43 protein-coding genes and 4 pseudogenes (1 of these 47 running past the window's edge) are annotated in these 57,671 nt (G+C 71.4%); 34 read left to right on the top strand and 13 right to left on the bottom strand.

Annotated elements, in window-relative coordinates; all coding sequences use genetic code 11:
* Positions 1–315, top strand: the 3' portion of a protein-coding gene (locus ACWCPW_RS27305) for a hypothetical protein (RefSeq protein WP_449764236.1). It extends 111 nt beyond the left edge of the window; only the last 315 of its 426 coding nucleotides appear in the window; its start codon lies off the left edge, out of view; the stop codon is at positions 313–315.
* Positions 316–392: 77 nt separating this feature from the next.
* On the opposite strand, the gene ACWCPW_RS27300 is transcribed toward ACWCPW_RS27305, so the two are convergent.
* Entirely contained in the window at positions 393–923 is a 531-nt protein-coding gene (locus tag ACWCPW_RS27300) for a GNAT family N-acetyltransferase (protein WP_449764235.1), read from the bottom strand.
* Between the two features lie 954 nt (positions 924–1,877).
* On the opposite strand from ACWCPW_RS27300, the gene ACWCPW_RS27295 reads away from it, so the two are divergent.
* Positions 1,878–2,198 (top strand): hypothetical protein, encoded by a 321-nt coding sequence (locus ACWCPW_RS27295; RefSeq protein WP_449764234.1) that lies wholly within the window; start codon positions 1,878–1,880, stop codon positions 2,196–2,198.
* Positions 2,199–2,494: 296 nt separating this feature from the next.
* Positions 2,495–2,986 (top strand): HIT family protein, encoded by a 492-nt coding sequence (locus tag ACWCPW_RS27290; protein WP_449764233.1) that lies wholly within the window; start codon positions 2,495–2,497, stop codon positions 2,984–2,986.
* 111 nt (positions 2,987–3,097) lie between these two features.
* Here the strand turns inward: ACWCPW_RS27290 and ACWCPW_RS27285 are convergent, their stop codons facing one another.
* Positions 3,098–4,114, bottom strand: coding sequence for an NADP-dependent oxidoreductase (locus ACWCPW_RS27285; protein ID WP_449764291.1), 1,017 nt, complete (start codon positions 4,112–4,114; stop codon positions 3,098–3,100).
* Between the two features lie 117 nt (positions 4,115–4,231).
* Here ACWCPW_RS27285 and ACWCPW_RS27280 point away from each other — a divergent pair, with 117 nt between their 5' ends.
* The 3 genes from ACWCPW_RS27280 to ACWCPW_RS27270 all read left to right on the top strand — a co-directional run bounded on the left by ACWCPW_RS27280 (position 4,232) and on the right by ACWCPW_RS27270 (position 6,339).
* Positions 4,232–4,819 (top strand): TetR/AcrR family transcriptional regulator, encoded by a 588-nt coding sequence (locus ACWCPW_RS27280; protein ID WP_449764232.1) that lies wholly within the window; start codon positions 4,232–4,234, stop codon positions 4,817–4,819.
* 243 nt (positions 4,820–5,062) lie between these two features.
* Complete coding sequence (locus tag ACWCPW_RS27275) at positions 5,063–5,467, top strand: VOC family protein (RefSeq protein ID WP_449764231.1); 405 nt, start codon at positions 5,063–5,065, stop codon at positions 5,465–5,467.
* Positions 5,464–6,339, top strand: a complete 876-nt coding sequence (locus tag ACWCPW_RS27270; RefSeq protein ID WP_449764230.1) for a sigma-70 family RNA polymerase sigma factor — start codon at positions 5,464–5,466, stop codon at positions 6,337–6,339. The genes ACWCPW_RS27275 and ACWCPW_RS27270 overlap by 4 nt, the downstream gene beginning before the upstream one ends.
* Before the next feature lie 262 nt (positions 6,340–6,601).
* Here ACWCPW_RS27270 and ACWCPW_RS27265 read toward each other — a convergent pair.
* A pseudogene (locus ACWCPW_RS27265) lies at positions 6,602–7,746 on the bottom strand (FAD-dependent oxidoreductase).
* 159 nt (positions 7,747–7,905) lie between these two features.
* On the opposite strand from ACWCPW_RS27265, the pseudogene ACWCPW_RS27260 reads away from it, so the two are divergent.
* The 5 genes and pseudogenes from ACWCPW_RS27260 to ACWCPW_RS27240 all read left to right on the top strand — a co-directional run.
* Positions 7,906–7,965, top strand: a pseudogene (locus ACWCPW_RS27260) (hypothetical protein); the annotation flags it as partial.
* Between the two features lie 44 nt (positions 7,966–8,009).
* Complete coding sequence (locus ACWCPW_RS27255) at positions 8,010–8,486, top strand: AfsR/SARP family transcriptional regulator (protein WP_449764229.1); 477 nt, start codon at positions 8,010–8,012, stop codon at positions 8,484–8,486.
* An 88-nt stretch (positions 8,487–8,574) separates the two neighbouring features.
* On the top strand, positions 8,575–8,871 hold the full coding sequence (locus ACWCPW_RS27250) for a hypothetical protein (RefSeq protein WP_449764228.1): 297 nt from the start codon (positions 8,575–8,577) through the stop codon (positions 8,869–8,871).
* Positions 8,872–8,948: 77 nt separating this feature from the next.
* Positions 8,949–9,224, top strand: a complete 276-nt coding sequence (locus tag ACWCPW_RS27245) for a hypothetical protein (RefSeq protein ID WP_449764227.1) — start codon at positions 8,949–8,951, stop codon at positions 9,222–9,224.
* The gene (locus ACWCPW_RS27240) at positions 9,221–9,454 is read left to right on the top strand and encodes a type II toxin-antitoxin system RelE family toxin (protein ID WP_449764226.1); all 234 of its coding nucleotides are present in this window, start codon (positions 9,221–9,223) and stop codon (positions 9,452–9,454) included. Before ACWCPW_RS27245 ends, ACWCPW_RS27240 begins: the two co-directional genes overlap by 4 nt.
* Positions 9,455–9,897: 443 nt before the next feature.
* On the opposite strand, the gene ACWCPW_RS27235 is transcribed toward ACWCPW_RS27240, so the two are convergent.
* The 5 genes from ACWCPW_RS27235 to ACWCPW_RS27215 form a co-directional block, all read right to left on the bottom strand.
* The gene (locus ACWCPW_RS27235; protein ID WP_449764225.1) at positions 9,898–11,580 is read right to left on the bottom strand and encodes a hypothetical protein; all 1,683 of its coding nucleotides are present in this window, start codon (positions 11,578–11,580) and stop codon (positions 9,898–9,900) included.
* A gap of 469 nt (positions 11,581–12,049) precedes the next feature.
* On the bottom strand, positions 12,050–16,867 hold the full coding sequence (gene mobF / locus ACWCPW_RS27230; RefSeq protein WP_449764224.1) for a MobF family relaxase: 4,818 nt from the start codon (positions 16,865–16,867) through the stop codon (positions 12,050–12,052).
* Positions 16,868–19,190: 2,323 nt separating this feature from the next.
* Positions 19,191–20,723, bottom strand: coding sequence for a MobF family relaxase (gene mobF / locus ACWCPW_RS27225; RefSeq protein WP_449764223.1), 1,533 nt, complete (start codon positions 20,721–20,723; stop codon positions 19,191–19,193).
* 235 nt (positions 20,724–20,958) lie between these two features.
* The gene (locus tag ACWCPW_RS27220; protein ID WP_449764222.1) at positions 20,959–21,150 is read right to left on the bottom strand and encodes a hypothetical protein; all 192 of its coding nucleotides are present in this window, start codon (positions 21,148–21,150) and stop codon (positions 20,959–20,961) included.
* A gap of 208 nt (positions 21,151–21,358) precedes the next feature.
* Positions 21,359–24,085, bottom strand: a complete 2,727-nt coding sequence (locus ACWCPW_RS27215) for a hypothetical protein (RefSeq protein WP_449764221.1) — start codon at positions 24,083–24,085, stop codon at positions 21,359–21,361.
* A 1,744-nt stretch (positions 24,086–25,829) separates the two neighbouring features.
* Here ACWCPW_RS27215 and ACWCPW_RS27210 point away from each other — a divergent pair.
* The 15 genes from ACWCPW_RS27210 (at position 25,830) to ACWCPW_RS27140 (ending at position 45,498) form a co-directional block, all read left to right on the top strand.
* Positions 25,830–26,483, top strand: a complete 654-nt coding sequence (locus tag ACWCPW_RS27210) for an HNH endonuclease (protein ID WP_449764220.1) — start codon at positions 25,830–25,832, stop codon at positions 26,481–26,483.
* 2,638 nt (positions 26,484–29,121) lie between these two features.
* On the top strand, positions 29,122–29,820 hold the full coding sequence (locus ACWCPW_RS27205; protein ID WP_449764219.1) for an SAF domain-containing protein: 699 nt from the start codon (positions 29,122–29,124) through the stop codon (positions 29,818–29,820).
* On the top strand, positions 29,817–30,707 hold the full coding sequence (locus ACWCPW_RS27200; protein ID WP_449764218.1) for a MinD/ParA family ATP-binding protein: 891 nt from the start codon (positions 29,817–29,819) through the stop codon (positions 30,705–30,707). The genes ACWCPW_RS27205 and ACWCPW_RS27200 overlap by 4 nt, the downstream gene beginning before the upstream one ends.
* Positions 30,708–30,855: 148 nt before the next feature.
* The gene (locus ACWCPW_RS27195) at positions 30,856–32,280 is read left to right on the top strand and encodes a CpaF family protein (RefSeq protein WP_449764217.1); all 1,425 of its coding nucleotides are present in this window, start codon (positions 30,856–30,858) and stop codon (positions 32,278–32,280) included.
* Between the two features lie 5 nt (positions 32,281–32,285).
* A complete protein-coding gene (locus tag ACWCPW_RS27190; RefSeq protein WP_449764216.1) occupies positions 32,286–33,212 on the top strand; it encodes a type II secretion system F family protein in 927 nt (308 codons plus the stop codon).
* Positions 33,209–34,099 carry a type II secretion system F family protein gene (locus ACWCPW_RS27185; RefSeq protein WP_449764215.1) on the top strand — a complete coding sequence of 297 codons (891 nt, stop codon included), beginning with the start codon at positions 33,209–33,211 and terminating at the stop codon, positions 34,097–34,099. The genes ACWCPW_RS27190 and ACWCPW_RS27185 overlap by 4 nt, the downstream gene beginning before the upstream one ends.
* Positions 34,100–34,134: 35 nt before the next feature.
* Positions 34,135–34,347: a hypothetical protein gene (locus ACWCPW_RS27180; protein WP_395871027.1), complete on the top strand. Its 213-nt coding sequence runs from the start codon at positions 34,135–34,137 to the stop codon at positions 34,345–34,347.
* A 1-nt stretch (position 34,348) separates the two neighbouring features.
* Positions 34,349–34,777, top strand: a complete 429-nt coding sequence (locus tag ACWCPW_RS27175) for a TadE/TadG family type IV pilus assembly protein (RefSeq protein ID WP_449764214.1) — start codon at positions 34,349–34,351, stop codon at positions 34,775–34,777.
* Positions 34,778–35,155: 378 nt separating this feature from the next.
* Entirely contained in the window at positions 35,156–35,584 is a 429-nt protein-coding gene (locus ACWCPW_RS27170; protein ID WP_449764213.1) for a TadE/TadG family type IV pilus assembly protein, read from the top strand.
* Positions 35,585–36,135: 551 nt separating this feature from the next.
* Positions 36,136–36,603: a pilus assembly protein TadG-related protein gene (locus tag ACWCPW_RS27165; protein ID WP_449764212.1), complete on the top strand. Its 468-nt coding sequence runs from the start codon at positions 36,136–36,138 to the stop codon at positions 36,601–36,603.
* Positions 36,600–40,862: a LysM peptidoglycan-binding domain-containing protein gene (locus ACWCPW_RS27160; protein ID WP_449764211.1), complete on the top strand. Its 4,263-nt coding sequence runs from the start codon at positions 36,600–36,602 to the stop codon at positions 40,860–40,862. Before ACWCPW_RS27165 ends, ACWCPW_RS27160 begins: the two co-directional genes overlap by 4 nt.
* Positions 40,863–41,107: 245 nt before the next feature.
* Positions 41,108–41,563: a hypothetical protein gene (locus ACWCPW_RS27155; protein ID WP_449764210.1), complete on the top strand. Its 456-nt coding sequence runs from the start codon at positions 41,108–41,110 to the stop codon at positions 41,561–41,563.
* A gap of 476 nt (positions 41,564–42,039) precedes the next feature.
* The gene (locus ACWCPW_RS27150) at positions 42,040–42,384 is read left to right on the top strand and encodes a hypothetical protein (RefSeq protein WP_449764209.1); all 345 of its coding nucleotides are present in this window, start codon (positions 42,040–42,042) and stop codon (positions 42,382–42,384) included.
* A gap of 395 nt (positions 42,385–42,779) precedes the next feature.
* Positions 42,780–44,888 carry a bifunctional serine/threonine-protein kinase/transporter substrate-binding domain-containing protein gene (locus tag ACWCPW_RS27145; RefSeq protein ID WP_449764208.1) on the top strand — a complete coding sequence of 703 codons (2,109 nt, stop codon included), beginning with the start codon at positions 42,780–42,782 and terminating at the stop codon, positions 44,886–44,888.
* A gap of 268 nt (positions 44,889–45,156) precedes the next feature.
* Positions 45,157–45,498, top strand: coding sequence for a hypothetical protein (locus tag ACWCPW_RS27140; protein WP_449764207.1), 342 nt, complete (start codon positions 45,157–45,159; stop codon positions 45,496–45,498).
* A gap of 15 nt (positions 45,499–45,513) precedes the next feature.
* Here the strand turns inward: ACWCPW_RS27140 and ACWCPW_RS27135 are convergent, their stop codons facing one another.
* The gene (locus tag ACWCPW_RS27135; RefSeq protein ID WP_449764206.1) at positions 45,514–46,146 is read right to left on the bottom strand and encodes a hypothetical protein; all 633 of its coding nucleotides are present in this window, start codon (positions 46,144–46,146) and stop codon (positions 45,514–45,516) included.
* A 361-nt stretch (positions 46,147–46,507) separates the two neighbouring features.
* On the opposite strand from ACWCPW_RS27135, the gene ACWCPW_RS27130 reads away from it, so the two are divergent.
* A complete protein-coding gene (locus tag ACWCPW_RS27130; RefSeq protein ID WP_449764205.1) occupies positions 46,508–47,431 on the top strand; it encodes a GNAT family N-acetyltransferase in 924 nt (307 codons plus the stop codon).
* 275 nt (positions 47,432–47,706) lie between these two features.
* Entirely contained in the window at positions 47,707–49,890 is a 2,184-nt protein-coding gene (locus ACWCPW_RS27125; RefSeq protein WP_449764204.1) for an NACHT domain-containing protein, read from the top strand.
* Positions 49,891–50,549: 659 nt separating this feature from the next.
* Here ACWCPW_RS27125 and ACWCPW_RS27120 read toward each other — a convergent pair.
* Positions 50,550–50,963 carry a hypothetical protein gene (locus tag ACWCPW_RS27120; RefSeq protein WP_449764203.1) on the bottom strand — a complete coding sequence of 138 codons (414 nt, stop codon included), beginning with the start codon at positions 50,961–50,963 and terminating at the stop codon, positions 50,550–50,552.
* Positions 50,964–51,695: 732 nt separating this feature from the next.
* Positions 51,696–52,271 (bottom strand): hypothetical protein, encoded by a 576-nt coding sequence (locus ACWCPW_RS27115; protein ID WP_449764202.1) that lies wholly within the window; start codon positions 52,269–52,271, stop codon positions 51,696–51,698.
* Positions 52,272–52,459: 188 nt separating this feature from the next.
* On the opposite strand from ACWCPW_RS27115, the pseudogene ACWCPW_RS27110 reads away from it, so the two are divergent.
* A pseudogene (locus ACWCPW_RS27110) lies at positions 52,460–52,612 on the top strand (hypothetical protein); the annotation flags it as partial.
* 67 nt (positions 52,613–52,679) lie between these two features.
* Complete coding sequence (locus ACWCPW_RS27105) at positions 52,680–52,859, top strand: hypothetical protein (RefSeq protein ID WP_449764201.1); 180 nt, start codon at positions 52,680–52,682, stop codon at positions 52,857–52,859.
* Here ACWCPW_RS27105 and ACWCPW_RS27100 read toward each other — a convergent pair.
* Positions 52,775–53,641, bottom strand: coding sequence for a recombinase family protein (locus tag ACWCPW_RS27100; RefSeq protein WP_449764290.1), 867 nt, complete (start codon positions 53,639–53,641; stop codon positions 52,775–52,777). The two genes, ACWCPW_RS27105 and ACWCPW_RS27100, sit on opposite strands and share 85 nt — an antisense overlap.
* A 290-nt stretch (positions 53,642–53,931) precedes the next feature.
* On the opposite strand from ACWCPW_RS27100, the gene ACWCPW_RS27095 reads away from it, so the two are divergent.
* Positions 53,932–55,137, top strand: a complete 1,206-nt coding sequence (locus ACWCPW_RS27095; RefSeq protein WP_449764200.1) for a DUF4241 domain-containing protein — start codon at positions 53,932–53,934, stop codon at positions 55,135–55,137.
* Between the two features lie 485 nt (positions 55,138–55,622).
* Here ACWCPW_RS27095 and ACWCPW_RS27090 read toward each other — a convergent pair whose 3' ends face one another.
* Positions 55,623–55,946 carry a hypothetical protein gene (locus ACWCPW_RS27090; protein WP_449764199.1) on the bottom strand — a complete coding sequence of 108 codons (324 nt, stop codon included), beginning with the start codon at positions 55,944–55,946 and terminating at the stop codon, positions 55,623–55,625.
* Positions 55,947–56,270: 324 nt separating this feature from the next.
* Here ACWCPW_RS27090 and ACWCPW_RS27085 point away from each other — a divergent pair, with 324 nt between their 5' ends.
* From ACWCPW_RS27085 to ACWCPW_RS27075, 3 genes and pseudogenes are all read left to right on the top strand, one after another.
* Entirely contained in the window at positions 56,271–56,681 is a 411-nt protein-coding gene (locus ACWCPW_RS27085) for a VOC family protein (RefSeq protein WP_395861761.1), read from the top strand.
* Positions 56,682–56,986: 305 nt separating this feature from the next.
* Positions 56,987–57,508, top strand: coding sequence for a helix-turn-helix transcriptional regulator (locus ACWCPW_RS27080; RefSeq protein ID WP_449764198.1), 522 nt, complete (start codon positions 56,987–56,989; stop codon positions 57,506–57,508).
* A pseudogene (locus tag ACWCPW_RS27075) lies at positions 57,508–57,671 on the top strand (glyoxalase); the annotation flags it as partial. The gene ACWCPW_RS27080 and the pseudogene ACWCPW_RS27075, both read left to right, overlap by 1 nt.

The raw sequence follows: 57,671 nt of genomic DNA, 5'->3' as shown, positions 1-57,671 counted from the left end.
CGTTACACCCTCAAGCTGGACACCGGCGGGGACCATCGGTGCAACGTATGGAACTTCCCCGGTGGGCAACGCACCGTGAGCTGCCAGCAGCAGGATCTGAACCCCGGCAAATCGGTGGGCGGGTGGCTATGGGACAAGAAGGATGTCGACGCCTTCACCTTCCCCGACACCGGTTATCACGTGGCCTTCTACAACGGTGCGCAGACGTACCACATCCGGGGAATGTGGACGAAGATCTCGAGCAGTGACACCGTCAGGTGCTTCGACACGTCCGCTTACAAGACGCCCTACTGTCATGTCGCGCTGGCCCCCTGAGCCGCACCGGATGAGCCCGGCCGAGCCGGAGCTGCGACTTCCTCCACGTTGCCGTGCCGGTGAACCTCCGCGTGTTGTCAGCCCACTCGCCGGGCGAGCACCTGTCCGGGCCATGCGTCGGACATGAAGCGATCGGTGGGGGTGAAGCCGTTGCGCTCGTAGTACGCGACCAGTTCGCCCCCGCCGCCCGCCCAGCAGTCGACCCGTAGCAGCTCCACGCCGGCGCGCCGGGTCTCCTCCGCGGCATGGGCAAGCAGGTTCGCCCCGATACCCAGGCCGGCGTGCCGTCGGTCGGAGACCAACAGCCGGACGTAGCGCTCGGGTTCCTCGGCCGGCGCGATCGGCATCAGGGGGCTGGGCCCGGTGTCCAGCACCAGGGCGCCGACGAGTACTCCGTCCAACTCCGCGATGTGCGGCGCGTTCTCGGTCATGTACCGCTCGACCCGCGCCACCCCGCCGGGTTTCTGCGAATACGGTGTCGTGCCCCACTGCTCGGTGTTGCCGCGATCGTTCATCCAGGCCACTGCGGCGTCGAGCATGCCCAGCACGCCCGGCGCGTCGGCCAGGCCGCCCGGTCTGATCCGTATGCCATGAGTGGTGTCGTTCACGGCGGAAGTCTAGACAGCGTCGGCGGATCGGAGCCGAAGCCATGAACCCGGAGCCATGAACCCGCTGCGCTGCGCCGCGCCGAGCAAGACCGGACCTCGACGGTGACGTCCATCATCGACGTGGGCGCGTAGCGGGCGTGGGTGGAATGGGTGAGCGGGATCGCGACCCGGGCGCCCGGTCCTCCGCACCTGCTTTATGGAGTGCCGGGCGTCGGTCATGGTGCGCAGTGTGGATACGAGCTCCGGGCTCAGGAGGGGGGCGGGCCGTGGCGTTCGAGCATGACGCGTTGCCCGTCATGGGCGACCGGCCGGCACTGCTCGTTGATCGCGGCCGCATGAACCCGTCCCATTCGCGGGCCGTTTACGCAGGTCGGCGCCGGGATGCACGTCCCAGGCCGAGGCGGGACGCCGTTGTTCTCCCCACCGGGTCCGCGGGCCGCCACAGTTGATCCCACCGGGCCGTCGGGGGCTCGTCCGTGGGCGGCTCCGGCACGTGTCGGCACGATCGAACGGGGAATCGCGCCGCCCGCGAAGGTGCATGGGAGGAGGCACTGTGGCTCGACGACGATCGGTCGGTACCCAAGACGCCGATGTGCACGGTGAAGTACCTCACCCAGTGCCGCATCAGGCGACGTCCGTCCTGACGTGACGTGACGTGACGCGCCATCCGGATTGCCCCTCGGATCGCGCGTCGGCCGCGAGCTGTGTCCGTGGCGGAAGGCGTGCGGGTGGTGTGTCCGTGTGCTCTGCGCCGTCCCGCCGGCTCGCTGTCGATGGTTCGGAAGAAGGGGCGCGATTCCTTCCGGGGTTCCCCGGAACCGTGGGTGCGCGGTGCACGCCGTCGCCCGCGACTTACGTAGTGAACGACTTCGAACGGCGAGGCCTCTATACATGCATCCGATCGCACGCCTACTCCAACTGATCTTTCTGATAGCGGGGTTCGTACTTCTCGGAATGGGATTCGTCGAGCAGGACGAGGACGATGTCAAGCGGGGGCACTTCAACGAGTGGGTGTGCAAGCCCGATTCCGGCAGTAAGGAATCCACCCGCTGCGTATCAGGCGGACAGAACAACTATTCCGTCGCGTACGGCTCCGAGAACAGCGGCCTGTCGATGGGCCTCGCCGGCGTCGGGCTGATCGCCGCGTCCATCTCGATCGCGGTCGGCGGTACGAGGCGCGTATCGGCACCGGCCGGCATGGGCGCGTCATACGGCCCGGCATACAACCCGGCATACAACCCGTCCACGCCACCCATGCCGGGCCCGCCGCGCTAGGGGCCCGTCCGGCGGATCTTCGGCTGAGTCACGGCGGAGGTAAGTCGTGCTCTACCTGGTGGGCTCGGCTCGCAGTGACGGCCGGGCCGGAGTTCGTTCGCCGGTATCCGCGGCGGTGGGAGGGGCCGCACCGGCACACCCTGGATCGTCCTGTCCGGCCGGCGAGCCGCTGGGTCCTGCCCGGCGGATCATGTGGCTGGTTCAGCGTCGGCTGGTCGGTTCGTCGGCTTGTTGGCATGGTCATGGGGCGGGGAGACGTGACGAATGAGTTTCGCGCGGACCCTACGCTCGCGGACATGACGACACCCTCCGAGGACTGCTACTCCTGCCGGCAGGACGCCTCGTACGACACCCTCCCGCCTCGCGAGCGGATCGCCTCCGACGTGCTGTGGAGGGTGGCGCACTCGGTCGGCACGAGTCTGCCGGGTTGGCTGGTCCTGGTTCCCCGGCGGCATGTGACCTCGATCGCGAACCTGACCGATGACGAAGCCGCCGGTTTGGGTCTGTGGCAGGTCCGCCTGGCGCGGGCACTGCACGAGACGACCGGCTGCGCCAAGACCTACGTGGCGCAGTTCGCCGAGAAGCCGGGATTCGAGCACGTGCACTTCCACGTGGTTCCTCGGATGGCGGACCTGGCACCCGAGTTGCGTGGCCCCAAGGTGTTCGCCCTGTTGCACCCGACCGAGGCCGAGCGGGTGTCGACCGCGGAGATGGACCGGGTGGCCCTCGCGATACGCAAGTGCCTCGGACAGGAGCACGGCCGCGTTCACGACCCCCGGATCGGCTGACTCTCCTCCCGGTCGATCCCGCCGGCACTGTCGGGTTCCGGCTCTGAAGGTCGTGTCCGCCTCGGCGGGAACGGGCAAGGTCCGCGATGCCACGGCGGTGGGTGAGGCGGCTCAATCCCCAGCGACCGTGAGTACGATCTTGCCCTGAACGTGCCCTCGGGCGGCGCGTTCGTGTGCTGCTCGGGCATCCGCGAGCGCGAATGTGCTGTCGATCGCGACGCGGACCGTGCCCGCGTCGAGCAGGCGTCCCAGTTCGGCGAGTTGCGCGCCGTTCGAGCGGACCTGGGTGCCCGTAACCGTGACGCCCAGTTTCGCGGTCTCCTCTTCGTCGAATTCGCCGAAGAAGACCGGGAATTGGGAGCCGCCGCGCTTGAGCGTGCGCAGGAATCGCTTGCTGTCGGGGCCGCCGACGGTGTCGAGAACGAGGTCGACGTCGTGCACGAGTTCCTCGGGACGACTCTTGGTGTAGTCGATGAACTCGTCGGCACCGAGCTCGCTCAGGAACGACTCGTGCGTGCCCGACGCCACGGCGATGACCCGTGCCCCCTTCCATTTCGCCAGTTGCAGCGCGAGGTGCCCCACGCCGCCCGCGGCGCCGTTGACGAGCACCGTCACGTCGGCGTCGAGTGGCACCGGACGATGCTTCGCCGCCTGGAAGGGCGACGGGTGATCGTGTCCGAGCTCGATCAGGAACTGCCACGCGGTGAGCCCGGCCATGGGCGCCCCGGCCGCGTGCACGTGATCGACGCCGGCCGGCTTGAGTGCGAGGTCCGACGCGGGCGCGGCCACGTACTCGGCATATGTGGCGCCGTCGAAGCTGGGGAAGCGAAGGAGACCGAAGACTTCGTCGCCGACGGAGAAGCCGTCCACATCGGCGGCGACGGTCTCGACGACGCCCGACAAGTCCGTCCCCGGGATCACGGGCAAGTCGAACTTCGGCCTCGTTTCCGGAGGCAGGTTGGACATCCCGTCGCGCAGGTACCAGTCGGGAGGGTTGATGCCGACCGCGTGCACGCGAACGAGCACCTCGCCCGGCCCCGGAACGGGAATCGGCACCTCGTCGTAGCGCAGAACCTCGGGGCCACCGTGCTCATGGATCCGGATCGCCCTCATCGTGTGCGTCGGCATCGTCTTCTCCTTCTCCTGCCCGTGCTGCGGTATAGGGTTATCCGGATCAGCGATCCATATAAGTGGACCACTGATCCGAATATATGGACCACTGATCCGGATAGTCAAGGGGGGCAGATGCGGGCCGACGCCAGGAAGAACCGCGACCACCTGCTCGCAGTAGCGGGCACCGCCATCACCGAACAGGGCGTGGACGTGTCCCTGCGCGACATCGCGCGCAGGGCCGATGTCGGGCTGGCGACACTGCTGCGCCACTTCCCGACGCGCGAGGCGCTGCTCGAGGCCCTGCTCCGCACCAGCTTCGACGAGATGGCGGCACAGGCAGCCGAACTCGAAACGTCGAGCCCACCCGAAGACGCTCTCGTCGCGTGGCTGCGCGACTGTGTCGCGTGGACGACCGAGTACCGGGGCGTGACCGTGCTGATGGCGGCTGCCATCGGGGACACCGAGTCCGCACTCCACGCTTCGTGCGTCACCCTGCGCGCGGCCGGCGCGCGGCTGCTCACCCGCGCCCAGGCCGCGGGCACGGCGCGGAGCGACATCGACGGCGCGGATTTGTTCGCGCTGGTAGCGGCGCTCGCGTGGCTCGGCGATCAACCCTCGCTCGCGCCACGCGCCGATCGCCTCTTCGAGGTCGTCGCGAGCGCGATTCTGACGAGCGCGGGGAACAGCGATACCGAGGGAACGCCGCCTTCGGGCCCGTAACCGAAATCCTCGCGCACCCGGTGTTCGGCTCCAACTCGGCGGCCGGCGTTGGGGATTCGGCGGAATCAGGGGTGTCTTCGCCCTCGATCAGCCGAACCATGGGCCGGGCCCGGACGCGTGCGGGCGAGCCACACCGCATGCGCCCGGCAGCCGCTCCGGCGGGCCGGTCCTGTTACCTTCTCCCGCCGGCACTCGTCATGGGTGCGACGACCGAATACGAACGGTCGCCGCACGCACGAGTGAATGGGGAACAGGGTGCTGACCAACATCATGTACGCGACGATCTACGTCACCGATCAGGACCGCGCGCTGGAGTTCTACACCGAGGGCCTCGGCCTGGAGAAGCGGCTCGACTTCCCCGGGCCCGACGGACGTTTCCTCACCGTCGGTGTTCCCGACAGCCCGGTGCAGATCATCCTGTGGTCGCACGCGGTGGCCGCGGGACAACCCGGCGACGTGGACGGGCCTGCCGCGCCCGGTCCGCTGATCCTCGAATCCGACGATCTGCGCAAGGACTTCGAGATCATGCGCGAGCGCGGCGTCGTCTTCGAGGAACCCCAACCCCAGGAATACGCGTTCGGGATCCGCGTCGAGGCGGTGGACCCGGACGGCAACCGGGTCTCGCTCCGTCAGCCGCGGAAGCCGTGACCGGCCACCCGCCCGGCCTCGCGGCCGAGGCGTTCGAAGCCCAGCGCGATCGGCTGCGGGCCGTCGCGTACAGGGTGTTGGGCTCGCACGCCGACGCCGAGGACGTGGTGCAGGAAGCCTGGCTGCGCCTGGTCCGCCAGGACGAGACGACGATCGTCAACCCGGCGGGTTGGCTGACCACCGTGGTCGGCCGGATCAGCCTGGACCTCCTGAGATCCCGCCGAGCCCATCCCGAGACCGCCTACGGGCAGGAGTTCGCGAAGCTCGTGGTGACGCCCGACGACGACCCCGCGCCGGACGAGCAGGTGGCGTCGGCCGATTCGGTCGGCCTCGCCCTGCTCGTCGTACTCGACACGCTCACCCCGAGCGAGCGCCTGGCGTTCGTCCTGCACGACATGTTCGCCGTCCCGTTCCACGACATCGGCCGGATCCTGGGCAGATCCGCCGACGCCACCAAGATGGTCGCCAGCCGCGCCCGCCGCAAGGTCCGGGCCACGGACCGGCCGGCGAGCCCCGGCAGCGAGCACCGAGAGGTCGTCCGGGCATTCCGGGCGGCCACCCTTGCCGGCGACTTCGAAGCGCTCCTGCGTGTCCTGGACCCGAACGTGAAGCTCACCGTCGACACCCCCGACGGCGTGGTCGTCACCCTCGGCGCCACCAGGGTCGCCGCCGGCGCCCGCATGGTCTCCGGCGAGGTCGCCCACCACCGACCCGTCCTGGTCGACGGCGTCCCCGGCCAGATGTCCTGGCGCCCCGACGGAACCCCGCTCTCCCTCATCGCCTTCACGGTCGCCGAAGGCCGGATCACCGGCATCCACATCGTCGTCGACCCGGCCGAACTCGCCTCGATCCACCTGCCCGCCCCGACCTGAGCCGGCGCCTTCGGGGTCGGCCCGGGCATGGTGTGCGCTGCCGGAATTCGGTTGGGGAGGGGAGGTCCGGGCCCGGCCTGCTGCCGACGGCGCGGTGGATCCGCTGGATCCGCGCGCCCGGGTCATGGTGCGCCGGTGTCGCCGTCGGGTTCCCGCGAAGCCGATCGGGGGGTGGGGGCGGGTGCTGCCGATCGGGGGCGGGGGCGGGGGCGAGGACGGGGGCGAGGACGGGGGCCGGCGGCACCGCACGTCGACGCGTGCTTCATGAGGTCTGCTCGCCTCGGGTGGTCATGGCGATCAGGGCGATCAGGGCTTGGGCCGTATCGTCGTCGGAGTCGATTCCCTGGACCTCGGCACCCTCGAACACGACGTCCTCGGTGGGACGGAGGAACATGGCCCGTTCGTACTCGGCGAGCGCGGCCTCGACGTCGTCGGGGTGCGCGGCGATGGCCCTGCCGAGTTCGGCGCCGTCGAGCATGGCCAGGTTGGCGCCTTCGCCGTTGGGGGCCGCGAGGTGGGCGGCGTCGCCGAGCAGGGTCACCCCCGGTACCCGGTCCCAGCGGTGACCGGTCGGCAGCGCGTAGTGGGGGCGCAGGACCGGAGCGGTGTCGCCGTCGGTGATCAGCGCGGTGAGTCCGCTGCCCAGCCGTCGAACTCCTGCGCGATCCGCGCGGCAGCCGCGCCGGCATCGGTGAAGTCGATGGCGGCGAACCGGTCCCGCGGCTTGGTCAGCACCACGTAGGTGTGCAGGGTGTCGCCGGTTTCCCGGTGGGCGAGGATCTCCTTGCCCGGCGAGGGCGCGATCATCGACCCGCCGCCGACCGCTTTCGCGGCGGCCGGGTGCCGGGTGTCGGCGTCGAACAGGTAGGTCTCGACGAACGACGTACCGGCGTACTCGGGTGTGGCGGTGGAGAGCAGCGGCCGAACCCGTGACCACACGCCGTCCGCGCCGACCAGCAGGCCGGCGACGACGGTGCCGCCCTCGGCGAACGTCACCTCGTGACGCCCCTCGCCCAGGGCACGCGTGCCGGCGACCTTGTGCTCCCACCGCACGGTGCCGGCCGGGAGCGAGTCGAGCAGGATCCGTCGCAGCTCGCCACGCTGTACCGCAGGGCGTCTACCCGTGCCGTCGTCGGCTTTGTCGAGCAGGACGGTTCCGTCCTTGTCGAGGACCCGCATCGACTGGCGGCGCGCCAGGACGATGGCGTGGAACTCGTCCATCAGGTCGGCCGCTTCGAGGGCGAGTTGCCCGTTGTAGTCGTGGATGTCGAGCATCCCGCCCTGGGCGCGCGCGGTCGGGGAGGGATCGGCCTCGTAGACCGTGGCCGGGATGCCGTGGACGTGCAGGACGCCGGCCAGGACGAGTCCGCCGAGTCCCGCGCCGACGATCGTGACAGGCCTGTGCATGGTGGCGGCTCCTTCGGGATCGAGGCCGCCCGGTGAGCTCCGGCGCTCACTTGCCACGCGCTCCAGGCCCTCGCCTCGCGGCTGCGCCGGGCCCTCGGCTCGGCCGCAGCCGTCACGCAACTCGCGGGCGGCTACCGGCTGGACGCGGACGCGGCCGACGTGGACGCGCTCCGGTTCGAGCGGCTCGCCGCCGCCGGCCGTGACCGCCTGCGCGCCGGCGACCCCGATGCCGCAGCGGCCGTGCTCGGCGCAGCCGTAGCGCTGTGGGGGATCCTCCCGGCACCGAACCCACGGTCGTCGCCGCGGTGGCGCCCGCCGCCGCGGCCCGACTGGCCCACGTCTCGATCGAGGCCGTCGTCGACCTCGCCGACGCCGAGCTGTCCCTGGGCCGTGCCGACGCGGCCGCTGCCCGCCTGAGCACCCTGCTCGCCGAGCACCGGGTCCACGAGCGGGCGGCCGCGCTGCTCATGGACGCGCTCGCCGCCCAGGGGCGCCAGGCCGAGGCCCTCGCGCTGTACGAACGGGTCCGGGAAACCCTGGCCGACGTCCTCGGTGCCGACCCGGGCGCCGCCCTGCCCGAGCGTCACCTGCGCCTCGACGGCGCGCTGGCCGATCTGCGCGAAGCCCGGTCGCTGGCAGTCGAGTTCGGCTCACCTGGCCTCGACGACGAGGTAGTCGGCGACCTGCGCTGGATCGACGTGCACCTGCGGCGCGGCGCGGCGGCCTGGTCATCGCGATGATCGACTCGGCCCAAGAACGGGCGCTGCGCGCGAACTCGCCGGCGGCCGGTGGCCGAAAGCGCACGCCGTCGCCGTGGCGCCGATGACCATGAACACCATCACGAAGTGGGCGGACGGACACGCGGACACTTACGCCCTGGGGGTCCTCACCGAGGCGATCGGCCTCGGCCTGCCCATCGCTGCGCTGCCGTTCTGGAACGCCGCCCAGGCGGCCCATCGCGCCGTCGACCGGGCGGTCGCGACCCTCCGCTGCTGCGGGGTCCAAGTGCTGTACGGCGGCGAGGGATTCCGGCCGCACGCGCCGGGCACGGGCGGCAGCCGCATCCCGACCTACCCGTGGGCCCGCGTGCTTGACGCCCTTGAGGGGCGCACCACCGGCGAGTAACCCACGCGAGTGCGCCGGCTACCGATCCCGGTCGGCGCGATGCCACGCCGGCCTCTCATCACCACCCGGGAGGCACCATGGCGGCCACGTTCACAACCCACATCGGCGGCGAGATGGTCGAGCTGCCCGCATCCATCAACGGCATCCGAGCAGCCCTCCCCGAGGAGTGGCGCGAGAAGTTCGACGAAGAAGTCGGCGACGCCCATGCCCGCGATCTCCTGCTCATCCTCAACCGCTGGGCCCTCCGCCCCACCCCGGCCTGGGACGAGGACATCGCCGCCGTCGAAGCTCTCCGCGAGGAGGAGCGGCAGATTCTGGCCGAGCGCGCCCGGGACGAGGAGGGGACGCGATGAGCTACTCCGTGCAGTGGAGCCCCGACTGCGACAAGGTCCGCTCCCAGCTCGGCTCCACCCAACGGCGGTCCCTCGACGCGGGGGTGGCGTCGATCGCCCGTGAACCCTACGGCCCCGGCACCGCAGCGATGCGGGACCGCGACCACAGGCAGGCCTCGGCCGGAGAGTTCATTGTCGTGTACCAGGTGTCGGCCGGGTTGATGTTCATCACGGTCGTCCGCATCGTGTGACCGCCCACGGGCTCGTGGATAACAGGGCGCACTGTGGACGGCGGCCGGCATCGGCTGACCCCGGGCACGACGAAGCCGGCCCCGCGCAGTGAAGGGGGCGGGGCCGGCGGTTCACCCCCACTCGCGTGGGGAGTTCCCGTGCATCTGCCTCCAGCGCTTCGGCGTGGACGGTTCACCCCCACTCGCGTGGGGAGTTCGCTTGGTGACCTGCGGTTCTTGAGGGCTTTGCCGATTCGTGATGTGAATCGGGTTATTGCGGCGAGGTTTGTGCCTGAATTCACCTTGCAGGCCGATGGTCCTTCACGGGACGGGCGAGATCGCATGGTTCGTTGCGTCGGTTTGAGGTGATTCGGGCCTTGGGGGTGGTGTTGGCGGGGATGCCCTTCGAAAGCGGTTGGCAGGGGTTCCGCTGCGGTCACAGGTAGAAGCATACGAACCTTGCTTCACCATGGCGGTTGGATCTTTGGGTGTCGGGTCGAGGTGGAGTTGGCACCGAACCGCTCCCAGGTCTGGCGCTGGAGGAAGGCGAGCGTGTCGGTGCGGGTGGGGCCCGATGGCCAGGTGTTTACCTCGCGTCGGATGGCGTTGATCTCGGTGTGTGTGGCGGTGGATCGCCATGTGGTGTCGAGGTCGCGGCGGAGGAGGGTGGCGAGGCGGGTGGTGTGTTGTTCCTGGTCGTGTCGCAGTGTGGCCTTCTGGCGGATGCGGGCGATGTCGGTGCCCCGGATCCGGCTCTGGTTGGGCAAGTGCCGGTTGGTGGCGTCGTCTTCGCGGGTTGTGGTGATGCGTACTCGGCGCAGGACGTCGGCGCGGAGTCGGTGTACGTGTTCGAGGTCGGCGTGTACGCGGGCGGCCACGTCCTCGGGACGCTCCCAGGCGGTGGCGGGTTCGCGGGTTTCGGTGAGGAGTCGGGTGGCTGCGGTCGGGTCGTGGGCGGTGCATTGCCACCACACGGTGTCGCCGTGAGGTGGGTGGATCAGGCCGATCGTGAGGGTGGCGCTCAGGTCCGGGCCCGGTGGGTGAGTGGGGGGCGGGGGTTCGAGGCCTGTGTGCTGGCGGATGCGACCGCGGAGGTGGCGGAGTGTGGCTGCCGCATAGGTGCTGCCGCGGGCTGCCCATCGGGATGTCGCCGCCCAGGTGTGTGCGACTTCGGTGGGAGTGGCTCGGGTCCACCAGGTGCGGTGCCATACGGCTCGCATGAGGGGGAGGTCGGCACGGTAGGTGTTGCGAAGCCGTTCGGTGTTCGGGTCGGACGCGAGGTTTGGTGCGGGGATGTGGTCGAGGACGGTCCGGGAGAGTGCCGGGCCGAGTGTGTGTGCGGTGAGTTGCGGGCGGGCAGGGCGGGCAGGGCGGGTCGGCGACGGGGCGTCGGGCTGTACGGGGGGCGGGTTCGTCGGGTGGGCCAGGGCGCGTTGGGCGCGCGCCGTGCGTTCTGCGTGGACGCGTATCTCGTGCAGGTGGGCGCGCGTTGCCGGACTCTGGGGGAGGGCGGTGAGGGTTCGGGCGTGGTGGGCGAGGGTCAGGCAAGTCTCGCCCGGTTCCTCGGTCCGGTCGGCGATCGTGGCACCGTCCACGCCTTCGGGGCCGTCGCCCCCGGCTTCGAGTTCGATCGTGACGCGTTCCCGCGCGGCTGCCCACGCCTCGTCGAGTGCGGTGACGGCGACCTCCCCGTTCGTCGGGACGAAGTCGTCGCCGGCCCGCCAGGCGTGGTAGGCCGCGTTCAGATGGGCAAGGCTTGCCCGTACCTCCGCACCTGCCTGGGCAAGGGGCCGCTCGCGCCCCGTCCGCGCGTGCGCGACGCGCCTGGTCGCGGCGTCGGGGGCGGCCAACCGCCTTAGTTCCGCCGCCCGTTCGCCGGCGCGGTCGCGGACCGCGGTCAGGGCGCGCAGGGTGTCCGGGTGGGCGAGGGGCAGCATCGTGCGAGCGGCCGCTTCGAGGTCGGTGTAACGCTGGGCCAGGTGTTCGGGGTCGGCGCCCCGGCGCAGTGTCGCGCGCAGTGTGTGCCAGCTTCGGTTCAACGCGTGGGCCGCTGCGCCGGCGTCGGGGGGTTGGCTGTGTGGGTGGTCGGTCCATGCCTCCCACGCCAGGTCGACGCGTTCGTGTCCGGGCGACGGGCCGACGGGCACACGTACGGAGGACCCGGAAGGCCCGGAGAATCCGGGAAGCCCGGAGGCCCCGGAGGCCCCGGAAGGCCCGGAGGCCCCGGAAGACCTGGTGGAAGCCGCAGAAGCGGAGAAATCGCACGAGGGGTCACCGAAAGGACCGCGAGTAGGCGGGGTTCGGGCCTCGCCGACCGGCGGGTGGGTCGTGCCGATGGCGCATTCCTCTCGCCGGGTGATCGCACGTCGATCGTCGCCCGGGAAGGTGCGCCGCGTCCGTCGAGCGTGACCGCCCCGGAGGGGACGCCTCCCGGTCCGACGGCGCCGCGCGGCCCACCCATGCGCCCCCGGCCCACCCATACGCCCCCGGCCCACGCAGCGCGCCGACGTCCCGTGCGGTCGTGTCGGTCCCGCAGCCGACCGTGCAAGGACCACCAGCCCACCCCGCCCCGCCCCGCCCCGCCCCACCTCGCGCTCCGCGGCGGCAAAGCTGTCGTCACCCGTTGAGCTCGGGCCCGCTCTCGGGAATCACCGTCTGCCACCCCAAAGCCCGGTCGGTCCCGATGGTCCCGGCCGCCCCGCCGGCCCCGGCGGAGCGCGAACGCGTCCCCGAGGCCCCGGCGGCAGCGCCATCGAGCGCCCGAGCGACATCGCCGAGCCGCCCGCCGCCGGGCCCGCCGACGCGCCCGACCCGCACCCGCAGTTCCCGCTGCAGCGCGTCCAGTTCGGCCCGCGCCTGCTCCGCCCGTGCGCCCTGCTGCTCCGCTTCGGCGCGTACAGCCAGCCCCGCGGCGCGGTCGACGGCGACGGCCGCCTCGTGGTGGAGTTCGCGGGTCCGGGTCAGGTAGGTGTGCTGGGCCCGTACGGCGTCCCACTCGTGTTCGGATCCCGCCGCGTGGCGGGCCCGGGTGAGTGTCGCGCCCAGGTTTGCGATGCGGGCCCGGGCCGCCGACACGCCTCGTTGTTCGACGCCGTCGCGCGCATGGGCCCTCCCGGCGGCGACGACCGCCGTGCCGAGGCGGTTCTGTGCGTTGCGCAGCGCGTTCTCCAGGAGGGTGACACTTTCGATGGCGTCGACGCGTTCGGCCAGTTCCGCGGTGTTGGCGTGCAGGCCGCGGACGGCGGGGCCGTGTCCGGCGTCGGCGTCGGCGAGGATGGTGTCGGCCCGGGCGCGCAGTTTGGTGGCTCGCTTGCTCCGGGTGACGTGCAGTTTCCTGGCCCGGTCGATGGCGCGGGCCAGAGCGGTGTTGTCCAGAGCGGCGAGGTCCCGCTCCGGACCGGGGGCCGCGGTGACGGCAGGCCGGCCGGCGGCATCATCCTGGCCGTGGTGCGCCGCGAGGAGGTCGGCGACCTTGTCGCGGGCCAGCGTCTTGAGGACGGATTCGCCTTCCGCGGCCTCGTCGAGCGGCAGCGGCCCGCGTACGTCGAACGTCTCCCGATAGGCGGCGACGGCGGCGGCCGTACGCAGCCAGCCCTCGCGGTCCGCGCCTTCACCGGGGAGCGCACCGAGCGCCGCGACCCAGGCCCGGTCGTCACCCGTACCGAAGACGTCCATGCCGTTGCCGATGCCGGTCGTGCGGATGCCGATCGTGCCGTCGACAGTCGGACCGGCGACGGCGCCGACGGCGGCCACCGCCAAGTGGGCCGCTCGCGCCTCGATCCGCTCGAACGTCGCCCGCGCGTACGCGATGACCTCGACCGCGTCCTGATCACGCGCCGACTCCGCCCGCGGCGGGATGGGCAGCCACGGCATCGCACCCGACCGCGGCGACTTCTCCTCGCCGAACAGCCGCTGCTCCATCCGCCACGCGAGCAACTGGGCCGGACTGTCGACCTTGCCGAACTCCTCGACCACCTCGCTCGGCGTCACGACGCGGTCGTCGGTGAGGGCGCGGTTCAACATCTCGTGGGCGTCGCGGTCTCGGGTTCCGGCGAGTGTCACGTAGTGGGCGAGGGCGGGCCAGGCCTCGTCGTCGAGGATCTGCCCGACGAGTACGGCGGGCAGCACCTCGCGGACGACGCCCACCGCCCGCTCCTGGTCCTCGTCGTCGAGCCGGTGGGAGACGAGACCGTGCGCGTACCGGTAGCGCGGGGTCAGCGTGGCGAGCGAGGAACGGGCGGTCAGGGCGGCGGCGATGTCGTCGTGCGCGGCGTTCTCGGTGGTGCCGCGCGCGATCACGGCGGTCAGGGCCTGGCGGACGGTGCGGCGCGGTCCGGCCGGCACGTGCCCGTCGAGGTCGAGGCCTTCGTCCAGCACGACGTACAGGTGGTTGGCGGCGGATCCGCGGGTCGCCATCACGTACAGGTTCTCGCGGCCGAGATCCGCGCTGACCAGCGCGCGGGCGATGTCGACGGTCATGCCCTGCGCGCGGTGGGTGGTGGTGGCGTAGGCGAGTTCGACGCTGCTGCCCACGTACGCGGGCGGCAAGGTGATCGTCCCGCCGTGCTCGGTGTGGCGTACGGTCAGCGATCCGTCGCGGCCGCGACCGGTCACCTCCCAGACGTCGCCGTTCTTGACCCAGTCGCGGCCAGCGAACAGCGCCATGGTGCGTTCGTTGCGGCGGGTGACCACCCGGTCCCCGACACCGGCGCGACTGCCGTTGGCCAGCAGCACCCCGCCGCTCTCGACCTCGCCGGCGAGGGCGCGGTCCGCGCGGGCCCGGGCGGAGAGTTCGCCGGCGAGGGCGTTCGTGGACGCGATCATCAAGGAGACGCGGCCGGCGGCGGTGTCGGCGTGCCAGTCCCGGTACACCCGGTCGGTCATCGACTGCAGCGAACCATCGTGGACGCGGTCGTGGCGCAGGTACTCCTCGACGACGGTGACATCACCGTCGCGCAGCCGCAACGAGGCGTCCACCTCCCACGTGCGCGGGGTTCCGTCCGGTTCGCGAAAGCGCCAGACGCTGGTGAGTTCGGCGCCGGCGGCGTGCCGCTGGAGGTGGCGCAGGACGCCGCCGGACTCGACCGCCGCGAGTTGTTGCGGGTCGCCGACCAGGCGCACGATGCCGCCGGCGGCGACATGCGCGCGGGTGATGGCGTCCAGCGCGAGGGTGCCGGCCATGCCGGCCTCGTCGATCAGGACGAGGGTGCGCGGGCTCGGCGTGACGCTTCCCTCGCGCAGTCGCGCGGCCCACTGGTGGGTGTTCTCGGTGGTCGCGATCCCCGCGGTGTCGGCGAGTACGCGGGCCGCGCGGGCGGAGGGGGCGAGTCCGACCACGGTCCAGCCGTCCAGCTCGGCGGCACGGACCAGGACGCGCAGGGTGGTGGTCTTGCCGGTACCGGCCGGGCCGATCAGCGACGTCAACCAGGTCCCGCTGTGCGCGAGATGGCGAACCGCCGCCTGCTGGTCGGGGGCCAGCCCATGGCCGTGTTCGCGCTCGGACTCGACCAGGGCCGCGTCGACCGCGGCGCGCGAGAGCGTGGGCGCCCCGTGCGCGCGGGCGTGGGCGAGGAGTCGGCGCTCGGCGTCGAGGATCGCGGTACTGGTGTAGCGGGTCGAGGCGTGCGCCTGGAAGACGCCGACCCCGTCCGCGCGGCGCAGGGCGGCGGGTTCGGCGATGAGCGAGTCCGGGGTGATCCGCACGATGCGGGTGCCGGCGGCACGGTCGACGACGTGGCCGTCGGCGGTGGCCACACCCACGATCCGCGACACGGCCGCCGCGCGATCGGCGGGCGAGGCGAACGCCGTGTCGCGGGTGACCCGTTGCGCCTCGGCCTCCAGGTTGCGCACCGTCCACGTGGCCCGGTGACGCTGCACGCCGGCCACGGTCGCCGCGGCCCAGGCGGCGTACTGCTTCGCGTCGATCCGGTCGGCGCTCAGCGTGGCGGCCGTCCGCGTCAGACCGGCCAGGAACGTCGCGTACCCCGGACCCAGAACCCGTTCGGCGACCTCCCGCCAGCGACCCGCCTCATCCGCAGCCGTACTGCCCACCTCCTTGCGGGGGCGATTGCTCAAGGTCGCCTGCTGCAGCAGGTCGTACTCCTCGTCGCGGCGTGGCTCACGGCCGTGGACCTCGCGGAACGACCGGTACATGGCGGCGAATTCCGCCTTGACCTGCGCCCGACGCGACGAAAAGGCCTCGTTGAGCTCGGCCGGTATCTCGACGAGCTCACGGACCGCCCGGCTGCCCTGCTCGACCTGATCGGCGCGTATCCCGCTCGCCCAGCCCAGGCGCTGCGTGACACCGTCCAGAACGGTCGAGTTGTACTGCTCGCTGAGCGCCACCTTCGCCGCGTACAGCGCACGCCCGTCGAGCGAACGCCACTGCCCGTCCGGGCCCCGGGTCTTCGTGGACACGATGACGTGGGTATGCAGATCGGGGTCTCCGGCACGGGACGTACGATGCACGAACGCCACCGCGGCGACACCACCCGCCTGCACCTGCGCCGCGCCGCCGGCACCCACGCGGGTGAACGCGACGTCGCTCTCCAGCCGTTCGAGCACCGCCCGAACCGCCTCGTTGTGCGCCTCCTCGAGGGCCAGCCGCGTGGCGTCGTCACCGGTGACCACGGCCAGAGCCCACGCGGTGGAGATGCTCTTGGGCGGCGAGAACACCAGATCGAACCCGGTCACCGCCTGCCGCTCGCCACGAACGTCCTCCTCGCGCCGGATCTCCGCCCCGGCCTGCGCGAGTTCGGCCTCGGTGGCCTGGGGGTGAGCGGCCTGGTGCTCCTGGAAGCGCATGTGGGCACGTTCGGCGACACCGCGATGGACGGGAAAGGCACGACCGAGCTGAAGCCCGTCGGCGGCGGCGACCAGGTCGGCGGGAGCCGCACGGGTGAGTACGTCGGCCAGCAGCCGCTCGTCCGCGTCACCCTTGCCCAGACGGCGCGCGAGCCGCGCGACGCGCCGGGCGTCGGCGGCCTTCTCCTCCTCGCGGATGCGATTGCGCAACGTCGTACGCGCCGCGCCCGTGACGTCGACGCCCTCGACGGCCATGCGTTCGTTGACACGGCCGGCGACGTCCGCACCGGGCAACACGCGCTCCACCACCGAAGGATGCCGCCCCAACGCGCGCGCGAGCGCCTCCACATCCACACTCGGGTCGACTGCGGCGGCGAGGGAACCGGCGAACTCCCGGACAAGCATGGGGTGTCGCCCGAGCCCGAAGAGGTTCCTGATCTGCTCCCGATCCGCCTCCGTGCCGGCAACGCCCAACACCTCGGCGAGCGCACCGGTCCACATCCCGGGCGGATTGTCGGTGGCGGCGTAGTAGGCGACAAGGTCCTGCCCGAGCCCACGCCCCTCATCGGCCACACTCACCGAATCGACGAGGTACTCCCACCCGCCCGGCCCAAGCTTGTGCAACGTCATCACGGCGCAACCACCCCCCACGCGCCGCCACTTCGCGCCTGATCCATCCCCCGAGCCGTCATGCCGGGATGCTAGGCAGCCTCGGCGCCCGCCCACCAACGACGACGCGGCGGAGGGGAACGGGGCAAGGGGGCGAACGCCATTGGGCTAGGGAACGCGGGCGGGGCGCGGCCCGGCGTGCGAGGCGGGAGCGACACGCTTGCCGAACTCACGTCGGGTTTCCGCGGGTTGTCATCACCTACGTGGGTCTTGGGCCAACTACGTGGGGACTTCACTTGTCCACCGTCATGTTCGTGGGGACGTCGTCGATCCGTGATCGGATATTGAGGCAATCAGGCAGGGTTCACCTGATCCGTGCTTTGCCCTCGATCCCGCGTCGGTGCGTTCGGGAGAGCCAAGCCAAGCCGACCGGACACGGATTGGCGTCGTCTCGTAGGCGGCTCTGAACCGGTGACGGGGCGCTCCTCGCAAGGCGGTATCGCGTGGACCGACTTCGCTCGACCGTGCCCGGAGGTAGGTCAATCGCCCTGTTCAGGTCGCCTCGACCACCTCGCCACGCGAATGACCACTGACAGTGCACTAGGTGTGAGGTGGCGGAACGGGATGCTTCGGCCGCGTCGGCCGGGGGAGGACGCGTAGAGGGACGGGGCGTGTGCCCCGTCCCTCTACCTCAGGCGATCAGTTGTCGGAGTGCCACGTGCAGTTGCGCTTGTGCGGCGCGCCCTTCGAGGCGTCGCAGTCGGTGCACTTGCCGTTCTTGTATACGGGGCCTTCAACGGAGTTCATGTTTTCATCCCTTCGTTTGGTCGGATGGCTCCGCCGGATCAGATGCGGTCGGCCGGTGGATGCGTGGTCTTCGCTTCCACCGGCCGACCGCATCTGATACGCCCTTGGGCGTCCGACCGAAGGGATGAAGACATGGACTCCGTTGAAGTCGGATGAGAACGGCAAGTGCACCGACTGCGACGCCTCGATTTGCTGAGCGCGCCGCACGCAACTGCACGTGGCACTCCGACAACTGATCGCCTGAGATGTGGGCGGGGGACGGGGCACACGCCCCGTCCCTCGCCGCGTCCGGAGGAGGCCGACGCGGCCGAAGCATCCCGTCCGGCGCGGAGCGCCGGAGTGGGGTGGGGGCAGGCCGAAGGAGCCAATCGCCCAGGGGCACAACCCCGAACGCCTTCTGCCTTCCGACGGAGCACGCACGGCGATGAACCAGTCGGACCGGCCGACATGATGCCTAGGTGTGGGGAATCGAGGAGGTTGTGAGATCGTCCGGTCGTCGTGGCGATCTGCTTCCGCGTGACACTCGCAGGCAACGAAGCCCCCGAGTCTCGAACTCCTCCGCAGGCGTGATCACATCCGCCATTCCCCTTCGTCCCCGGCCGGGGACGGGACCGCTCGTCCTTGTCGGGACGACTCTCCCGGGTCCGCGCCGGGGAGGCTGCCGATTCCTGTCGGTTCACGGCGATCCAGTCCAGGCGCTTGGTGATCGCCACGGAGATTCGGTCGAGGGGGAGGGCGTCGAGATCCTCCACGGAGTAGAGGGGCCATCCCTTGTAGTCGCCCACTGCCTGGAGGATGTCTCGGTCGGTGAGTTCCTGGACGTCGAGCCGTTCGACTTCGACGTCGAGGCCGGTGCGGAGCGCGAGACGCTCGGCTGCCTTCTCGGATCCCGGGCCCGGATGGGCGCCCACAGTGGCCCCGATCGTCGCGACCCGGTCAGGCAGGGTGTTGGCGACCGTGGTGGACCAGCGGTCCCCGTCGAGGTCGGGATCGGGGATGAGGTCGTGTGCGCGGGCACGGCGGACCTGCCAGTCCTTCAGGCCCAGGAAGCGGGCCAGTTGCACGGGGCCGTAGCTGTTGCCGCGTCGTGTCTTGGCGGCCTCGGCCCGGTCGTTCGGGACGTGCCCGGAGGTGGTTCCCGCCGGCAGATTCGCCGCGTCCAGGATCTGTTCGATCCGGTCGGGAAGGGTCTTGGCGAGGGTTGAGGACCAGCGGCGCTCGTCGATGTCGGGGGTGGGATGAGGCCATGCCGTTGCGCGCGGCGTAGTTGCCCGTCGGTGATTCCGAGCCGGCGAGCAAGTTGGCCAGGGCCGAAGGCGTCCCGGGCAGGGGGCAAGGTGGTTGATCCTCTCCTCGTGCGGTGGCTCGGTTCGTGGTCCGGCGCGGCGAAGAGTCCCGGAGACACATGGGTGCCTTTCCCAATCTTGCGCCCGGTACCGATATCTCGGAAGGAGAGGGCCGGCAGGCGTTCGCGGCTGCCGCGCTCAGGGAATGCGGAAGCAAAAGCGCACTCTGCGAACGACGGTGCGGTCCGGCGCTATTGCGATTGGGGGCCTGCCACGAAGGATTTGCGCCCGCCACGCTTCGCGTAGGACTTCCCCGGTGGGTGGCCCGGGTTCGACGCGATGTTGCCAAGCTCTTCGTCGTCTGGCCGAGGAAGATCGGCGTCCGGTCGGACGATGCCCAGGAGTGCTCGATCGGCCAGGTCCTCGACCAGGCGGCGGATGTCCGCGATGTCGAGGCGGTCGGGGAGTTGGCGGCACAGTTCCGCGATCAGGTCCGGGCGGGTCCAGGCGTCCCTGGCGGCGTCGAGGGTCGTCGTGGCGCGGGCCACGATCGCCTGGGCGTTCGGGCGTTCGGCGTTGCGGGGGTCGATGCGGTGGAGGGTGGCGGCGGGGATGTCGGCCAATGGGGTGGCCGGGTCGGCGTGGGAGGCCTGTTCCCAGCGGGCCAGGAGTTCGGTGCGCGGTACGGGGACCCGTTTCTTGTCCTCGCGGCGGAGCAGGGTCACGTGTTGGGCGATGACGGTGTGTTCGTAGGCGGAGGGTTCGCGGCCGTGTGCCGCGGTGAACTCGGCGGTGTAGGACTCGACTTCCGCGGCTATCGCGCGGCGTCTCGAGGAGAAGCGCGCTCGGAGGCTTTCGGGTATGCCGACGATCTCGCGGGCCCGGCCGTCGGGGCGGGTGGCGAACTCGACGCCGAGGGCGCGGGTGAGGGCGTTCTCCGCGACGCGTTCGCACAGGTGTCCGGCGGGCTGTTTGTGGCGGTAGACGCCGCGGCTGTCCAGGGTGCGCCAGGTGCCGTCGTCGGCCAGTGCGCGGTTGAGGACGGCGGTGTGGACGTGGAGTTGGGGGTCCTCGTCGCGGGAGGTGTGTTGGGGGAAGGCGGCGACGGTCCAGCGGTGTGCGCCCACCCAGCGGCCGGAGGAGGCGCCGGTGGAGGTGCGTCCGTGGCGGCCGGCGCGGGCGAATCCGGCGGCGTCCTGAAGGTAGTCGAGGGCGGTGCGGACGCCGGTCAGCCAGGCGGTCCACACCTGTTCGGCGTCGGCATCGCGATGGGCGACCTGGAGGGCGGCGTGCAGGATCGACCAGGATTTGGGGGCGGACCAGGTGAGGTCGAGGTATTTGACGGCGGTACGGGCGCGGCTGCGGACGCGGGCCTCGATCTGTCGGCGTCGGGCGGGTGTGGCATCGGGTTCGGCCGCGAGGGCTCGGGTGATTGCGGCGCGGGTGCCGGTGACGTAGTCCCGGGGGCGAGGTCCGAGACGGACGAGGTCGCGGGCGGCCTCGGCGGCGACGGTCCACTCGGGGGTGCCGGGCGGGGCGGTGATGCGGGCGATGGCGGCGGCGAGTTCGTCGCGGCGCCGGGGGTCGACGAAGTCGTGGTAGAGGTCTTCGAGGACGGCGTGGTCGATGGTGCCGTGCAGGCCCAGGTCGTGCGCGCCGCGGCCGAGCCACTCGCCGGGAGGTTCGCCGATCAGGGCGACGCCGCTGAGGAGATAGTGCTCGGCGCCTTGTCCGACCTGACGGGACAGGTAGGTGACGTCGCTGCGTGGGGCGATGGTCAGCATGCGGGAGGAGGTGTCGGACGGTCACCGGATGTGACGGTGGGTTGGGCAAGGGTTGGGCGAGGGGTGGGTGAGGGATGGCGAGAGGTGGGTGAGGGACGGCGAGGGATGGGTGTGCCTCGGGCGCGGTGTGCCGGTGGTGGTTCGGGGAGCGTGTGTCGTCGCGGCCCGGCGGTGGGCCGGCCGTGAGTCGGCACCGATGACGGGGTTCGTTGGTCGATGGCTACGCGATGGTGGTCTACGCCGTGCCGGACCGGCTCGCGATGGACATCGACATCGTCCCGGATCGGCGTACGGACACCTGGAGGACCTCGCCGCTGCCTTGCACGCGCTGGACGCGCGTGTCGTCCACTATGTCGACGCCCAAGGCATCCACGCGCAACGGCGGCCCCTGGCGCCCGAGTTGTTCGAGGCCAATCCGTTCCTGCACCTGTTCACCGCTCAAGGCCGGGTGGACGTCCTACTCGCGCCCGACGGGCTCCCCCGAGGGGTAGGACGGCCTCATCGGCCGGGCACACACCTTCTCGACCTCGACGGTCTGCGGGTCACCGTTGCCGACATTCGTGATCTGATCACTACGAAGGAGGCGAGTGGTCGGCCGCGTGATCTCGCGGACGACAGGGTGCAGGCTGGGGCGTTCACTGGCTCAACCCGCGCACTGATGTCTCGGCAAGGTCCCATATGACCGCGCCGGTCGGGTTCTTGAGGTGCGGAGGACCGGGGCGGCCGTGCGGTGCCGCGTCCCTGTCTTCGGCCGCGTTGAGGGCGACACGGATTCTCGCGATGGTTCCGCGGTCGCGCCCTGGCCGGGCTGCCTGTGGTTCGGGCGTCCGTTGTTGGAGGGCGGGGTCGGTCGATGCGGCTGCGGGCATCGGCTTGGCCTTCGGTTCGGAGTCCCGGGATGCGGGTTCGCCTGTGCGGAGCGGCCGTTCGCGAGGCGCGGGCTCCCGGGCGGTCGGTGGGGGTTGCCCGGTGTCCTTTGTCGGGGTGGTGACGTTCGTCCGCGGTGGGTCGAGTGGTGTCGCGGCCGGTGCTCTCGTGTCTTCGGTGGTGTTTGTGCCGTTGTTCGCGGTTCCTTGTTCGAGGATCGAGCGGAGTTGGGCCGATTCGTCGTCGGTGAGGGTGCGGCCCCAGGATCGGCGGTACTCGGCGGCGATGTCGTGATGGAAGCGGTCGATGTCGACGGTCGGGGGGCGGGCGGCGCCGAGCAGGTGTCGGGCTTCGTCGGGGTCGCTCGCCAGGGCGGCCAGGTGGCGGGCGCGCAGGCGGTGGGAGCGGGCCTGCTGGAGCTGTGCGGGGGCGTCGCCGCCGGGGGTGTCCCCGGCGGCGACGCGGGCCTCGATGCCGTTGGCTAGGTCGAACAGGCGGAGGGCCCGGGCGGCCACGGCGCGTTCGGGGGCGCCGGTGGGGTCCAGGGGCGCGGGGGCGTGCTCGCGGATGCGTTCGGTGACCAGGACGGCGGGGGTGTTGCGGTCGAGGGTGACGCCGAAGGTGGCCTGGATGCGGTCGGTGAGGAAGTCGAGAGCGTCATTGCGGGCGGGCCCGCTTTTTTCCCAGTCCTGGACGGCGCGCCACATCCAGCCGATCTCGACCGGGCGGGCGTTCTCCCACCACCGGTGGTCCAGGGAGGACTTGAGGGCGGCCGCGTCCTGGGCGAGGTCGCGTTCGGCGCGGTCGCGGTTCGCCTGGTCACGGGCGATATCGCGGACCTGGGCGGCGGTGACGACGACGGGCTTGGCGTCGGGACGGTCGGCGGGGACGATCTCGACGACGGCACGGGCGAGTACGTCGGGGTCGGCGCCGCGGTCGGCGAGGTCGGCGAGGACGCGGCGGCCGACGGTGTGCGGGGTGTCGCGTTCCAGGGCGGTGTGTTCGCCCTGGTCGAGGAGACGGGTGTGGAGGAGGGGGTCGCGGACGGTGTACGTCCAGCGGGCGGCGGGCCCTTCGGCGGGCGCGGGGTGGCCGCGGTCGATCGCGGCGTTGAGGTTGACGCCGTACACCGGTGGGGTGGGGAGTTCGATGTCGTGGTACTGCCTGACGCGGCCGCGCACGTGCTGCAGGACTTGGGCGGCGACGACGTCGTGGTGTGCGGACCATTCGACGGCGCGTTGCCAGACGGCGGCGATCTGACCGGAGTCGGCTTGGTGCCACCAGGAGCGGTCCCAGACGTCCCGCATGACCTGGTGTGCGGCGGCGTGTTCGGCGCGGATGTCGCGTACGAGGCGCTCGTGTTCGGGGCCCGTGGCGTGCAGATGCTCGTTCGCGCGTACGTCACGGCCGGCGACGCCTTGTCGGGCGTGGTTCTCGGCGTCCTCGACACCGGCCAGGAGCGTGTCGGCGACGAGGCGTTGATGGCGGAATCGCAGGACGAACGGGGAGCGTGCGGTCTGCGGTCGCGGACGGCGGCGAGGGTCGAGGGCATCGGCCCTGCGGTAGAGGTCGCGGGCGTGGCGTTCCGCGGTGACGCGGAGTTCGTGCAGGGCCTCGCGTTCGACATCGCGTTGGGGCGAGGCGGCGAGTTTGGCGGCGGCCCGGGCGACGGCGGAGTGGCGGTCGCCCTGATCGCGCAGGTCTCGGACGTGTTGATCGGGGGTTTCGGGTGGGATGCGGGGGGCGTTGGCGGTCTTCCAGGCACTTTGGAGTGCCTTGTAGTCGCGGGTGTAGAAGGTGTCGCGGTCTTGAATGCGGTCGCGGGTGCGGACGGGACGGCGCGGGCGGGCGTGGCGTCGATTGCCGGCGTGCCGTCGACCGCGTTCGGGTTCGGGTGGGGGTGCGGGTGCGGGTGCGATGACCGTCCAGTGGTCGAAGGCGGATTTCGGGTGTGGGGGCGTGGGCGTCTCGGTAGGAGTCGAGGCGGGGCGGGGCTGTCGAGTCCCGGATCCGGCAGGTTGGACGTCGGCGGATTCAGCGCCGGTGGCGTTCGTGGTGGGAGATCCGGTGGTGGTGCCCGGTGTGGCCGCTGTCGGCGAAGGGGTGCGGACCGGTGCCCATCCGGCGGTCCGCGGACTGTCCTCGTCGAGGTGGCGGACGGTGGCACGGATGGCTTGCAGATGCCGTTGGGTGCGCTGCCACACGATGCCCAGGGCGGTGTACTCGAGTTCCTGTTCTCGGGCGTGGAGTGTTCCGCGCAGGGTCTCGACGTCGGTGCCCAGGGCGTGGAGGCGTTCGGCGACGATGCGGAGATTGTCGGGGTCGACGGCGGGGGTGGCCGTGTCGTCGGCGGGATCGCCGAGGTGGACGCGGTGTTCGACCCGGGCGGCCTCGTAGGTCGCCTTGACCGCTTCCCGGCGTTCGTGGATGGGCCCCAAGAGGGGGGATCGGACGTCGACGGAGGCCCGCCACGTGCGGACGGCGTCGTCGATCATCCGGACCTGGGCACGCGCTTCGTCCGGGGTCGCGTAGGGCTCGGGTCTACGGGTGTTGCGGTCTGGCCGGGCGGAACTCGGGTCGGCCTCATGGGGGTTTGATGCTGGGGCTGGGGCTGGGGCTGGGGCTGGGGCTGGGGCTGGGGCGGGGGCGGGGGAGGGGGAGGTGGGGCTGGGGCGCTCGGGGCCGTTGGAGGGCTCGTTCGGGCCGTCGGGCACTGGAGCGGGTGGTGCGGGTATGGGCTCCGTCTCCGTCTCCGTCTCCGGCTCCGGGTCCGGGTCCGGGTCTGCGGATGCCGCGTTCTGCGGCGCGGGGACCGGGGGATTGTCGGTGTGGGGTGCTCCGGTGAGGGTGGGAGTGCGCGGGGTGTCGTCCTCGAAGGGCGGCTCGACGTCATCGGAGCCGGGCGGGACGGGGACCGCGGGCGTGCGAGGCTCTGGGGTGGAGACCTTCGGACCGGGGCTTGAGGTGGCGGGCGGCGGCGGGTCGGGGCTCCGAAGCCGGGTGGGATCTTCGGACATCTCCTGGACGACTACGACGTAGGCGGTCTTGTCTTTTTCGAGGTCGACCTGCACTTGGGCCAGCGCCGCGTCCGACCGACCCTCGGGTGGCTCCCATACACGGGGGTCGTCGAGTCGCGGTCGGAAATCTTGTGCCCGCAGGATCTCTATGAGCTTGGGGTCGGTGGGTTCGACTCCGTGGACACCGGCGTTCGCGCCGAGGCGGATCCGGATCGCCGTCGGTGCATGCGTTCTACCCTCGGGCATGATCGCGCCTACTCACGTCGTTCCTCCCGTTGTTCCCAGCGTTCGCAGCGCCCGCAGCGCCCGCAGCGCCCGCAGCGCCCGCAGCGCTCCCAGCGCTCCCAGCGCTCCCAGCGCTCCCAGCGCTCCCGTCATGTGGAGAGGTGCGCTTCCGGTGCGGGTTGTGACGTGTGGGGCCCTCGTGCCCCGAGGTGGTCGGATGGCGGGCCCTGCCGTGCCGCGCATCCGGCGTCTTGGGGACGACTCCTTGCCGTTCTCGGCCTGGCCGGCGTCCTCGACTCGCTCGGCGGACGGTCCGGGCCGCCACGTGGTGGGGTCCGCTCTCGGGGGTGCGTGTCGGCGCGGACTCGTACCCTCTGCCCATGACGATGGGCGACATCACGCGCGAGTCCGTTCTCCGGGGCCCTCGAAGAGTGCGACAACCTCGAAGTCGAAGGCTTTCGCGCCAAGTACGGCTTCGGTCCAGCACGTCATTACGTCCTCGAGCACGAGGGGCGCCAGTACGACTCCAAGGCGATCCTGAACGTGGCCCACCTCTACGCCACCGGCGTGCTGGGCGGCTTCAGCGGAGGCAAGGACCACTCCGCGGGCCGTTTACGGGAGTTGGGGTTCGTCGTGGCCACGCGCGGCCCGCAACCGGCCGCCGATCCGGACGTGTTGCGCTCGATGCCGTTGCTCGAGCAGATCAAGGGGATGCACACACACAAGACGGGCACCGTGTCCGCGCGCCACAAGCCGCTGTCGCTGCTCTGGGCGATCGGGCTCAACCCCACGCCCGTGACCCGCCTGAACGCCTGGCCGAATTTCCGAGACGGTGTGGGGCCTCTGCTGCGGGAGTTCGGACACGTCCACAACAAGTCGACGCCGGAGAACCCGTTCTGGTACCTCGCCGCGGTCCGTTCTGGGAGGTCACGGGTATCACCTCCCCGAAGGTCAGGCTCCCTCCGCGGGCCGGCTGAACCAGGAGTCCCTCGACTCCGTGGCCGGCGTGTTCGCCGGTTTCACGGAGGAGGCCGTCAAGGTACTCGCGGATGAGGTGCGGCGAGCCGAGATCGTTGCCCATCTCCTCGCGAAGTACTTCGACGAGCGCGACCACGCTCGGCTTCTGGCGGCGACCTGCATCGGAGCGGAGGAGGAGGGGCCTTCCACCGACGGGGACGAACCCACCGACCTCGATGTCCCGGGCGACGACGAGGAAGACCGCATCGTGTCGAAGACGGTCCGCGCGACCACACGCTACGACCGCGACTCCAACATCGTGCGGAACCTCAAACGGCTCTACGACGACACCTGCCAGATCTGCGGGACCACGCTTCGGGGCCGAGCCGGCAAACGCGGCAGCGACGGCGCCCACTTCCGCCCCCTCGCCGAGGGCGGGCCCGACAGCCTGACGAACCTGCTGTGCCTGTGCGCCAATCACCACCGTGAACTCGACCTGCACGGCATCTACGTCGGCAGCGACGACGTCGTGTACACAACCGACACCTTCGAGGTCGAAGGTGAACTCACCTTCCACTCCGAGCACCGGATCAACCCCGACCACGCGCGCTACCACCGTGCCCGATGCCAGGTCGACACGCACCCCGACGTGACGCCGCCGCCCGAGGCCGGATCGAATCCGCCGTCGGCCTGAGTACAACGGGCCCTGGGCCACGGCCCATGGGTCCGTCGTAACGATCGGACGGCTCCGCCGCGGGCCGGGTCGCAAACCTGGTGGATCGCATCGAACGGGCGGTGGCCGCGTGGCGAGCAGTCGACTATTTCGCCACGACCCAGTCGAGGATGACCGGGGACGAAAGCGATCGACGCGTCGAGACGTTTCGTTGGGACCGGGGCTCCGACCGTGTCTCCCGTAGGCGTTCCCGAATGGGTACTTCGGGCGTATCCCGCCGGCGCGAGCGCGCGGCTCGGCCTCCTGCACGGGGGTCCAGCCGGTCCGCCCCACCGTCGCGGGTTCGACCTTCCACTCGATGTCGCCGCATGCTGTGCCCGGCAGGGTCTCGCGGGTGTGGTCGATCGTCGCGGGCAGGGGCCTTCCGCCCTCCGATCCGAGCCCTGAGCACATGCCGCGCCACGAACGGTCGATGTCGCCCACCGATCCGCTGCGCGCCGGCCGACGCCCACAGCGGCCGCCACCGACCTCGGAAGCGAACACCCGACACGGGGCGGCATCACCGTGTCGGCCGACACACCGCCATATGAATCCCCCGACACCCGTGTCGGGTTCCCGGACACCGACGCCACCTGACATGTCGGCCCCGACAGGAGGTGACGCCGGCATGTCGGGCTGTCACTCGGTCACACCAACCACCCGACAGGCATATCGGGTTCGCGGGGGCCGGCACCACCCGACGCGAGGCGACACGCCGTGTCGGCCGACATGCCTGCCGTGGGGACTCCCCGACACACGTGTCGCATTTTTCGGGTGTCGGAGAGGCTGACCCAGCGACATTGTCGAGGATCTCCATCCCGACCCAACCCATCGAGGACGAACTCGCCGCGTTCATGGACACATCCAGCCGTGAGCAGGAACCGCAACCGGCATGGACCGCGTCGCCTCGACGGTCACCGCCAGGAGCAGGGCACCGTACGAACGCGTACCGCCCAGCACGAAGCCGGGCCGACCGCCACGTCGCCCACCCCCGCCATACCCGAGCACCCGGTACCGACATGGCGGCCGACACGACCCGACAACAGGCGCCACCCAGGCCCGCCAAAGTCGGATGTCGCCGGAATTGGGGAACGGAGACGACAACCACGTCGGGTCCGCGCAGCGCGAACCCGGACTGTCGAGCCGATGGACCCGACACTCCACCCGCGTCGTGTCGGCACGCAGGAGCACGATGTCGCCGGCACCCAGGAGGCGACACGCGAGCCGTCTCGCCGCCACGTCACGACGCCCGGCAATACCGGTCTCGGCCCCCGACCGGCCAAACGACTCGTTCGACGACGAGCGTGGCGGCGTATCCGGAAGGTGGGGGTGACGTTGCGACCCGGGCCTTCCGGGAGGGTCGTCAATCGGTGGCGCAAGTTGTTCCGCGTCGGGGTGAGGGCGGGCGGGAGACCGTGGCAACACGAATTCGTGGCCCTTGCCCAAGGTCGGCCCAGCCTTTGCCCAAGGCCTGCCCACTCCTTGCCCTCCCGCTCATCGCGGCGTGATGATCCCGCCCCACCTGGCCGGACCCGTTGAGCCGGTCGGCTTTACGGCTCTTGCGAGAGGGGGCCGGCCGGAGCGGGCCGGTCGTCTGAGGTGAGCGGTGACCGTCACCTCAGCCCTCAGCCCGAGGCCCTCGCCGAGGCCGCCGCCCATGTGACCGACCACTTCGCGGGCTGGATCGTCACTAGATGGAACGACGAAAGCGAGCCGTACTTTGCGTGGCATCGCGGGCGCACCTTCCGGGAGGCGCTCGGCGAGCGACGATCGTGCGCGACCGCGAGACGGCGCACGGCACCCGGGCCGGAGTACGGGACTTCCACCACACTGGGAGTCGCGGGGAGGGCGGCCCGGTCCCCGGTGCCGCAGGCAGCAGGTCGGGACCCGATCCGACCCGACCCGATCCGACCCGCCGCCCGTGGCAAAGAGGCGGGGGAGGGGCTGTACGTCGACCGCGTCGAGGCGCCGTGTCCGGGGCACGACCCCGATCGGATTGCGCGCGGACTCCGCGCGGACTCCGCGCGGTGAGGTTCCGTGGTGCGGACGGTGGGCTCACTCCACCTGCGCGGGGATTCCTCCTATCACTCGTAGAGCCCCACGACCGGGTCGGCTCATCGCCACCTGCATGGGGACTGCGTCGGCCGGGTCAGGGTAGCTGTGGGGCTATTTCCGGATGGTTCCTCAACGTCTGTGCGTGCTGGGTGGATTCGCTGTTCGAGGTCACGACTTTGCTGCTCCGTTGACAATTCGGCTGATTGCGCGCTTCGCGACCCGGATTCGTCCTCGAGGGACTTGCTCGGTGATCTTGGAATCGTGCGTTGCGGCTCCGTTTGTTGGGAGGGGAGGTGGACTCCCCTGCCAGGGTGCGGAGTTCGGGGGTGTTGGGTTCGGTGGGAGTGTGGGGGTTTCGGGGCTTCGCGGTGGGTGGGGGTGGGGAGGGGAGTTTTCTCCCGGGTGTCACAACGCGCCCGGTGGTGGCACCTACCGGGTGTGGGGATTGCGTCACAGATCGATCGCGTCCCGTTGGCTGGAACAGTATGTTGGCTTGTCCGATGGGGGAATTCTTTATGTCCCTTCGGTCGCCGATGTTGTGTATCGGGATATAGGGGGAGTCTGCGTGAAATCCGCGACGGCGCGTCGGTCTCGCGAGGGTGGGGACGGGGTCGCCTCGGAGGCCTCGTTGGTGACGCCGCCCAAGGGGTTGGGGCAGCGGCGGCGCAGGCCGGGGGTGATGGCTCTGGCGGTGGCGTTGGTCGCGGTCGGTGGGGTCGGCGGGGCCGCGTTGTTCACCGCGAAGGACAAGCGGGTCGAGGTGTTGGCCGTCGCGAGGACCGTGCCGTACGGGGCCGTGGTCACGGATGCGGATGTGCGTACCGTGATGGTGTCGGTCGGCGGGGGTGTGCAGACCGTCTCGGCGAAGGACAAGCGTTCGGTGGTGGGCAAGCGCGCCGCGGTGGAGTTGCGTCCGGACACGATCCTGTCGCGCGGGCAGGTCACCGACGCGTTGGTGTTGCAGCCGGACGAGATTCTGGTCGGCATGGCGCTGACGCCGGGGCAGTTGCCGACGACGCCGTTGCAGCCGGGGCGCAAGGTCTGGGTGGTGTCCACGCCGGGCAAGTCCGATGTGAGCAAGGGTCAGACGTTGACGCCGCCCGCCACGGTGACCGCGACCGTGTTCGCGGTCGGGACCCCCGATCAGTCGGGGAAGGTGGTGGTCGACGTCGCCGTGGCCAAGGGTGATGCCGCCACCGTCGCCGCGCGGGCGTCGACCGAACTCGTTGCGCTGGTGGTTCTGCAGCCGGAGGCCAGGCCGTGACGGTCGTTGCGGTGGTCGGGGGAGTGGGTGCGCCCGGCGCGACCACGACCTCGTTGGGTCTGACCCTGGCGTGGCCGCTGGCCGAGGGCGCCCGGGTGGTGTTGGTGGAGGCCGACCCGGACGGCGGTGCCGTGTTGGCGGGTGCCTTGCGTGGGCGGGTGTCGGCGCAGTACGGCCTGCATCAGCTCGGACTGGCGCACCGGCAGGGCAAGTTGGACGAGTTCTTCTTTCAGCAGTTGATCGATCTCACCGGTGGGGAGCGCACTCGGCTGCTTCTGCCGGGCTTGGCCGACTACGCCCAGGCTCCGTCGCTCGCGCACACCTGGGAACCTTTGGCGCGGCTGCTGGCCTGGCTCGAGGGCTCGGACATCCCGCACGACGTGATCATCGACCTGGGCCGCTCGGGCACGTTGGGGTCCTCGGCGGTCCTGGCCCGCAAGGCGGACGTCGTGCTGGTCGTCGCGCGCGGGACGTTGCGCTCGGCCACCGCCGCGCGCGTGCGGGTCGAGGCGCTGCGCCGGGATCTGGACACCAACGGCACCGGCGCGGACGCGGTGGGTCTGGCCGTGGTGGAAGGTCCGGACTATCCGGCGGGCGAGGTCGCGAAGTTGCTGGGTCTGCCCTTGTTGATGTCCTTGCCGTACGACGTGCGCACGGCGGAGGCGATGTCCGACGGGCGGGGCGAGGTGGACAAGCGGGCCATGCGGTCGAGGCTGATGCGCCAGATCGCCTCCGGTGCGGACGAGGTCCTCTCGCACGCGCGCGCCCGTCGTGTGCGTCTGTGGGTACCGGGGTCCAAGCCCGGTCCGGGGCCGGCCGCGGGCATGGGATTCGGCTCGGGATTCGGCTCGGGTTCGGGAACGGGGGAGCAGCCTCGTGTTGGGTAACGCCTCCCCTCTGCATCGCCAGCCCACCCCCGCCGACACCGCTGCGCCGCCCGCGGGGCCCGGCCACCACGCGCCCGCGCCAGCACACGCGCCGGCCCCGCCGCCGCCCCCGCCGCCGCCGCCCCCGTCCGCGACCACCTGGGCGCCCTTGCCCACCGGCCCCGTCTCGGCCGCCCGCGTCGGCACCGCGTCCGGCCCGGCGCTGGGCGACGGCGCCCCGCAACTGGTCCTGGATCTGGCGGCGGTTCGCGTGTTGCGCGAGCGTGCCGCCGAGCGGTTACACGAGCAGGAGCGGGCCCGCCCCGGCCTGCCCGAGAGCGATCGCGAGCAACGTGGTCGTGCCCTGATCGCCCAAGTCGTCGCCGAATGGGCGGACGTGACCGCGCGCGAGCGAGGCGCCGCGACCTCCCCGACCGAGGACCGCGCGTACGCCCGCGCCGTCTTCGACTGGATCTTTCGTGCCGGCCCGCTGGAGCCGTACCTCAACGACGACGCGGTCGAGAACATCCTGATCAACGGCTTCGAGACGGTGTGGGTGGACTACGCCGACCGTCCCCGTCGCCGGGTCGCGCCGCTGACGGCCTCGGACGAGGAACTGCGCGAGTTGCTGCGCAATCTCGCCCGCCGCAGCGGCGCGGGCGAGCGCACGCTGTCGACGTCGTCGCCGTTCCTGGCGCTGCGTCTGCCCGACGGTTCGCGCCTGCAGGCCGTCATCGAGGTCACCCAGCACACCTGCGTGACCATCCGCCGGCACCGGGTCAAGACCGTCTCCCTGGACGACCTGGTCGCGTGGGGCACCCTCGAACCCATCCTGGCCCGGTTCCTGGGCGCGTTGATCCGCGCGAAGAAGAACGTGATCATCTGCGGGACGCAGGGCGTGGGCAAGACCTCGCTGCTGCGCGCGCTGGCCCGCGAGATTCCGGCTTCGGAACGCGTGGGCACGTTGGAGAGCGAGTACGAGCTGTTCCTGCACGAACTCGGCCACCTCGAACAGGTGATCGCGTTCGAGGCCCGCGAGGGCAACGGCGAACGCGGCAACGACGGCCGCTCCGCCGGCGAGATCACCATCGGCGACATGATCCCGCCGGCCCTGCGGATGACGCTCTCGCGGATGATCGTCGGCGAGGTCCGCTCCAGCGAGATCGTGCCGATGCTGCGGGTGATGACCAACGGCGAGGGCGGCTCGATGTGCACCCTCCACGTTCGCGAACCGCACATGATCTTCGACCGGATCGCCGAACTGTGCCTGGAGTACGGCCAACACATGAGCGATCGGCTGGCCTACCGGCTGGCCGCCAACGCCGTCGACTACCTCGTGTTCGTCCGGATGATCGACGAGAGCGGGATCGGCGGACGCCGGCACCGCTTCGTCTCGCACGTCCTGCAGATGGCCGGGATGGGGGAGAACGGCCGCCCGGCCACCAACACGGTGTTCGGCCCGCGCGGCGAGGACCCGCGCGCGGTGCCGCTCACCGCGCCCACCGACGCCGCGGCCCTGCGCCGGGCGGGCTTCGACCCGCTGTGGCTCAACGCCGCCCCGCAATGGGCGCCGATGCACCTCGTGGGGGGTTGACCGACATGGACGCACAAGCCCTCTGGGCGGGCGTGTGCACGGCGGTGGTCGTCGCCGGCCTCGTCCTGCTGTGGTGGGGATGGCGCGGAACCGAGGGCGAACGCCTGCCCCGACCCGGTCGAACCCGCCGCGTACGCACGCCGCTGTCGCCGGGCGCCGCCCGCACGCGCAACATCCGCCGGATCGCCGCGGTCGTCGCGGGCATCGCCGCGTGGCTGCTCACCGGCTGGCTGGTCGCGGTCGTCCTGGTGCCCGTCGCGGTGCTGGGCTGGCCCTGGCTGATGGCCCCCACTCGCGCCGACTACACCGGCATCGACCGGCTCGACGCCCTCGCCGAATGGACCCGGCGCCTGGCCGACCTCGTCGAACTCGGCGCCGGCCTGGAGAACGCCATCCTCACCTCACGCGCCACCTGCCCGGCGCCGATCGAGGCCGAGGTCGGCGACCTCGTCTCGCGCCTACAGGCCCAATGGCGACCCGCCGACGCCCTGTACCGCTTCGCCGACTCCTTCCAGGACGCCACCGCCGACAAGATCGCCGCCGCGCTGATCCTGCGCGCCGACGACCGCGGCCCCGGACTGGCCCTGGCGCTGCGGGACTTCGCCACGACCGTGCGCGAAGAGGTACGCCAGCGCCGCTCGATCGAGGCCGACCGGGCCAGCGCCCGCGCCACGGTCCGCTGGATCACCTACCTCACGGTCGCGATGGGCGGGCTGATGGCGTTCAACCGCGACTACGCGGAGCCGTACGCCAGTGCCGTCGGCCAGACCTCGCTGGTCGTGCTGATGATCTGCTTCACCGGCGTCCTGTTGTGGATGCGGTCGGTGACCGCGTACAAGCCGGCGCCGCGAATCCTGGTCCACGACGACCGCAGCGTCGTCACCGTCGTCACCCCGGCCGACACGGTCGCCACGCCGGAGGCCGTGCGATGATCTCCACCTGGTATCTGATCCCCGGCGCCCTGGTCGGTGCGGGCATCGCCCTGCTGATCCGCGAACTGCGCCCGGCCCCACCGGACTTGACCGCCGCTGCCGAGCGCCTGACCGGCCGGCCGACCGCCGCCGCCCTCGCCGCGCGCGACACCGGCACCGGCAGCGCGTTCGGCGACGCCCTGGCGCGGCTGGCCCAGCGCGTACCCGGGGTCTCCGTCCCGCACACCCGGCTGGCCCTGGTCGGCCAGAGCGCCGGGGACCACCTGCGCACGAAGGCCGCGATGGGCCTGCTCGGCCTGCTCCTGCCGGTCCTGTTCTCCACCGCGGTGAGCATGCTCGGCATCACGCTGCCGTTCGTCGTCCCCGTCGGCGCGTGCCTGGTCCTGTGCGTCGTCATGTGGCAGACCCCCGACCGCGAACTCGCGACCAAGGCCAAGGCGGCCCGGGTGGAGTTCCAGCACGCCGCCGCCACCTACCTCGACCTGGTCGCGCTGCAACGCGCCGGCGACGCGGGCCCCGCCGAGGCCCTCGAACACGCCGCGCAGGTGGGCAACGGGTGGGCCTTCCTGCGGATCCAGGACGCGCTCGCCCGTGCCCGCGCGCACGGCGCCGACCCCTGGCAGGCCCTGCGCGACCTCGCCGGCGACCTCGACCTGCCCGAACTCGCCGACGTCGCCGACATCATCGAACTCGCCGGCGTCGAGGGCGCCGCCGTCTACGGCACCCTCCGCGCCCGCGCCGCCGCGCTGCGCACCGAACTCCTGTCCGCGGAGCACGAACGCGCCAACACCGACTCGGAACGCCTGGTGGTACCGGGCACCGTCCTGGTGATCCTGCTGACGATCTTCCTGGGCCTGCCGGCCATCCTCCAGATCGTCGCGATCTGAGCCCCGGGCCACCGAACAACACACGGAGGGAACTCATGTACAACGCCGCGCTCCACTTCGCCCTGACCTTCGCCCTGACCGTGCGCGACCGCTACCGGCGCAAGGTCGAGGAGGAAGGCTCCGACGCCGGGCTCACGAGCCTGGAGGTCGCCTTGATCGCCGCCGGGGTGGGTGTACTGGCGGTGGGGCTGATCGCGGTCATCACGAAGGTCGTGAACGGGAAGATCAGCATCATCAATGGGTTCTGACATGCTCCACCCGCTCCACCCGCTCGGCCGCGTCCGTCGCCGATATCGGGAGCTGGAACCGGACGGCGGGACCACCTCGCTGCAACTGGCCATCCTCATGCCGGTGGTGCTGACCCTGATCCTGGTGACCCTGCAGGGCTGCCTGTGGTGGTTCGCCCGCGAGGCGGCGCTGGCCGCCGCCCGCGAGGGCGTCGAATCCGGCCGGGCCTATCGGATCGGCAGCCCGCAGAGCGCGGCGGACCGCGCCCGGCAGGCCGCCGACAACCTGGGCCTGCGCAACCCGAGCGTGTCCACGTCGGGCAGCACCGCCGACACGGTACGGGTGCGGGTCACCGCCAAGTGCCTGTCGATCGTGCCGCTGCTGCCGGACATCACGATCACGCAGGACGCGCAGGCGCCGGTGGAGCGGTGGGATCCGTTCGTGCCGTGACACGCGATTTTCCGCAGTACCTGATTTCCCGTGGCACCTGCCTTCCGTATCACCCGATTACCTGTGGGATCCGACTACCCCGCGAGATTCGATCACCCCGTGACCCGCCGCCGTTCCCGGAACCCGGAGAGGAGGACGACACCCGTGTTGGCACCCTGTTTTCGCCCGCGCCGCGATCGTGCCCGAGGAGGGGCGGCTCCGGCGGCCGTCTCCGTGTCCGCGGGTGCAGCCGCCGCTGCGATTGGCCGGGCGATTGCACCCGCCCCCGCGATCCGCCCGGCGATCGTCGTCGCGACCACCCCTGCAATAGCCCTCGCGACCACCCTTACGACCGCCTCCGCGAGCGCTCGCGCGCCCGGGGCGGGGCGGCGCGCTCGCGTGGACGGTCGCGACAGCGGCTCGGTCGCCCTCGAAGTGGCCATCCTGGTACCGGCGTTGATCGCCCTGCTGTTGCTGGGCGTGTTGGCCGGACGGGTCACCCTGGCGGGGTCGGCCGTGGACGCCGCAGCGAAGGCCGCAGCCAGGGCCGCGACTTCGGCCCGTACGGCCGGCGACGCCCAGAGCCGTGCCGTCAGCGCGGCCGGCGCCACGCTGTCCCAGCAGGGGCTGCACTGCGCGAGCACCACGGTCACCGTGGACACCTCCGGCTTCGCCGCGCCCGTGGGCACCGTCGCCTCCGTCACCGCGACCGTCACCTGCCGCCTCCCGCTCGGCGACCTCGCCGCGCCCGGCCTGCCCAACCTGGGGACCAAGTCGATGACTTCCACGTTCGTGTCCCCGCTCGACACCTATCGGGCGCGGGGATGAGCGGCGCCACGCTCGCGGACGGGCGCGGGCACGACGAGGACTTCGGCCGAGTGCGTGGGAGCGACGCGGCTTTCGATCGGGGCGGCTGGATGGACACTGCTGCCACCGGGGTGGGCGGGATCGGAACTGCTTTTGGTGGAGTGGGCGGGGCCGGCACTGCTTCCGGTGGGGTGGGCGGGATCGGCACCGTTTCCGGTGGGGTGGGCGGGGCCGGCACTGCTTCCGGTGGGGTGGGCGTCGCCGACATCGCGTTCGTTCGGGTGGGCGGGGGCGACGCCGTTCCCGCCGGGGGGAGCGGGGCCGACGCGGTTTCCGGCCGGGCGGGCGGGGGCGCCATCGTTCCCGCCGGGGAGGGTGGGGGCGGCACCGGTTGCGCTTGGGGCGGCAGGGGCGGCGGGGGCGACACCGCTCCCGCGTACTCGTGTGGGCGACACCGCGATCGCTCCGCTTCGGGCTGCGTCGACGTGGCTCGCGCGTACGCGGGCGCGCCCGAAGAACCGGCCGGCCGCCCCGGACCCGGGACGCGGCCCAGGTCGCGGGCACGTCGCGCGGTGCCCGCGCCGCGGCCGCCGGCGGGACGGCGAAGGCCCCTGGGGGCGCGGGACGAGGGCAGTGTCAGCCTGCTCTTCGCGGGCGTCGCCATCGCGGTCCTGTTGTTGATCGGGCTGGTCGTCGACGGCGGCGGCCGACTGCGCGCCGCCCAGCGCGCGGACAGCCTCGCCGCCGAGGCCGCGCGCGCCGCCGCCCAGGCCATCGACCCGGCCGCCGCCATCCAGGACGGCGCGGTGCAGATGAACCCCAACGCCGCGGTCCCGGCCGCGACCGCTCGCGCCTACCTGGCCCGCGCGGGCGCGAGCGGCACCGTGTCGGTCGGCGCCGACCGGGTCACGCTCACCGTCACCGTCACCGTCCCCTTCAAACCCGTCTTCAGCGGGATGCTCACCGACGGATCCGTCTCCGCCACCGCGCGGGTCACCCTCGTCCACGGCGTCATCGCACCGGAGGGCAACACATCATGAACGCCACCCGTCCCACCCCCGACCGCCGGCGCCGCGCCCCCATCGCGCCCCTGCGGGCCCTGGCAAGTCTGGTGGCGCTGGCCGCGGTTCTGGCCGCGATGCCCACCGTCCTGTTCCTGGCGACCCGTACCCTGGCGCCCCGCTTCCCCGACCGCGACGACCTCACCTTCGAGGCACTCGTGGAGCGGCCCGCCGACGCCGGCGTCGCCTACGTCGCCGCGCTCGCGGTCGGCTGGCTCGCGTGGGCGATCCTGGCCGGCTCCGTGCTCTGGGAGATCCCGGCGGCGCTGCGGGGGCGTACCCGCCGCGCGGTACGCGGATTCCGCTGGAGCCAACGCCTGGCCGCGTTCCTCCTCGGCGGCCTGGCCCTGACCATGTCCGCCGGACCCGCCCTGGCCGCACACGCCGCCCCGGTGGCCGCCGCGTCCGCGCCCGCCGGCGTCGACACGACCGCGCAGGCCACACCCGCCGCGCCCGCCACCGCGCGAGGCAGCGCAGCCCCGGCCGGACCCACGTACACCGTCCAACGCGGCGACACCCTGTGGGACATCGCCGAACGCACCCTGGGCGACGGCGCCCGCTGGCACGAGATCGCCGAACTCAACGACGGCCGCGTCATGACCGACGGGCACACCTTCCGGGCCGCCGACGACATCGACGTCGGCTGGATCCTGCGGATGCCGGCCGGCGCCCGCGCCACCACGCCGCCCGCCGCGACCGCGCCCGAGAGCGCCGACCCCGCCGCCCCCGCCGCCCCCGCACAGGCACCGGCCGGCGACACGCCCCGTACCGTCACGGTGCGCTCGGGCGACACCCTCTCCGCCATCGCGCAGCGCGAACTGGGCGACCCCGACTGGACGTTGCTCTTCGAGGCCAACAAGGACCGGCCGCAGGCGGGCGGGGGTGCGCTGACCGATCCCGACGTGATCGAGACCGGGTGGGTGCTGAACCTGCCGACGGCTTCGGACACGCAGGCCGCTCCGCCCGCAGCGGAAGCTCCCGGCGCATCGGCAGATCCTGCGGCGGCAGCTCCGGAGACCGTGCCCGGCGCGCCCTCGACACGTGCGGCAGATCCCGGCGCGTCGTCGCCTGGCGCGGGGGGTGCCACCGCGGGGCCGTCCGAGCAGGCACCGCCCGCTCAGACGCCGCCGGCCCAAGTGCCGCCTGCGCAGGACCCGCAGACCCAGACTCCGCCCGCTCAGGTGCCGCCCGCCCAGCCACCCGGTGAACAGCCTCCGGTCGCCGACGTACCGGCGCCTCCCGCGCAGGACCCCGGTATTCAGCAGCCCGCGCCGGCCGAAACGGCCCAGGCCCCGGCACCGGCGTCCACGGATGCGCCCGCGACGCAACCGCCCGCCGGGGCCGACGCCCCCGCGCCTTCGGCGCAGCCCGGCGCGCCCGGCGCGCCAGCAGTGCCTGCGGCCGTCGACGGAGATGACGACGGTGACGAGGCTTTGTCCCTGGTCCCGATCGGTATCGGCGTCGGCGCGCTGGCCGGTGCCGGACTGATCGCCGCCGTGGGCGTACGCCGACGGCTCCAGCAGCGTGAACGTCGCGCCCACCGGCGCATCGCGATGCCCGCCCCCGGCCCGGCAGCGTACGAACAGCGCCTGCGCGCCGCGGAACGACCCGAAGGCGCCGAGTTCCTCGACCTGGCCCTGAGCACGCTGGGCATCGAACTCGCCGACGCGGGCCGCCCGATGCCCGCCTTCACCACCGGCCACCTCACCCTCGCCGGCCTCGAACTGCGCCTGCGTACCGCCGAACCGCCCATCGCCCCCTTCAACGCCGTCGACGGCGACACCACCCGCTGGTTCTGCCCGGTCGACGCGCCCCTGGTCGGCCCCGAGCGCGCCCGGGTCTTGCCCGCCCCTTGCCCGGCACTGGCCCCGATCGCCCGTACGGCCATCGGCGAGGTCCTCCTGGACCTGGAGTCCTGCCCCGTCACCCTCCTCGACGGCACCCCCGACCAGCAGCGACAGATCCTGCGCACCCTGGCCGTCGCGCTGCTGACCGGGCCGCGCGGGGAGAACGTGTCGGTGACCGTCGTCGGCCTCGACGACGACCTCGGCGCACTCGACCCCCTTCCGGGACAGAAGGTCTTCCGCGCGGCATCGACCGCCGAGGCACTGTCGCGCCTGGCCGGCTGGCACGACGCGTGCGCCGAGGTCCTCACCCGCGAGTACACGCCCTCCGCCCGCGCGGCCCGCACCATCGGCGCCGCCCCCGACACCTGGCCCCCGGAGATCGTGCTGTCCCGGGAGCCCCTCGACGCCGACGCGATCACCGCGCTGCGACGCCTGGAAGGCCACGCAACCCGCACCGCCTGGGCCGTCGTCGCCCCCGCGCCTGCCGACTCCGAGGCGCCCGAGCATTGGTACACCCTGCCCAGCGGTCCCGACCCGACCATGCTGCCCGGCCTCGACGCCGAGGCCACCCTCCACCGCCTGCCGGACGAGGAACTCGCGGCCCTGGTGGGCATCTTCACCGCGGCGGAGGACACGAAGGGGCATCCCGCTCCGGAGACGGACGACGCGACCGGCGACGCAGCCGCCGACGCTGTCGGGGACGCGGCTGGGGCAGTGGCCGGGGACGGTGGTGCGGAGGCTTCCGTGGTGACGCCGAACGACGCGGCTGCGTCGACGGCCACCGGGACGGCTGTGCCGGCCGCGCCCGACCGCGGTGTCATCACCGTGACGGCCTACGCCGAGCCGCCCTTCGACAGCGGAACGCTCGTCCCTCGCGGAGTACCCACCGCAGTAGCCACGTTCCCGCTGTCGGGCGGTCCCACGTCACCGACCCCGCCCGCGAAGCCGCTGCACAACCCGACGATCGGCGTCGTACCGCCGATCGAGAACAGCGGCGCCGATTCCGCAGGCGACAGCGCGGCTGTCGACGCCGTCGACGCCGTCGATGCCACTGTCGCCGTCGGTGATCCGGGTCCGGTGGCGGGGGGCCGCGAGCCGGAGCCGGAGCCGGAGATCGGCCCAGGGCCGGAGCCGACCGAGGACGTGACCGTCGTCGAGGACGCGCCCGCCCCAGCCGCGGAACCGGAACACGATACCCACACCACCGAATCCACCGAAGCCGCCGAATCCACAGAAGTCGCCGACGCGCCCACCTCCACTTCCGGGACCGTTCCCGTCTCCGTCTCCGTCTCCGTCCCCGTCCCCGCCTCCACCGCCCCGCCCGTCGCCCCGTTCAGGTCCTTCCTCGGGTCCGTCGGATCCGAGGCCCAGGGCGACGACGGCCAAGCGGCGGACGTCGATCCGGCATCGATCCCGGCATCATCCACCGAGGACGAACACGCCGACGTCGGCGCCTGGTTGGACTCCCTGCCCACCCCGGACGACGAGGACGCCGCCTGGGCCCAGGCATGGGAGGAGACCATGGCCGAGACCTCCTCGACGATCCTGCCCACGACGTCCCCCTCCACGGAAGCTGCCGCATCCACATCCGCGGAGGCCGAACCGGCGCTGACCGGCGTACCCAGCACACGCCACACCGGACCGGAGATCCGCGTCCTGGGACCGGTGGAGATCGTCGGCGTGGGCGACCCGGCCGAGGCCAGCAAACGCGCCCGCCTCACCGAACTCGCCGCCTACCTCGTCCTCAACCCGGGCCTCGGCCACAGCGACGTCGACGCCGCGATCTGGCCCGACAGCGGCTCCGCCACCAACCGCCACACCGCGATGAGCAAACTCCGCCGCTGGCTGGGCACCAACCCCGACGGCACCCCCTACCTGCCGATGATCGGCGACGCCGGCTACCGCTTCGCCCCGGGCGTGACCTGCGACTGGACCCGCTTCCAACGCCTGGCCCGCAAGGGCATGCGCCTGGGCCCCCTCGGCGGCCCCGACCTGACCACGGCACTGTCCCTGGTCCGCGGTCGTCCGTTCGGCGGCACCAGCCCACGCCGCTACATCTGGGCCGAATACCTGCGCCAGGACATGACCTCCTCGATCGTCGACGTCGCCGCCCGCCTGGGCGAACTACGCCTGCGCGACGGAGACATCCGCGGCGCGAAGCTCGCCCTCGGCAAGGGCCTCGAGGTCTGCCCCGAATCCGAGATGCTCTACCGCCTGATGTTCCGCGCCGCCTACCTCTCCGGCGACATCAACGAACTCGAGGCCTACGCCGCCCGCCTCAACCGCCTCCTCGACGACCTCGGCTGCGACATGGAAGACGACACCATCCACCTCCTCCGCTCCCTCCTCGAAGCCCGCCGCCGAACCCCCAACTCCCGCGCCGCGGGGTAGCGAAGAAGCCGCATATAGCGCCATCTTGCATGCGGGTAATCCTTGAGGAGAGACGTGAAGTCGTTACGGGTCTGGGCGCTGAGACACCTCCTCGGTACGTTGTGTGATCGGATCGTCGGGGAGGGCGTGTGAGCCGGAGCAGGGGAACAGCCGCGATAGCCGTGCTGCTGTCGATGGTGGCCATGGCAGGGTGCGGCGGGGCGGACGAGTCCAAGCCGAAGCCCCGTCCGTCATCGGCTCCACCAGTGAGCCAAGCCCCGCACACGGCGAGCGCCGAGGATGCGGCACGAACCCAGGTCCTCGAGGTATACGACCGCTTCAGGACTCTTCAGGCGGCGCTGGAGGGCGGGGACCCGCTTGACGAAGGAGCTTTGGGCAAGGTCGCAACGGGCCGCGCCGCCGCACTCCTGCGGGGCGTTGTGACCCAGGTCGACAACGACGGGGTCGTTGTGCGCGGGCCCCAGGGGGTGAAAGCCCCGAAGGTGGTGATGACAGCGCTCACCGGTACGCCGCCTTCGGTCACGGTGGAGGACTGCATCGACACCAGCCAACGCGTCCCGGTCTACCGAGACACCGGCAAGCCGTTCTCCGTACCCACGCAGTCGCCCAGGTACGTCAAAACCTTCATCGCCCAACAGCCGAGCGCCGGAGGCGCTTGGGTGATCGCGGACATGCGCTCGGAAAGGGACCGCACATGCTGACCAGTCGAGTCGCTACGGCGACGGCCCTCATCCTGGTGGCCGGCACCGCTCATGCCTGGGCCGAAACGCCGACACCCCCGCCACTGCCGCCTGGTGTGGACATCGAACTGGGCGGCGACGGCAGCGAGTTGAACTTGGGGGCCGCTACCCCCGGAAAACCGCCCGGGAAATCCACCGGTGGGGGTTCGACGGTGCCGGCGGGGACTGGTACCGGTACCGGTACGGCTCCGGTGGAGGTGGATCCCAGGGATCCGGACGACACGCAGTGTCCGGGGGCTGCGCGCGTTTTGAATGCGGCCCAGTGCATGGGCAGTGTCGATCCCGATCCGGGTGGTGGTGGTGTCGCGGCTCCGCCGCCGACTCCTGCGGAGCTCGGTGCTCGGGCGTCCGCTCAAATCCCTTTGGACGCGCCTGCGGTTCACCTCACTCCGGGGCCGGGGAAGACCGGGTTGGTCGGACTGCCGACGTGGTTGTGGGTGGATGCCACTCCGGCGGCGTGGGGTCCGGCGACGGCGACCGCGGCGGTTCCCGGGTTGTCGGTGACCGCGACGGCCCGGGTCGACCACATCACCTGGACGATGGGCGACGGCGCCGTCGTCACCTGTGCCACGCCGGGCACGCCGTACGCCCCGGCCCGGGGTGCGCAATCGAGCCCGGACTGTGGACACACGTACGTTCGACCCGGCATCCACACCGTCACCGCCACCACCCACTGGACCATCACCTGGACCGGCGGCGGCCAGACCGGCACCTTGGCCGCAACCCGTACCACCGCCGTCGGCGACATTCGCGCGGGGGAGATGCAGGCGCTGACGTCCTGACGTTCCCTCAAGCCACATTCCCTGCCCAGTGCAGGCATTTGTCCGGTGGCCCGCGACGTCGTCCGGGCCGTCCGCGTCCTGGCCACCGGCGCCCCCCGAGCCAGACCTGCGGCACGGCCGCCGGAATCTCCTCTCGGCGAGAGCCCTCTCCGCGGGGGCCTCGGAAACCGCCCGCTCCGCGACCGGATCCCGACCGTCCGCAGACTGGCGGACCCAGCAACCCGGGCGACGCCTCGGCACCTGCGGCAGCAGCACGCCCCGCTGTGAACGCGAGGCGCCGAACCCCCGTGCACGACACGGGGTCGCGGGTTCGCCCGATCGGGTGGGCGAGGGGTCGATCACGCGTCCCGTACGGTGATGTTGCGACGGATCGACGGGCGGGAGTTGGGGCAGTGGTGGACGCGGTCGGGGCGGAGGATCCGCGGTGGATCGGTTCGTTCGCGGTGCTGGGCCGGCTCGGGGCGGGCGGCATGGGGCAGGTGTTCCTGGCCCGATCGCCCGGCGGGCGGTTGGTGGCGGTCAAGACGGTGCATGCGGAGTTGGCCGCGGACCCGCACTTCCGGCGGCGGTTCGCGGCCGAGATTTCGGCGATGCGGCGGATCGGCGGCTTCTGGACGGCCGCGTTCGTCGACGCGGACGCCGACGCCGAGACGCCGTGGCTGGCCACCGCGTACATCAGCGGCCCCTCGCTGACCCGGGCCGTGACCGCGCACGGGCCGCTGCCCGAGTCGAGCGCGCGGCTGTTGGCCGCCGGGCTGGCCGAGTCGCTGGTCGCGATCCACGCGGTCGGCTTGGTGCATCGCGACCTCAAGCCGTCCAACGTGCTGCTGACCGCCGACGGCCCGCGGGTCATCGACTTCGGTATCGCCCGGATGGTGCACGGCACGAGTGAGCTCACCCGGACCGGGCACCTGGTCGGCTCGCCGGGCTTCCTGTCGCCCGAGCAGGCCAGGGGGGGCGAGGTCGGGCCCGCGAGCGACGTGTTCGCGGTCGGCCTGGTGCTGACGTATGCGACGACGGGCGGGTCGGCGTTCGGAGCGGGGGAAGCGGCGCAACTGCTGTTTCGGGTGGTGTACGAAGAGCCACGACTGGAGGCCGTGCCGGAGGGCCTGCGGCCCCTGATCGCGGCCTGCCTGCACAAGGACCCCGCGGAGCGGCCGACGCCCGCGCGGCTTCTCGGGTTGCTGGGCGGGTCGGCGCTGCAGGCGGCGGACGACTGGCTGCCGGCGGCGCATTCCGCGCTGGTCCGCAACCGGCCCGCGGAGCCGGTGACGGAGGCGGTGACGGAGGCGGAGGCGGAGGCGGAGGCGGTGACGGAGGCGGAGGCGGTGGGCGTGCCGCCGACGTACCCGAGGCAGCCGCCGGAGGCGGTCACCGCGACGGTGCCGCCGCCGGAGGCCGGGCAGCCGCCGTTCGGGCCTGCGCAGTCGCCGGCCCTCGCGCAGGCACCGGTTCCCGAGTGGGCGCCGGTTCCGGCACCCCCGCGGCCGGTGTTCCCGCCACCTGCGAAGGGTTCCGGGATGGCGCGCCGCCGGTTGTTGATCGGCGGCTCGGTGGCGGCTGCGGCGCTTGCGGGCGGAACCACGTACCTGCTCACCCGGGACGACGGCGGGAACACCGGCCCGGCGGCGAACAAGTCCTCGCAGAACGCGAGTTCGTCCGGGAACGGGCCGGCGGGAGGCGCGCCGGGCGCGCACGGCTCCCAACCGCCGGCGGGTGTGGGCGCGGCCGGCGCCGCTCCGCTGCACCACCTGCTGCCCGACAAGTACAAGGATGGGCGGCCCCTCGCCGTCGGGGTGGACGCCACCTATCCGCCCAACGAGTTCCTGGACGTCGACGCCAAGGCGGTGATCGGGATGACCGCCGATCTGGCCAAGGCGATCGGCGAACAACTCGGTGTCGGGGTGCACCTGGAAAACATGCCCTTCGCGACACTGGTGCCCGCGCTCAAGTCCGAGCGGATCGACCTGATCATGTCCTCGATGGTGGATACGCCGGGGCGCCGGGCCGACGGGATCGATTTCGTCGACTACTTCCGGGCCGGCACCGCGATTCTGCTCCCCGATGGCAACCCCCGGCGTATCCGCGGCCTTTCCGACCTGTGCGGGTGCAAGGTGGCGATCGTCCACGCCACGATCCAGGAAGATCTCGTCACCACGGCAGGCGGCACCTGCACATCCGGCGGCGGAGTCGCCAAGGTTTCCTATCCCACCATGGACGAAGCGGCCGGGCGGATCCGCCGAGGCGAAGCGGACGCGGGGCTGTTCGACTATCCCGCCGCCGTGTACGCCGCGCAGAACTCGGCCGGCGGCCTCCGGGTCGTGGAGGAGCAGATCGACGCCGAGCCGTACGGAATCGCCTTCCGCAACACCGACACCCCACTGCGCGACGCAATCCGGCAGGCACTGGAGCGACTGCTGGCCCGCGGTGACTATCAGCGCGTCGTGGCCCGATGGCAACTGTCGGCGGGCGTCGTCTCCAAGGTGACGGTGAACGGCGGCTGATCCGAGTGCCGGGGTGGGCGGCACCGATCGGCGGCCCGCGCGTCCATGGGTGATGGGTGATGGGTGATGGGTGATGGGCGATCCGCCCGGCAATCACCGCGAGGCCGCAGCGGAACGCGGGGCGGGGCGGGGGACCATGGGCGGCGCGGGCATGGGCCGTCGGGCTGGGGTGATGTGGTGTTCGGTCGCGCTGACGGTGGCCGGGACGACGGCGTTCGTTCGGTTCGGGAACGTGGCGGAGGCGCGGTGCCCCTATGAGCCGGTGCCCATGCGTGACTGGATGCTGCTCCTGGCCGCGCCGACGTGCGGTGCGCTCGGGCTCGTGCTCTTCCATCTCGGCTGGATCCGGGCCCTGCGAACCCGCTCCGACCGCGGTCGCCGCCGCGGTCTCGCCTTCGCGCTCGCCCTCGTCGCCAGCCTCCCCACCTACCTCCCGATCCCGGTCGAGTTGCACCTGATCGGCGAGCTTCGCGACAAGCACGGCATCGGGATCGGGATCGGGGAGATGGCGGACTGCTTCGGCCAAGCCGCCGCAACCGTCGAACCGCCGAGTACGGGCGGTGGCGCGTCGCACAGTGCGGACCTGCCGTTCTCCCGCCGCCCCCACTGAGCCCGGCGCTGCGGGTCAGCCGAAGCCGCGCCCGGCCGCCGACCTGCCGTCCGGGACGTCCGCCCGCGTGATGCGCGTGGTGAGGGTGTGCCAGGGGCGGCAGGCGACCACGGGCAGCCCGAGCTGCCCGGCCTCGTCGGCGAGCCACCGGGAATAGCGCACGCCGACCTCGGCCCGCTGCGTCTGGCTGCCGAGCTCCGGCTCGCGGTCGGCGTAGTTGGCGACAATCTGCGCGACGTCGTCCTCGTGCAGGAACACCGCCCGTACGCTGCGCCCGGCGGCGGCACCCGCGCGGATCGCCCGGGCGGCGGCGGCCGGCGTGATGTAGTCGCCTTCCACGACGGCCGGTACGGGGACGGTCAGCCGATTGCCGACGACGCCGACGACGGCGGGTTCCAGCGCGATGGCGGTGGCGATCTGGAGCTGCAATTCCAGGTCGGGACTCAGCCGCGCGGAGTCGGGAAGCCGAGGGAAGTGGTGCAGGCCGGGATGGGTCATCGCGTCGGTGATGGCCTGGACCGCGCCGACCACGTCGTCGAACTCCACCACGAACGCCCCCGACTCCCGGGCCAGTTCGGCCGCCGCCCGACTCTTGCCCAGGCCCGAGGCGCCGCCGAGGAGCAGGATGTCCCACCGCGTGTCGATCATCGATCGACGGTATCGCAGCCCGTCGGATCGACGTCGTGCCCACCCGCCGGGACCGAGTCGCCGGTCCGTCACCGCTTTCGCAGCCCGTCGGATCGACGTCGTGCCCACCGCCGGGACCGAGTCGCCGGTCCGTCGCCGCTTTCGCAGCCCGTCGGATCGACGTCGTGCCCACCCGCCGCGATTGCATCGCCGGTCCGTCGCCGCGGTGGTGCGTACCGTGGTGACACCCCGCCGTCGCCCGGAAGTCCCGCCGCCGGCATCCGCGGCGGGGCGGGCGGCGGGCCGCGTGAGGTAGTGTCGACGCCATACCGCATCGCATGGCGGCCTCCTTCCTCGTGGCGAATCCGTTCGGAGGTCCTCCATGCCCGCTCTCATCGTGCGCCCCTTTCATCGCGACGATCGCGACCAGTTGACCGAGCTCGTCAACGCGCATGTCGCTGCCGTCGTGCCCGGCGCGTCAGTGTCCGTCAATACCGTTCTGGGGCAACTCTCCCGGCGCCCGGATGAGTTCGTCATCGACCCGTGGGTGGCGGAGCGGGTCACCCTGGTCGCCGAGCAGCGGGGGGCCGTGGTCGCCGCCGCGCATCTGCTGCGCTATCGCGACGACGCCGAGGTCGGCCCGGACCATCGCGGCGCGGGCGAGATCGCATGGTTCGTCCACCGGCCACCGGCGTCGTTCCGGCCCGACTCCGAGACGGCGGCGGATCAGCTCATGGCCGCGTGCCTGGCCCGGTTGGCGCGTTGGCACGTGCGGGTCCGCTATGCCGACGGAGCCCTGCCCGCTCCCGGGGTCTACGGCGTGCCCGATGTGTGGCCGCACGTGCGGGCGGCCTACGAGCGGGCAGGCTTTCGGCACACCGGCCACACCGAAGTGGTTTTGCTCGCCGAGGTCGCAGACCTGCCGTCGCCGCCCGTCGAGCCGTCGACGCCCCGACCGGTGGTTCGGCGCACGCTCGGCGAGTGCGGAACCCGGCTGACGGCCCACCTCGACGGCCGCGTCCTCGGCTTCGTCGAAGTGGACACCGCCCTCGACCGACCCGAACGGCTGGCCCGCAACGGAGGATTGGCCGACATCGGCAACCTCGTCGTCGAACCGGCCCACCGCGTCGACGGGTTGGAGGACTGGCTCCTGGCCCAAGCGGCCCAGTGGCTCCGCCTGGCCGGGGTCGACCGCGTGCTCGCCTACGAGTCGGCCGACGATACGGACGCGATCGGGCGGCTGATCGCCGCCGGCTTCCGCGAACTGACCCGTACCGACCGAGGGTGGAAGCACCGACGGGGGTGACGCGACAGGGATCCGGACGGGCGCGTCCCCGTCCGGATCCGCCCGCCGGTATCGCGCACCGGACCGCCGGTTGCCGAGGAGTACGCGTTCGCCCCCGACGTCCCGTCGCAGGATGACGGCGTCGGGGCGAGGAAGGACGCCATCGCTTCAGACGCCGTCCACCCCATGGAATCGTGCATACCCCAGGCCGGTGCGCGACTGCGGCGACGCGTACCGGGTTGCGATCGGGAAATAATCCGACGCGGCGAGGGCGCGGGTCGTCATGATGACCGGTCATGGGGCGACGTAGGGGGCGCGCGGCCGGGTGGGCATGGGCCGCGCTGTGTCTGGTGGGTGTGGCGTGGGTCGTCGGGTGGGGATCGCACGAGGTCAAACGGGGGGACGTCGACTGGCTGAGCGCGGCCATCGCGTTGCCGGGGTTGGGCATCGGCGCGGGGGCGGCGTATATGTCGTTCGTCTCGTTCCGCCTGCAGATGACCGATGTGACCGTGATGGCCGGCCGGCTTGCCGACAAGGTCCTGCGTGCCGAAAGCCCGGAGCGGGCGCGGTTGTTGGGCAACGATCACAAGCCGATCGATCTGCGGTTCGCGCTGCGCCCCGCGCCGGCACGCAATGCCGAGGGCGCGGATCCCGATGGGCGTCTGGGCGCGGTCGTCGACTATTACCGAAGGTTGCGCCCTCGTCGTCTGGTGATCACGGGGGCGCCCGGATCGGGTAAGACGGTTCTGGCTCTCGAGCTCCTGTTGGCCCTGTTGGAGGGACGTGACGCGAGGGATCCGGTGCCGGTGCGGATGTCCCTGGCGTCCTGGACGACCCTGCCCGACGACGATGTGGGCCGTGTCGGGCAGGCCGCCGAAGCGGGCCGGGCGGTGGAGACTTGGGTGCGCGACCATCTGGAGCGGGTGTACCAGGTGGCCGGCGACACGGCGAAGGCGTTGGTCGAGGCGGGCATGATCCTGCCGGTTCTGGATGGGCTGGACGAGATGGACGCCACCGACGCCGGAGGAGCCCCGGGTGGACCCGCCGGTGGCGTTCGCGGGGGTCCGCGAGCGCGACGGGCCCTGCGCGCGTTGAACGCCTACACCAGAGGGCGGGAACTCGCGGGAGTGGTGGTGACCTGCCGCAGCGGTCCCTACGACGCGCTGGACGTGTGGGCCAGGGACGCCGCTCGCGTCGAGGTCACTCCCGTTACGCCCGCCCAGGCCCGGGACTTCATCCTCGCCCGTGTCGACGACCGCACCCGATGGAGGGACGTGATCCACGCTCTGGACACCGACCCGTTCGGAACGCTCGCGCGAGGGCTGTCGACCCCGTGGCGGCTGACCACCGCTGTGACCGTCCACGAACAACGCGAACCCGGGACGGGGGCGTACCCGCACGCGCCGCGGCACCTCCTGTCGCCGGCCCTGGCCCACGCGGCGGCCATGCGCGACCACCTCAACGAGCTCTACGTCCGTACCGCCGTCGCCGCGCTCACCGCTCCCGACGGGCCCTGCTCGCGCCATACCCGGGAGCGGGTCCACGGCTGGCTGGCCGTCCTCGCCGGATATCTGCACACCAACACCGCCACCGGACGGACGGTTGCACGAAGAACGCCGTCCGGAAGCGACCTGGTCCTGCACGACCTGTGGCCCCTGGCCGGTGAGCGACGCGCCCGCGGGATCCACACGGTGCTGATCGCCGTAGTGGTGATGCTCGCAGCGGGCATCGGCACACTCGACTTCGAGTCGTCGACGTACGGCCTCCTGGGCGCGGACGCGGCCGCCCTGATCCTCCTTCCCACCCTGGCATTGGACCGGTGGGGAGCGTGGACGACACCACGGCATGCCAACCCGTCCCGACTGCGGACCCGCCGGGGCCGTAGCCAAGCCACGAACTCGCTCGGGGTCGCGTCCCTGGTCGGTGTCATGCCCGGGCTCGCGTTCGGAAGCGTGCTTGTGGCACAGGGCGGCAAGGGCGATATCGGACTCGCTCCGCTGGGTCGATTCGCCCACGAGAACGGCCTGAACGTCGAAAAGGTCGGTGGACTTGCCGGCGGCATCGCGGGGGTAATCCTGTGCGTGCTCCTGGTCCTGTGCGGATTCACGAGCGACGACCACACGCTCAGACGCAAGGGGCCACGCGATCCCGTACGGCTGGACCTCGTGTCCGGACTCGTGATCGGAACCATGGGCGGCCTCATCTACGGTCTCGCGTTCGGCCTGGTGTTCGGGGCCGGCGTCGGGGTCGCACTCGGAACCACGCTCGGAGCCGCGATCGCGTGCGTGTTCGGAGAAGCGGGACATCGGTACATCGCCTTCCTGATGTGCGTCCGTCGCGGTCCCCATCGGCTGCCCTGGCGCCTGGGCCGCTTCCTCCACCACGCCGACGAGGCCGGTCTCCTGCGCACCACCGGGATCGCCTACCAGTTCCGCCACCGCGAACTCCAGGACTGGCTCGCCCACCACCCCACGCCCTGAACGGTTCCGGGATCCCGAGTGGCCGGGCCGGCCCTTCCCGACCGGCGGGAAGGGGCGTCGCGCAATGGGACCTTCGGCGCGTGTGGATATTGCCTGCTGGGGCAATCGAGTTGCCTCTGGGGGCAAGTCAGGATCCGATGTGTCGAGCCCGGGCCGACACATCGCGCGGTTCGGCGCGCGGTTCGGCCGGGTCCGGGCCGGGTCCGGGCCGGGTCCGGGGCGGGTTCGAGGAGTGTCAAGGGTGCTTCCCCGAGGTGATGGCCCGCCCCGTCTGTCGCGTCGGAAAGGGGGAGTTCCTTCCCGCCAACGGATGTGCGGTCGGCCGGCCCGGGGCGGAGTACGGTGCATCCGAAAAGGTCGTGCCATGGTTGCGAACAAGTTCGAGTAACCACCACCCGTCGGGCCACGGAGACGAAATGCCCCTGGCCCCATTGGCATCCACTGAGGCCATACCATCTCTGACCTGCGCAGCGAGCTGGGCGGCCCGGCGGGTCTGGCAACTGATTCGCCGTCGGGGGCCGTTGATCCACACGCTGTCGCGTGAGATCCGGAACTTCTTCAACAGCTGGGTTCTGTCCCGCGGATCATGTGCGGAGCCAGATGATCAGGGTGGCGAAGATGACGCTGCCGTGGGAGACGTAGCCGCGTTTGTCTTATCGTTACTGGTCATTCGCGGAGTCGGCGTCTTGTGCCGGGAAGCCCGAGACCGACCTCAAGAACCCGGCGGACACGAAGTAGGGATTGCCGGCACCGTCCAGCACCTCGATCTGGACCGCGTCCCCGTCGCACTCCATCACGCGGTACTCGTCGCCTGCCCTCAACCTCAGGCCGCTGCCGTCTTCGCCGTCGGAGACGACCTCGAAGATTTGGTCCTTCGTCGCGCAGAGCGCGTTCCTCTTCGCGAGAGCGGCCTTCGACGCTTTGACTGCCTTCTTCACTCCGGCTTCGGCGCATCGCAGGACCACATAGCCACCCGTGGCGACCCCGGACCCGACGATGGCCGTGGCCTTGGCGGGCCCACCGAGGCTCTTGATAACCGTCGTTATCGTCTGATATCCACCGAGATTACCCATCTGCGCCTCCCCCCAGCCTTGTCCGGCGATTCTATCGACCGGTCCGCACCCGATCCGACCGTTCAGCAAACGTCCACGCTGCGCGGAGGGGTGACCAGGACGCAGGTGTACGCCACGCCCGCGACCAGTGCACCCTCGAACGCGGCCACGTGGACGCCCTGCTTGCACTCGACGACCACCCGGCGCTCGGCCGCATCGGCAAAGTCACCCGCAATGGTCGGTGGATCGGGGCGAGCGTCTACCTCGCGTTCATCGGCGACGAGGAACCGGTCGCGAGGGTGCCGTGGTTGCGGCGGACGGCCGTGCCCCGGATCGCGTGGATCACCCGCGATCTCGCCGACGCCGGCTGGACCTGTGACTTGGTGATGGACTGGCTCGCCGGCGGCGACGCACCCACGAGGCGGGCCCGGCCGGCCGTGCCTCGGCGGCCCGGACCGACGACCGCGACCCGCAACCCCTGCGCCTTGCCGCCGTTACCTGGGTTGCCGAGCCCTTTGAGCCGCACTCGCCGCCCGTCGCGTATACCGGCGGGGAGGCGGACGCGCCTGATCTCGTATGTCCGTATCTGGCCGGAGCCCTCGCACATGGAGCAACCGGCGCTGAGCTACTTCCGCGACCCGTACGTTTCCTGAAGCGTGCGTTGAAAGGCACCCCGCGAGGCCTGCAGATCCGATTCGATCAACTGCGCGAGCGGCCTCGCGGCCTCGTGACCTCGAAGCCGCCGGTATCGCCTCAGGCTTCCGCTCTGACGATGACTACGCAGTGGCCTGCGCCCCGGCCGACGACTGCGGCATCGAAGGGGGCAACGGTTACGGGTACCCATGTTCCGCCGGGCGACCAACGCGCGCCTTCCGGGGCGTTCGACAACGGCTCGGGTGGATGGCCTTCGCCCCGCACGCGCCGCACGACATAGTCACCGTTCGCCCGCCAGTCACCCTCGGGACCCAGCAACTCGACCAAGTCATCCGCCAACGCGCGGGCCTTGGCAACGAACTCCTCGGGTGGGCCCCCGTCCATCGCCAGAAACTGGGTCAGCGTCGCCATGATCCACAAGGGTGCGCTGTCGACGGTGAGCCTGCGGCGCAGGGCCGCATCCAATTCAGCGGGGTCTCGCGGGCCGTCATGGGCTTCTCCGGGTGGCTGACGACGGACCAGTCCCATGGGTTCCAGGACGCTCCAACATGCCTCGCCGTGGCTTCGCGGGCCGTCCGGCATCATCGCGCCGACCCGCTCATCGTCGTCGGCCCATTCGCTCAGTCGGTTGCCTACATGTGCCGCATCTGGTGGGAGCGTGCTCGACTCGTCCATGGGCCCAATCCTGCCGCCAGACAGTGCGGGGGGCCGCGCTGCGACGGCCAACTGTCCCAAGTCCGCGCTTTCTGGCCTTTCGGCCATCACCCCCTGCAATGAAGGGCAACAAGTAGTACAAGGCACCGCCCGCCGGCCTGGCCCAAGCCGGCCCGGAGTCTCGGGTTCGGCCGTGAGTCGGCGACGGCCCCAACGAGGCGATCACCGCCGACCGGATCGTTTCGGTCGTCGGCGGGGATCAACTCGCCCGAGCCGCCGAAAGCTTGGGAAGGGAGCCCGGCGAGTCGGCCGCGGACCTCGCCGCCCGACTCCCCGGGCTCGTCGACGCCGCCGCGCCCGACACCGCAGCCACCGCCGACATCGAGGGTGGGTTCCCCGGTCTCCGAATCCGCCGGCCCCTCCATCACGGTGGCCAACAACCCGGACCTGTCCAACGAGGTGCCGAACGACGGCCTGTCGATCATCGAGGTCCGACACCTCGGCGGCGAGGGTGCGCAGTGGGTCTACCAGGCCCGCACCGGGCAGATCTCGGGGTCGCGTTGGCGCAGGATCCGGGCGTCGCGGACCGACTGTGCGTCTTGCCGGTGAGGATGGCCACGACCAGGCCGTGCGGGTGGAGGGCGACGTCGCGGGCGAGGAGATCGGCGGGGTCCTGGGTGCGGGAGGCGTAGTGCAGTTCGGCGAGGATCAGCGCGTGGTCGCGATGCCCGGTGAGGGTGTCGGAGCAGGCCGACCACGGTGTACAAGTCCCCCGCGTTCACGCCCTTGGCCTGGCCGCGTCCGCGTCGTTGGCCGTCCTGCAGCAGGCGCACGGTCAGCCCGTCCAACGCCTTGCGGGCCTCGGCCTGGTCGTCGCGGGTGACGTGCACGCCCCGCTCGCGCAACCCGACGACGAACGCGGCGAGGATCGTCGACGCGGAACTCGGCGCGTAGCCGGTGCCGTTCGACCGCCCTCGCGCAGCACCCACGCGACGAACGCGGCGAGCGAACGGCGGCCGCCTTCGTCGACGGGCAGGCGCCGCGGCGCGGAGAACCGCTGCCACGGTCGCCACGCCTTGGCGTAGGTGCGGCGAGGGTCTGCACCAAGTACTGCACGGTGGACAGCAGTTCGCCGTGCGCGGGTGGCGGGCGGTGAGGTCCATCGCGGAGAACGCCCCGTCGTGGATGCGCAGGGCGAGGCGGTCGCGGTGGAGGACGTCGAGCACGTCGAGGATGTGCCCGGTGCCGCGCACCAGGCGGAACATTTCGGGGATGTGGACGGTGTCGCCCGGCCGCGCGTACACGAGCAGTTCGGCGAACTTCGGGCGCTGAAGCGGGTGGAGGCGGCTGGAGGTGCCCGCAGCATCCTCGAAGGCGACCGGGTCCTCGATCCCGGCCTCGTCCAGGACGAGGTTCCGGCGGTCGGTCGACTGCTGATCGGTCGACGGATTTCATCGCGGGTGATTTGTAGACGGTGGGGACGCGGAAGCCTGCGAGATCTGGGCCGGCTCATTTCGTCGGTAATCCCAGGTTGCGGGCCTCCCACAACCCTCTCTGTCACACCCCGGTGTCAGACTGGCGGCACAACGAAGCTTCGGAAGGGCAGGGCGTTGCGGCAGCGGTCACCCGTCGAGCGCCACTGCTCAGGGTGGCTGGTGCCACGGGCGGGAGATATGCGGCTGTGATCTTCGACAGTCTTGATGTGTCGTACGGCGAGATGTGGGGTTCCTATCGGGGAATGACCCATCCAAAACCGATGTCGCGCGCGCTCGCGGCACGCAAGCATGCTGCCGGGGTGGATTACGCGGTTCTGCTGTCAGCGCGGGAGCGACCGCTGGCACTGGTCGAATACTGGCCGCACCGGATGTGGCGTGTATATCTGTTCGACGACAGATCCCGGTGCATGCAGATGATCGACCTCAAGCCGCACAGCACGGGGGTGTTGCTGGCTCAGCAGAGCACCCGATGGCAGTTTTCCAACGAGCAGGAGTACTCGTTCGGTAAGTGGGATGTTCAGGAGACCACGACCGTCTCGGCCGACGGGCAGGTCGAGGTGAGGTCCGAGTTTGCCGGGCCGAGGGGAGCGTCGACGGAGTCACCGCACGCTTGGGCCTCCGGCCCGTCGAGCGTCCCCGTGCGGCGGTTCGCGGCGCCCGTCGAGAGCTTCCTCTGTCCCGTGCCGGAGTTCGGCGACTGGCAGGTGTTCGCGCCGTTCCTCGCCCAGCAGGGCCACGAGCCCGCCACGGCCGTAGTCCTGAGCGACGTGTCGGTGGACGAAGGGTCGGGACCGCTGCGCGCCACCGATATCGAGCAATTGTTCAGTCCGGGTGTGTGCGACACTCCGGATGGGCCGGCCGTCGTCGAGCCTGTTGACGCCGGGCTGCTGCGGATCACGTCAGGGCAGCTGGTGGTCTCGGACCCCGGCTGGATCGGAGAGACCCCGCGGACCGTCGCTGTGCCGCTGGGCGAGTTCCCGGTCACGTTGTCGCTTTTGCGCACGACACATGGGGCCGGTGTCGCCGCCGCCAGGGTGACGTTCCTGGACATCCCGCCCCGCGAGTGGGAAATGGCCCTCCGGCCCGACGAGGACTTGGGGTTGCTCGGCGAGGGCCAGTTCTACGGGGTTGGTGTGGATACCGGCACAGTGGCTTTCATGGATGCGACTCGGACGGTGATCGAAGACCAGCTGGACGAGGACCTGTTCGTACCCCTCGACAGCCATTTCAGCGTCGAACTGCCCGGCACAGAGCCCGAGCCGAACCTCATCGCCTTCCGTGCCGGTCGGGGCGACGGGGCCTACCCCGTCTGGATCGGCCGCACCGATGACGGACGGGTTGGTTGCATCGTCGTCGACTTCCAGCTCCGTTCCGCCGACGGGGGAGAGTAAGGAGCCGCCGACCATCGGCGCGAGGCCGCACTGCGCGAGACTGGGGCCTCGGCGCGCCTCGTTCGCCGCGGCCTCCGCCGCCAGCACCTTGAGCGTCTTCTCCCCGCCGACCACCGGGTAGATCACCCGCCGCACCTTCCCCGAAGGCTCGGACAGCGCCGCCTCGGCGACCCGCGGCAGCATGCCCTCCCTGCCCCGGATCTTCTTCAGCTCGGCATTCAGCTCCTTGTCGACCTTCCGCTCCGCCCTCGTGTTGATCTTCAGTACCAACTGGATGAACAGGTCCACCAGCGAGTCGGTGATCTCCGTCTGCCGCACATGGCACAGCGCGGCCGGCAGCGTCAGGCGCCGGGCAGGTGTCATCCGCTCCAAGTTCGCCGGGTACTCCTTCGACGCCCGCGCCCGCCACGCCTCCACCAGCTTCTCCGACACGTCCGCGAACAGGTCCTCGGGCAGCTCCGGCCACCGCACCCGCTGGAGCTTGTTCACCTCCGCCGGCAAGCTCTCCAGCCCCGGCGCCCCGGATCGCTCTTCAACTCGGCGAAGTGCGACCGGCCGCCGCCCGCCACCGCGCCCTCACCGGCCGCTCCCTCGCCCGTCTCGCTCCCGCTCCCGACAACCAGGTCCTCCAGCCGGGAGCGCGTCGCATGCGAGATCCGCTCCAACCTGTCGCGGCAGAACTGGGCCTCGAAGTCCGTCACCGCCCGGCCCACCAGCCGCTGCACCTTCGCCGGCGCCGGCGGCTCGATGTGGTCATTGCGGCACCTGGTCACCACCGCCGCCATCAGACGCTCGCGCGAGAGCTCCACCGGGCACAGTTCCGCAGCCGCACCACTTCGTCCTCTTCGTCCTCAAGAAGCGTCCAGACCTCGATCAGGTTCTCTGGCTCCCACTCCTGCCGCACCGGTGCCTCCGCGCCTCAACCCACCTGGATCTCCACATCGTGGCGATCACCGGTCTCAACTGGACACGAAGCGCTAAACCACACCCCTGGGCCATCACGTTCTGCTACATGGCGGGTAACGGCAGCTTCACGAGTACAGGGCCGTGGCATGGTCGTGAGCGTCCGGGTGTGTCCTGATCGATCAGGGATCGAGAAGCGCGGTTCACGGAGCCGCTCTAACCTGCTCGCCATGGACATCACCATTCACACGACTTCTCTTCCGCACGACGACCCGGACGCGTCGCTCGCCTTCTACCGCGACGTCCTCGGCTTCGAGGTTCGCAGCGATGTGGGGCAGGGCAGGATGCGTTGGATCACGGTCGGCCCGGTCGGTCAGCCGGGTACGTCGATCCTTCTGGCGCCGCCTGCCGCCGATCCCGGCGTCACCGAGGACGAGCGCCGCACGATCACCGAGATGATGGCCAAGGGCACCTACGGCTGGATTCTGCTGGCTACCCCGGACCTCAACGCCACGTTCGAGAAGGTGCAGGCCGGTGATACCGAGGTCGTCCAGGAGCCGACCGAGCAGCCGTACGGCGTCCGCGACTGCGCGTTCCGCGACCCCGCGGGCAACCTGGTCCGCATCCAGGAGCTGCGCTGAGCCGGCGGGTAACGCTGCGGCGTGCGGGCCGACATCGCGACCACCCATAAGGAACGCGGCGGCGCACCGGAGCGGAAGTGCCTGCCCTGCCGGTCGCCCGTCGGGGCCGCGTGCGGGTTCTCGTTGAATCGGTCATGAGCCCGGACTGCGTCCCGCTGCCGTCCGGCAGTTGTCCGACCGGCGGCCGGTCGGGTCCGGTGGGTCGGTCCCCACCACCGAGCGTTCGGGGTGCCCGCCGAGGGGGCACCCCGGACGCTCGAAGACGTTGTTGGCAACGGAAGATGAAAGACGAAGGGGAGGGTCTCATGTGCAAGCCTGAATGGCGGCGTGCGCGCGTCCAGGCGCAGCGCCTGGCTGATCTCGCGCGGTTGCGTCGTGTTCGTGATCGGATCGACAGGGAGTACGCGCAGCCGTTGAATGTGGAGGCGCTCGCGCGTGATGTGAACATGTCGGCGGGGCATCTGAGTCGGCAGTTCCGGGCGGCGTACGGTGAGTCGCCGTATTCGTATTTGATGACGCGTCGGATCGAGCGGGCGGCGGCGTTGCTGCGGCGGGGTGACGTCAGTGTGACCGAGGTCTGTTTCGCGGTGGGTTGTGCGTCGTTGGGGACGTTCACCACTCGTTTCACCGAGTTGGTGGGCATGCCGCCCGGGGCCTTTCGGCGTCGGGCGGCGGATGCGGCGGCCGACCCTGCCGATGCTTCGGGTGTGGTCGGCGATGGGGGGTCGGCGTTCGGGGTGGAGGGGATGCCGGCGTGTGTGGCGAAGCAGGTGGCGAGACCGGTCAGGAATCGAGAAGCCCCGGGTGTCGCGCGGCCTCTAGCGTGATGGTCATGGCAATCACCGCTTCCCCCGCTTCCCCCGCCTTCACCGCAGCCGACGCGTCCCTGGCGTCGGTCACTCTCGAGGTGGCCGATCTCGAGGCCGCTCGCCGTTTCTACCGTGCGTTCGGTGTGGACTCGTACATTCGCCTGCGGGCGTCGGATGCGCA

This window comes from Embleya sp. NPDC001921 (genome assembly GCF_053594475.1).
The sequence above is the reverse complement of the archived record's forward strand: the minus strand, read 5'-3'. Positions and strand labels throughout refer to the sequence as shown.

Excerpts from the sequence above, each read along its gene's own strand:
- ACWCPW_RS27295 (WP_449764234.1), top strand. The coding sequence starts at position 1,878 with ATGGGATTCGTCGAGCAGGACGAGGACGATGTCAAGCGGGGGCACTTC.
- ACWCPW_RS27290 (WP_449764233.1), top strand. The coding sequence starts at position 2,495 with ATGACGACACCCTCCGAGGACTGCTACTCCTGCCGGCAGGACGCCTCG.
- ACWCPW_RS27285 (WP_449764291.1), bottom strand. The coding sequence starts at position 4,114 with ATGCCGACGCACACGATGAGGGCGATCCGGATCCATGAGCACGGTGGC.
- ACWCPW_RS27280 (WP_449764232.1), top strand. The coding sequence starts at position 4,232 with ATGCGGGCCGACGCCAGGAAGAACCGCGACCACCTGCTCGCAGTAGCG.
- ACWCPW_RS27275 (WP_449764231.1), top strand. The coding sequence starts at position 5,063 with ATGGGGAACAGGGTGCTGACCAACATCATGTACGCGACGATCTACGTC.
- ACWCPW_RS27250 (WP_449764228.1), top strand. The coding sequence starts at position 8,575 with ATGAACACCATCACGAAGTGGGCGGACGGACACGCGGACACTTACGCC.
- ACWCPW_RS27245 (WP_449764227.1), top strand. The coding sequence starts at position 8,949 with ATGGCGGCCACGTTCACAACCCACATCGGCGGCGAGATGGTCGAGCTG.
- ACWCPW_RS27240 (WP_449764226.1), top strand. The coding sequence starts at position 9,221 with ATGAGCTACTCCGTGCAGTGGAGCCCCGACTGCGACAAGGTCCGCTCC.
- mobF (WP_449764224.1), bottom strand. The coding sequence starts at position 16,867 with ATGACGTTGCACAAGCTTGGGCCGGGCGGGTGGGAGTACCTCGTCGAT.
- mobF (WP_449764223.1), bottom strand. The coding sequence starts at position 20,723 with ATGCTGACCATCGCCCCACGCAGCGACGTCACCTACCTGTCCCGTCAG.
- ACWCPW_RS27215 (WP_449764221.1), bottom strand. The coding sequence starts at position 24,085 with ATGATCGACGACGCCGTCCGCACGTGGCGGGCCTCCGTCGACGTCCGA.
- ACWCPW_RS27190 (WP_449764216.1), top strand. The coding sequence starts at position 32,286 with ATGGACGCACAAGCCCTCTGGGCGGGCGTGTGCACGGCGGTGGTCGTC.
- ACWCPW_RS27185 (WP_449764215.1), top strand. The coding sequence starts at position 33,209 with ATGATCTCCACCTGGTATCTGATCCCCGGCGCCCTGGTCGGTGCGGGC.
- ACWCPW_RS27180 (WP_395871027.1), top strand. The coding sequence starts at position 34,135 with ATGTACAACGCCGCGCTCCACTTCGCCCTGACCTTCGCCCTGACCGTG.
- ACWCPW_RS27175 (WP_449764214.1), top strand. The coding sequence starts at position 34,349 with ATGCTCCACCCGCTCCACCCGCTCGGCCGCGTCCGTCGCCGATATCGG.
- ACWCPW_RS27160 (WP_449764211.1), top strand. The coding sequence starts at position 36,600 with ATGAACGCCACCCGTCCCACCCCCGACCGCCGGCGCCGCGCCCCCATC.
- ACWCPW_RS27140 (WP_449764207.1), top strand. The coding sequence starts at position 45,157 with ATGCGTGACTGGATGCTGCTCCTGGCCGCGCCGACGTGCGGTGCGCTC.
- ACWCPW_RS27135 (WP_449764206.1), bottom strand. The coding sequence starts at position 46,146 with ATGATCGACACGCGGTGGGACATCCTGCTCCTCGGCGGCGCCTCGGGC.
- ACWCPW_RS27130 (WP_449764205.1), top strand. The coding sequence starts at position 46,508 with ATGCCCGCTCTCATCGTGCGCCCCTTTCATCGCGACGATCGCGACCAG.
- ACWCPW_RS27125 (WP_449764204.1), top strand. The coding sequence starts at position 47,707 with ATGGGGCGACGTAGGGGGCGCGCGGCCGGGTGGGCATGGGCCGCGCTG.
- ACWCPW_RS27120 (WP_449764203.1), bottom strand. The coding sequence starts at position 50,963 with ATGGGTAATCTCGGTGGATATCAGACGATAACGACGGTTATCAAGAGC.
- ACWCPW_RS27115 (WP_449764202.1), bottom strand. The coding sequence starts at position 52,271 with ATGGACGAGTCGAGCACGCTCCCACCAGATGCGGCACATGTAGGCAAC.
- ACWCPW_RS27085 (WP_395861761.1), top strand. The coding sequence starts at position 56,271 with ATGGACATCACCATTCACACGACTTCTCTTCCGCACGACGACCCGGAC.
- ACWCPW_RS27080 (WP_449764198.1), top strand. The coding sequence starts at position 56,987 with ATGTGCAAGCCTGAATGGCGGCGTGCGCGCGTCCAGGCGCAGCGCCTG.